Raw genomic sequence first — 43,992 nt, forward strand, 5'->3', positions numbered from 1 at the left:
CGGAGGGAGTAAAAAACGATCAAAAAGTGGCTCCATAATTTCGACAACCGGTGGCTCCAATATTTCGATCAATGACACATGCACAGCGAATCGATCCGAATTCACGAAATCGCAATGGAGCTCTATGACCAGCCAGGGCTTGAAACGAACTTTGAATTCGAAATAAAGCATAAAGAAATACTGGAACGCTTCGGGCGTTATCCGCATCGGAATAAAGCGCTGGGGCGCCCCTCTACCGCCGAAGAAATCGAATTTCTGAAGCAACCCGGATCAGGCTTTTAGGCCTGAACGCCCCCACGAGCGAGCAAGGGCTGAATAACTTCAGCGTGCTGTGGATACTGCACAAGTAAATCATCGGCTTTGGCCAACTCAAACTCAGAAAACTCAAACCCCGGCGCAACAGTGCAACCCAAAAGCGCATAACCGGCCGGTTGCTCCAGTTGCGCGGCAAACCAGCTCCCCGCAGGCACAACAGCCTGGCAAACCGCCTGCGCATGCGCCAAAGGGTGGCCCAAACGATGAGTCTGCAAATCACCATCACCCGCCAATACGTGCAATAGCAAAGGGTCCCCCGCATAAAAATGCCACACTTCGTCCGACGCAATGCGGTGCCATGCCGAATAGGCGCCATTATTCAATAAGTAATAAATAGCGGTGGAACTGCTGCGAACCGCACCATCGGACAAACGCGTGACCTGATCGGCGGCACGATAGGTCTCGCTGTAATACCCCCCTTCGGGGTGCGGCTGCATATTGAGCCCCGTTACCAACTGCTCAACCGATTCTTGAGACATATTTCTTCCTTACGTAGCCAAAAAACCTCAAATATTATTAAAGAAAACCCTATAAGTGACTAAATTTAATGAAAATTTTGTTTTTGTTCTGATATGATTCGGTCATCATCGAAACCCGGCCTGAACTCATTATGCTGCGATCTTTCCACCTACTTTGCACCGCTTTACTGCTTTTGATCAGTGGCTTTACTTTCGCCCCCCCCGTTCAGGCCGATCCTATGCGATCTGAGGCCGTATTTGTTCAAGACTTGAAAAGTACCAAAGTACTCTACGACAAGAACAGTGAAGACACGCGTCCCATCGCTTCCATTACCAAGCTCATGACTGCCCTGATTGTGGCCGAAGCCGGGCAGAATCTGCAAACCAAAATCACAATTAGCGACGAGGATATCGACCGTTTACGCCATTCGCGTTCACGCCTGGCGGTTGGCACAACCCTCAGCCGCGACGACATGCTTTTACTGGCACTGATGTCGTCGGAAAATCGCGCGGCACACGCATTAGCCCGCTATTATGCAGGTGGGCTACCGGCTTTCATTCGGGCCATGAATGATAAAGCCCGGGAATTGGGTATGCGACACACTCGCTTTGTCGACCCTACGGGGCTATCCGCCGATAATGTTTCCACTCCGCGCGACTTAATCAAGCTGCTGGAAGCGGTCAACGAAAACCCACTCATTCAACGTTATACCGTCAATGAACGCCATAAAGTTACGCTGAAAAACGGGCGCTCGCTGACCTATAACAATACCAATCGCCTGGTTAAAAACGATGATTGGGCGGTGCAGTTATCCAAAACAGGGTTCATTAATGAAGCCGGTCGTTGCCTGGTCATGGTTACCCGTATCGACGGCCGGGATGTCGCTATGGTATTCCTGAACTCTCAAGGGCGCTATTCCCGTATAGGTGATGCCGTGCGGGTGCGTAATTATCTGGAAAAAAACATCGATCTGGCCATGCTATAACGGGCCTATGTGTATTGCCTACCTGGCGTTAAACGCCCATCCCGATTGGCCGTTATTCATTGCAGCCAACCGCGACGAATTTCATGCCCGACCAACACTTACCGCCGCACCCTGGATGAACCATCCAGACATCATCGCAGGTAAGGATGAAGTGGCGGGAGGCACCTGGCTGGGCATTAGCCGCACCGGCCGCTTTGCGCTATTAACGAATTTTCGTGACTTACGCCTGCAAGGGCCTGAACAACCCGTTTCGCGCGGCGAACTGGTCAAAAACTTTTTAACCGGCAGCCGGCAGGCCGACACCTACGCACACGCCGTCGCGCAAGAGGGCCAACAATATCAGGGGTTTAACCTTATCGTGGGCCAAGCAGCCCAGGCTGTTTACGTGGGTAACCAAACCGCCAATCCTCACGATGTTCAGCCCCTGGCCTCCGGACGTTATGTGTTATCGAACCATTTACTGGATACGGATTGGCCCAAAACTGAACGCCTGCGCGAGTTGCTGGGACATTTCCCCATTGAGCACCTGGAACGTTCAATTAACCGGGTATTTGAATTATTGAAAGATACAACCCCTGCCCCCGATCATTTATTGCCCGATACAGGCCTTGATCTTGAACGAGAACGTCTTCTAAGCAGCCCCTTCATCATCAGCCCCAACTACGGCACCCGCTGCTCCAGCGTCATTGCCGTTCATCGTAACGGGCGGGCTATCTTCAGTGAGCTAACGTATAACCCGCAAGGCCGGGAAACAGAACGCCACGATTGGCATTGGTCAATTCAGTGAAGGGTTGTTCCGGGCGGCACTGACGATGCAGGTTGATCGGAGGCCATACGCGACTGCAGTTCACTTAAGGCATCTTTCCAGCTTCTTAAGGGTACACAAGTTTGCAAGCGATACACTGCCTGTTTTACCAGCGCTTCATGCAACTCGTGCCCCACTGATGAGGCAATATCCAGCGTTGAGTCGCCCCCCAGGCCGGCCAGTTGATTATGTACACTTTGCATGACTGAACTCGGCACAATGGGATCATTTTCGCCATGCAGAAGATGCAATGTGGTCGCCGGCGGCGCTTCTGTCGGCATGCGGGCATAACAACCAGAGAAAGCAAGCACCCGACCTGCCAGGTCGGGCTGTGCCAACGAGGCTTCAAGCGCAATCGTGGCCCCCTGTCCAAACCCCGCCAAAGCGGTTGCCTCACCGGTAAGTTCGAAATGAGCCTGCACTTCTTGTACATAACGGATCAAATCGGGTAGCGCACGCTCTACACGCCCAATGTAGTTGTATTCACTTAGCTCAGTCTGGTCAAACCAGTGATGAACGGCCTCTTCCGACCGTAAAGGCCCGTATGGCAATACCAGAACGGCTTGAGGAAAAGCTTTCATCAGGTTTTTTTTCAACAACTCCAATTGCGCCGGATCGGCGGCATTGTCGTGCAGTAAAACAAAAAGCTGTTGCGCAGCCTGATGGGCCGGTGCAAAAACCAAGGGCTCGGGAATGGAAGTATCTGAATATTCACTCATAAAGACATGATACGAAAAAACAGCCGGCTTTCATAATGCGTAGCGTTACGCCGGCCGAAAAGCCGAAACGCCGCTTGCATAAATCAATCACTTTATTTACTGTATATATATACAGTAAAATGGAAGCATGAAATCGGTATCTCAAGCCCAGGCGGCCCCCGTTCAAATTCACCCTGCGCTCTGGCGTGCGTCACAACTGGCGCAAGGCCGTCAACCCATTGTGCCAACCGGTTATACCGTACTGAATAATGAATTGCCCGGCGGTGGCTGGCCCAACAGCACATTCATTGAAATACTGCCAACGCAAACAGGCTCGGGCGAAATCAGTTTGTTAACCCCGGCTTTAAAACAGGTTGTGAATAACACCCATAGACGCATCATTATGTTGAATTGCCCCTTTGTTCCAAATTCGCTGTGTTGGCTGCACTGGCAATTAAATCCTAACAAGCTGGTCTGGGTACATCCCAACCAGCCCAGTCAGGTGCTATGGGCGGCCGAACAAATTCTGCGCCACGATGCTTGTGCCGCACTCTTGCTATGGCTGCCCTCACATATTTCCTTGGCTGCTGCGCGCAAACTACATTTGGCCGCACAACGCAGTACTGCACTGTTTTTTGGTCTGGGCCAAAAACAACAGCAACAACGTGCCAGCCCAGCGCCATTACGCCTGGGCCTGCAAAGTGCGCCGAACGGTATTCACATCAGCATTATCAAGCGGCAAGGGCCAACGCATGTCACGCCTTTATTCCTGCCTTTATCCCTAAAGAAAGGGGCATTATTTACCTTCCGGCAGGAAGCCCTTCACCAAACCCTGGGTTCAAACCATGTCGTGTTGGATCAGCCTGTACATACCTCCTGATTCACCGCATTTCCACACGGCCCTGAATTGGTTAATACAGGAAATGCAGTGTTACACGCCGCACATCGCTCTGGCGGCACCACACACGCTTGTACTTAATGTACAAGCCAGTCTGTCATTGTTTAACGGTGCCCGTGCATTGGCCGGAAAACTTCAAGAACACTGTCGTATGGCACCTGTCAGGCCGGTTCTGGCCATGGCACCCACCGCTACGGGCGCACAATGGCTTGCATGGCAAACGGTCACATCACGCCGGCGTATTCTGCAACAATCGCAATTAAACCGGAAACTCAATACATTGCCGGTATCCGTTATTCCACAGGCTCAACCGTATCTGGGCTGGCTGCACGGCATCGCCTGCTATTCGGTTGGCCAGTTACGTCAGTTGCCACGGGCGGGGTTGCAACAACGTACAACACCAGCGCTCATTCAAGCAATCGACGCCGCGTATGCCCGTGCAACTGAATACTTCACCTGGGTTCAGCCTGCCAATACCTGGCAATGCCACCATGAGCTTGCTTATCATGTTCAACAAGCACCCCAATTACAGCCCCCCCTTACGGCACTTTTGGCTCAGGCCTGCCAATGGCTTGCACAACATCGTTGCGCCAGCTCCGTTTTGCATATTTTGCTGCACCATGAAAAAGGCCGTAAAGCACAACCACCTGGTTTTTTAAAAGTATGCATTACGCAACCCGGCTGGCACGCAGACCATTTTCAGGCAGTCTTGCAACAACTTTTATTGAATTTACAGCTGCCTGCTCCGGTTATTGCACTTACCCTACATATTCCCGCCACATGCCCTTTGCCGCAGAACAACACCACTTCGCTTTTTCCCGACCCGGCGCAATGGCAGCAAAACGAAGCCCATTTGTTCGATCTGCTCCACGCCCGCCTGGGGCCCAACGCGATATCAACGCCCAACCCTCAGGCTTTGCACCGCCCTGAACACGCCAATCAATGGCAAAGCACTTCATTACGCCCTCTGGCAACTCAGGGGTATGCACCCTTACCTGCCGAGCCTGCCGGCGGTTGGCCGGTTCGTCCTTTCTGGCTGTACGCCAAGCCCATTGCTCTGGGCATTAGAAATCACCAGCCCGTTTACCAGGGGGAAGTTTTAACGCTTTTACAGGGCCCAGAACGCATTGACTGCAGCGAATGGCTTGAGCCTTACCTGGCTCGCGATTATTTCATTGCGCGTAACCAACACCATATTCATTTCTGGATCTTTCGCGAACATAAAGGCATTCAAACCAAACAGCAAAAAGCCCATTGGTTCCTGCACGGCGTTTTTGCATAAGCCTTGTTTTCATTATGGCAACGTCACACTCAACCTTACCCGATTATGCCGAACTCGACTGCATATCGAATTTCACTTTTCTGAAAGGCGCATCCCACCCTGAAGAGCTGGTACAACAAGCGCACCAAGCCGGTTACAGCGCCTTGGCCCTGGCCGACGAGTGTTCGGTGGCGGGCGTGGTCAGGGCCCACGTAAAGGCGCAGGAATGCGGCTTGCATTTAATTATCGGCAGTCGTTTCCTGTTGCATCAGAACCAACATCGCTGTGGGGAACTGCTGGTACTCGTAACCAATAAAGAAGGTTACGGCAACCTGTGCCAGCTTATTACCCTTGCGCGTAGCCGGGCACACAAAAAAGCCGGCTATCAATTGAATTTGCATGACTTGGTGGCCGGTGCTCCTGAATTTCCGGAAATACGTCATTTGCCGGGCTGCCTGCTTGTTTTTAAGCCCTGGCTGCACCCACCTGAAGCAAACTGGCAGCAGGCCTTAAATACACTACGCACCCTTTTTCAAAGCCGGCTTTGGCTTGGCCTCACCCACCAATTAACCGCCCACGACACTGAACACCGGCAACAACTTACCCAGGCATCACAGCATTGGCGTGTTCCCCTTGTGGCCTTGGGACAGGCCGACATGCACAAACGCTCCAGACGCTTGTTGCATCAGTTATTAACTGCGATCCGGTTGGGTAAAAAAATTGAAAATTGCGGCTACGCCCTACCCCAGAATGCCGAGCATTATCTTCTTCAACGTTTCCAGCTTGGGCTGCGTTTTACCGCCTCATCTTTGGCGCAAACCATTCACATCAGCCGACAATGCCAATTTTCCTTGAATGAGCTCCGCTATCAGTATCCAAGCGACACAATACCTGCAAACAGTCATCCGGCCACACATCTGCGCGAACTCACTTACCAGGGCGCAAAGCAACGTTATCCCAACGGCATACCCAGCAACGTTCAGCAACAACTGGAACACGAACTGGGTATCATTCAACAACTTGAATATGAGGCTTATTTTTTAACCGTACACGATATCGTCAAGTTTGCCCGCTCACGCAACATTCTGTGTCAGGGGCGTGGCTCAGCTGCTAATTCAGCGGTCTGCTATTGCCTGGGCATCACCGCAGTCAACCCCGCGCACAGCAATGCCCTGTTCGCTCGCTTCATCAGTGTCGAACGCAATGAACCACCTGATATCGACGTAGACTTCGAACACCAGCGCCGGGAAGAAGTCATTCAATATATTTATGAACGTTATGGGCAACATCGGGCGGCCTTAACCGCCGTGGTCATTACGTACCGGCATCGCAGTGCTTTGCGCGACACCGGTAAAGCATTGGGTTTTGATGCCGATATCATTAACCAGGTATGCCGGTCTTGCCGCTACTGGGATAAAACACAAACGCTCATTGATAAACTGGCTGAGCAAGGCCTCGACCCTAACTTGTCTCGTGTTCAGGCCTGGGCTTTTTTAGCGCAATCATTACTGGGGTTTCCCCGTCATTTGTCGCAGCATCCCGGCGGATTTGTGATCGCCAATCAAACCCTGACCCGACTGGTGCCTGTTGAAAATGCCGCCATGCCGAATCGTCGTATTGTTCAATGGGATAAAGACGACCTTGATGCCATGGGCTTGCTGAAAATCGATGTACTGGCTCTAGGCATGTTATCGGCATTGCAACAAGCCTTGCAGCTGTTAAGCCAAAAATATCAACACCCCTTCCCCTTACACCGTATTCCTCAGGAAGATAAGGCAACCTATGACATGATCAGCCAGGCCGACACCATCGGCGTTTTTCAAATTGAATCCAGGGCGCAAATGAGTATGCTGCCACGTCTGCAACCACGTACCTTTTACGATCTGGTCATTCAAATTGCCATCGTAAGACCAGGCCCCATTCAGGGCGATATGGTGCACCCTTATCTACGACGACGCCAGAAGCGGGAACCGGTTCGGTACCCCAACCCGAAAGTGGAACATATCTTGTCGCGCACACTGGGCATCCCGATTTTTCAGGAGCAAGCGATGCAATTGGCCATGACCGCCGCCGGCTTCTCCGCCGACGAGGCCGATCAATTGCGTCGCGCCATGGCCGCCTGGAAACGCAAAGGCGGCATCAATCACTTTCGGCCCCGTTTAATCAGCGGGATGTTGTCACGTGGATACGACAGCCACTTTATTGAATTGATTTTGCGGCAACTGGAAGGATTCGGTGAATATGGATTTCCTGAAAGCCATTCCGCCAGCTTTGCCAATTTGGCCTATGCCAGCGCCTGGATAAAATGTCATGAGCCCGCCATTTTCCTTGTAGCCCTGCTGAACGCGCAACCTATGGGGTTCTATGCGCCCAGCCAATTGGTGCAAGACGCCCAGCGTCATCAGGTCACTGTTCTACCCATCGATATCCAACACAGTCAATGGGAAAGCACTTTGGAAACGCACGCATCATCGCAGGTCGTCAGATTAGGGCTACATCTGGTAAAAGGGCTAAGTCGTGATGCAGGTCGGCGCATAGAGTCGGCCCGGAACACCCCTTTTTCCTCCATCCATGATCTGGTTACCCGGGCACGGCTTACCCGTCATGATACTGAGGCACTGGCGCAGGCCGATGCTTTAAGTAGCCTGGCCGGCCACCGTTACCAGGCACGCTGGGCCGGCGCCTTGCTACCCACCCACGACTTACTGCAATATGCGCCTGTTCTGGAAGACAACACCCCCGTTTTTACTCCTCCAAACGAAGGCGAGGACGTACTAAGCGACTATACCGCTACCGGTTTAACTTTGCGGCGACACCCTGTCGCACTATTACGGACGCATCCCGAACTGGCTCGTTTTACCCCTGCCAAAAGCTTGTTTCAACATTATCCCAACAAACGTCTGGCACGCGCCTGTGGCCTGATTACCATTCGTCAACGGCCGCAAACCGCAAACGGGATCATTTTTGTCAGCATTGAGGATGAAACGGGTATTGTGAATGTTGTCGTCAGGCCGGCCCTGGCCCGAAAACAGCGCTCTGAGTTACTGGACTCCCAATTACTGGGCGTCTATGGCGTATGGCAACGTCAAGAAACAGTCTGTCATTTAATCGCTCATCGCCTGGTGAATTTGAATCACTTAATTCAAGGCTTAACGATAAAAAGCCGCGACTTCCATTAACGCGCGTGCAAGCCGTTAAAATACCCCCTTCGTCAACCCATCTTCAGGAAAAGACCATGAGCCGCTCGCTCAAGCAAGACCTTGCCGACAACATCAAAACCGCCATGAAAGCCAAAGAAAGCGCCCGCCTGGGAACACTCCGCTTTCTACAAGCCGCCGTTAAGCAAAAGGAAGTCGACGAACGACGGGAGCTCACCGATGCCGAAATTCTCGCTATTATTGAAAAGCAAGTGAAACAACGGCGAGAGTCAATCGCTGCTTTTGAAAAAGCCGGTCGCACTGAAACCGCTGCTCAAGAACAGGCTGAACTTGCCGTTTTGCAAGAGTTTCTGCCCAAACAAGCCGCTCCGGAAGAAGTCAATGCCGTCATCGAGAAAGCCATTGCCGAAGTGACCAGCCAAGGTATTGAAGGGCCGGCGGCCATGGGTAAAGTCATGGGAATGGTTAAATCAGAACTGGCCGGCCGGGCCGAAATGGGCGCCATTTCTGCACAAGTTAAACAAAAGCTTGCACCATGACCGACCTGTCGAAAGAAAGCGTGGACTACTTCGGACTGAATATACCGTTTATGCAGTGTATTGGTCTGCAGCCCGAAAAGTTTTCCCCGGATCTCACACGCACACGTCTGCCCTGGCGTGCCGACTTAACCAACAGCCGCGGGGATATCCACGGCGGAACACTCATGAGTGCGCTCGATCTTACGCTTAGCGCAGCAGCACGTGCCAACGACCCGTCAACCAGCATGGCAACCATCGACATGGCCACGCATTTTCTTGCTCCGGCGACCGGCAATGTCGTTTTCGAGGCCCGCTGCCTGCGAATGGGAAGGTCAATTGCTTTTTGCGAAGGTCGGGCGGTGGATGATCAGGGTAACGTTCTGGTTACAGCCACTGCCACGTTCAAAATTATATGGCCGCGCCCCGATCAGGCAGCCTCTTCATCACAACGCAACGGTTCCAGCGCCGGATAATCAATATATCCGCCGGCCCCTTCGCCATAAAAGGTTTGCGTCACCGGCTCATTTAACGAGGCCTGCCTACGGAATCGGTCAACCAGGTCGGGGTTGGCTATGAAGGGGCGTCCAAAGGCAACCGCATCGGCCCGACCCGACGCAACCATTGCGTCAGCCGTGTCAAAATTAAAGTTCTCGTTGGCAATCACCGGCCCACCGAATAATTCTTTTATTTTCGGTAACAGGCTATCGGGCCCTTCACTTTCGCGAACACATAAAAACGCCAGGCCTTGTTGGCCCAAGGCTTCAGCCACATGAGAAAACAACGCGTGTGGGTTGTCATCACCCATGCTGTGCGCATCCCCTCGCGGCGACAAATGCACCCCCACCCGGCTGGACGGCCAAACACTGCAACAGGCTTCCACAACCTCCATTAAAAAGCGGGCCCGATTCTCCACCGAACCGCCATAATGGTCTGTTCTGCGGTTTGAATGATTGTGCAGGAACTGGTCGATAAGATACCCATTGGCCGCATGAATTTCCACGCCGTCAAAGCCCGCTTCGCGTGCGTTGCGCGCCGCCTGCATAAAATCGGCAACAATGCTTGTAATTTCCGCTTGATGCAGGGCCCGCGGTGTGGCGTATGGCCGTTTGGGCCGCAATAAACTAACATCGCCTTCACAGGCAATGGCGCTGGGGGCCACCGGAATTTCGCCGTTGAGCAACTCCGGGTCGGATACACGCCCCACATGCCACAACTGCAAAATCATTTTTCCGCCGTGCGCATGAACCGTGTTGGTAATGCGTTTCCAACCTTCAATTTGCGATTTACACCAGATGCCGGGGGTGTTTAGGTAACCCACCCCTTGCGCCGAAACGGACGTGGCTTCGGAAATGATTAAACCCGCCGCGGCCCGCTGGCAGTAGTATTGACGCATGAGTTCGTTGGGAACCCGGTTCGGCGCTGCACGCGTTCGCGTAAGCGGCGCCATAACGATACGATTCTTTAACGCAAGACCGCCCAACTGGACAGGCTCGAAAAGACAGCTCATACACTCAACCCGATAATGGTTTACCCTAATATCATGAAATTAACACAAATTGAAAAAAGACACACTATTTATAGGGAATAATGAGATATTCGTTCGCTTCGAGCTGACTGACCACTTTACAATGGTCAGATAAACAAGGGGGAGAAATGGGGCAATTCGCCGTCATCGGCCTGGGTCGGTTCGGATCCGCAGCCGCGCTTGAATTAATGAAACTGGGCCACGATGTCATTGGTATTGATTCCAGTGAAAAACTGGTTAATAAATATGCCGATCAGCTTAGTCGAGCCGTTATTGCCGACGCCACTGACCGAAAAGCCATCGATGAACTTGCCCTGGATGGCTACGATGTCGTTCTGGTCGGCATCGGGGCAGATCTCGAATCCAGCCTGCTGTGTGTTGTCCACTTAAAAAGCGCCGGTGTAAAAAGAATATGGGTCAAAGCCACATCGCGAGCCCATCACACTATTCTTAGCAAGCTGGGAGTGGAACGGATTATTCATCCGGAAGACGAAATGGGGGTGCGAGCCGCCCAAACCCTAAGCTACCCCATGGTGGATGACTACATTTCTCTGGGCAACGGCCAATTCGTCGTTGAAGTCCATATTGGCGAAACGCTGAATAACTCAGAACTCAACGATTTCCTGGGTGCTCAGCCCGAAAAAATACATGTCCTGCTGGTCAAACGCAAAGCGGAAATCTTCGTGCATCCCGCCGACGATTTCACTTTGCAGACCAAAGATGTCATGGTGTTGGCAGGCCAACTTGATGCTTTAAAACTTATCGCCCCGGCCTTAACCTGAAAATAATCAGCCTGCATGCGACACTGGCACCCACGACACACTCTCTACACCTACCGGCGCGTAAAAAAAACGGGGCGCATCAATGTCAGCCCGCCCCTCGTTCTAACCGCAGGCTTTGCCATACTCAGCCTTATTGGCATGGGGCTGTTGTTATTGCCTTTTTCAACACACCAAGGCGTTTCTGCGCTTGCGGCGCTATTCTCCGCCGTTTCCGCCGTCACCATTACAGGGTTGACAACGGTTGATATCGGCACCATCTACACACCCGTCGGCCAGGCCATCCTTATCGGGCTCGTGCAAATTGGCGGGCTGGGCTTTGTCACGCTCTCGGTTACCGCGGCATTGGCATTGGGTAAGCGTATTAGCTTGCAACACCAGGCCCTGGCTCAGGAAGCATTCAACCAAACTAGCGTTTCCACCGTCAGGCAAATTGCTTACGCCATTATCAAAATAACCTTTGTTATTGAAATAATCGGTATCGCCGTCTTTACACTTTGGTGGTGGCAAAACACCCCTTTTCTGCAGGCATTGGGTCAGGGCATTTTTCATGGCATTTCCGCGTTCAACAACGCCGGTATGTCGATCTCAACCACACAAATCATCGACTACGCCGGCGACCCCGTTATTATTCTGGGCACAACCCTGCTCATTATCCTGGGCGGGATCGGATTCTCCGTCATTCACGACGTGCGTCAAAAACGAAATTGGCGCCGGCTTATGCCATACACACGCATTGTGATTCTTGGCACACTGGCGTTGAACATAATCGGTTTTTGTTTGATTTGGCTTATGGAACGCAACAACCCGGCGACCTTCGCCCCGTTAAGCATAGGCGATCAAGCGCTGGCGGCGTGGCTGCAAACCATTACCACCCGAACTGCAGGTTTCAATAGCGTCGCCATAAGCGAGCTGAATGACAGCACCACCGTCTTGATGATGCTTTTCATGTTTATTGGCGGCGGATCGCTTAGTTTGGCCAGCGGGATAAAAATAGGCACCTTCATTGTTTTAATGGCTGCGGCTCGGGCCTATATATTCCAACATACCCAACCCACATTGTTGAACCGCGCCATCTCTGAGGATACCGTTCAAAAATCATTAGCACTGTTGCTGGTAACGTCATTATTGATCTTCTTTGCCACGCTGCTGATGACCCTCTTTGAGTCTGCGCCCTTCATCAGCATTCTGTTCGAAGTGGTTTCGGCGATAAGCACAACGGGTCTAAGCCGGGACTTAACGCCGACACTTTCACCGGCAAGCCAGATTCTGGTTATTTTGTTGATGTTCGTAGGCCGATTAGGGCCGCTCGCCCTCATATACAGCCTAAGCGCCCAACGCCGCGGCCACATCCGCTATCCTGAAACCACTTTCCAAGTGGGGTAAGACATTTCTTTTTTTTGTCACACAGATAACGCGCTTTAACAAGCGCGTCACACTGTCACGAAATAATAACGAGAATTCATACCGCTACGGTCTGCCCATTCCAGAGGTTTCATGCAGTGCGCCCTTCTTTTGCTGTTTCCAATAGCCCGATCCATTGGGTCATTATTATTCTGGGTCTATCGCTTTTGTCGTTTCTCTGGGTTTCACATATTCGCCAATACGAGATCGCCTACAAAGAAGCCCTGGAAACCCGTGCCACTGAACATAAAAACCTGGCCATCATCATTACCGAACACCTTCGACAAATAGGTGATCGCGCTGAGGCTTTGGGGCATTCAGCCCTAGGCGGCCAGTGGCAACCTATCCTGCTTCAACGCAACTTATCGCGCATTCTCGCTCAAGATCCCATCTTCAATCGGCTGACCCTTTATGACGAACAGGGCCATTACTGGTTGAGCAGTCATGAGAAGGACCGTGCACCATTGCCCACAACGTGGATGACACAAGTTGAAAATCAATTGCGCCAGTACGGCGACACCGTTTTCCTGCCGACGCAAACGCAACAGAAACATTCCACCGAGGTATCGGGAACGTCAACACCGCCAAAATGGCAGCTTCCACTTCTGCTACCCATTGTCAGCGGGGACACTCGCACCTTAACCGGTGTTTTATATATAGAAATGGACGTCGGATACCTCACGCGTCTGTATCAGGATATTCATTTGGGCCAAAGCGGCATTATTCAATTACTGGACCGCGACAATGTGGAACGACTCCGCGCCAATCATAGTGGCGTGTTGGCATCAGGACCGGAGTTGAATTCCGAGAGTTATCAAAGCCTGTTGAGCAGCAAACCCGAACTTGGCTGGACGGTGGCCGTTAGCCAGCAATACCGCGATATTCTGGCACCCATCGAGGCGCGTGAGCAACAACAAAAATGGATTTACCTATTACTAACCAGTGTCGTGGTCGGCGTTCTGGCCTGGTTATTGAAGATGATCAGCGAGCAACAAAAAACCATTAGCGCGCTGCACCATGCACAAGACGAGAATCAGGCACTAATTGAACGACTTGAAACCGCACATCGACGCAGCAGCCTCGCAGCGTCGACCGACCACCTGAGTGGCCTTTTCAACCGCCGTCAACTTATGGAGATCGGCACACGCGTCATTACCCAACAGCGTGCCTGTCGAAAATTACTCGCCGTGCTGTTTATTGATCTTGATCGCTTCAAATCAATCAACGACACCTTAGGCCACAAAACAGGCGACCTACTTCTACAGGCGGTAGCCGGACGTATTAAGCGGCTTTTGGAGCCCGGCGATTATGCAGCGAGGTTCGGAGGCGACGAATTCGTGATCTTGCTGGCCGGGGATCGCACCGAGAATACGATTACAAGCTGGGTGCAAACATTGGTTGCGCGCCTTTCCGACACCTATGCACTTGATGGTACGGAGCTCAATACCAGCCCAAGCGTAGGCGTATCAATATGTCCACGCGACGCCCAAAACATCGACGAATTGATACGCAGCGCTGACCACGCCATGTATTCAGCAAAACAATCCGGACGCGGGCAATATCGATTCTACGACCCGTCATTGAATACAAGTAGTCTGGAAGCCTTTCAAATTGAACAGTCACTTATTGAAGGGCTAAAAAAGCACGAGTTTGTATTGCATTACCAGCCCATGATCGACCTGGACACAATGAACATCGTAGGCTATGAAGGGCTCGTTCGATGGCAGCATCCGGACCACGGCATGATCTACCCCGACCGATTCATCACAATCGCCGAACGCAGCGGGCTGATAATCGAAATGGGTGAAGAGGTACTGCGTTTGGCGTGCGAGCAACTGAAAGCCTGGCGGCAAGAGGGTTATGAAAGACACATCAGCATCAATGTCTCGGCATTGCAACTTGCCTCCGACAACTTCAGCAGCATGGTGCTTGATTCATTGAAACATTTCCAAATTCCACCTTCAACAATTGAGCTGGAAATTACGGAAACCGCCATCCTGAACCGTCCTGAAAAGGCGATTCATCACCTTGAGCGCTTGCGCCGTCACGGCATCGGAATCAGTTTGGACGACTTCGGGCACGGCTATGCAGGTTTTGCACATCTGTACAACCTGCCGATCACCAAACTCAAGATTGATCGCAAACTGATTGCGCCACTATCGAACCGCCACGACGACAGCCCCATTGTGTCATCCACGATTGCACTGGCAAAAAAAATGAACCTGCAAGTTGTCGCCGAAGGCGTTGAAACGCTGGAACAGGTTGTGTATCTGAAACTGGCGGGATGCGACCTTGCACAAGGTTATCACTTCAGTCGGCCGCTGGAACCAAACGCCATACTGGCCCTTGAAACCTCGTTCGCCGGGGAACACGCCACGCTGACCTGAAAAACCTTTTCATCCTCTAACTCAATGTTAAAGCAGCTGACCCTATTTGTTTTATTGTTCTTTTATCTTGGCATCGTGCCTGCCGCCGGAGCTACGCCCCCCTATTGTTCACAAGAGCATATTCGCATTGGCGTTATTCCAAAGAAACCCATGGAAACGCTCACTCGAGAATATCAACCCCTTATTCAGTATTTAAGCGAACATCTGAATCTTCCCGTTGAAATGGTCCATGCAGAATCGTACGAAAGTGTGATTCAAGCGTTGATTTCAGGCGGTATCGATATTGCCTGGCTGGGACCGGCAGGCTATTTGATGGCGTATGCTCAACAACCCGGCATTGAAGCCTTTGCCAGCCTGACCATTGAAAAAGGGCGCTTTACGCCTGCGGGAAACTATTATTACTCGATACTATTGGTTCGCAGCGACAGCAACATTGAAACGGTAAGCCAACTGCGAGGGAAAGACGTTGCCTTTAGCGAACCGTCCAGCACTTCCGGCGCAATCCTGCCGCGGCGTGTCTTCTCGAGCCTCGGCAATGGCAACCTGGAGCGTTTCTTTGGGTCTCTTATTTACACAGGTTCACATGACCGTTCAATCGACGCCCTGCTGGATAAACGCGTCGATGCTGCATTTGTTGCAAGCGTACGCGCCGACGACTATGTCAAGAAAGGAAAAATACTTGAAGAACAACTAACCGTTTTGTGGAAATCGGCCCCGCTGCACTACGACCCCTATGTTTTTAGTGCGTCGATATGTGACAGCCTGAAAACGCAAATAAAGCATCTATTGCTTAACAGCGGGCAAAAACTGAGCCGCTTTCTTGAGTCTCAGCAAGCTCTTGGCTTTGCGCCGGTGAGCCACTCAAACTACGAACACATGCTTAAAAAGTAAAAAAAGGGTTACAGCATAAAGCTGTAACCCTTTTTCATATTTGGTCGGGACGGAGTGATTCGAACACTCGACCCCTTGCACCCCATGCAAGTGCGCTACCAGGCTGCGCTACGCCCCGAAAGAACGTGATTTTAGCATAGATTTTCCCTCACTTTTCGAGCCGGCCGGCTCAGCCTCCGCCAAACAAATTAACCATTTTATATCAAGCATTACCGCGCAATGGTGTACGTCATCTTGCGCATTTCACCATGCTCTTTTGATACCTATAGTTTGCCTCATACAAGCTGTATCAAGTTGTCATAAAAAACAAGGAAAAATGAGCATGCTCCGCCCCTTACTATGGTTTGTTCTTGGCGCACTGATGACGCAATCCGTCGGCGCTCAAAGCATCGGAGGTTCCATTGCTGACCAGCAAGAGAACCCCGTTCAGTCAGACATACCCGCATTATTGCGCGCTCAAAACGATTATGAACAAAAGCCCGCTGACAACAACGCACTTCTAACCTACATTGCAACGTTGCGCGCAGCACGCCTTTCAAGCGTTGCTTATGCGCTGGCGCAACAACGTCGCGATTCGATTTCCGCCGACCTGCTGCGCGAGCTCACCGTTGATTACGCCGCGGAACTGACACGACTCTCTTTGGCTCCCGCACGGAGTGAAGAAGAGCGATATCGGCTTGCCGATCGCGCTTTGGAAATATACGACGCGCTACTTGAAGCCGACAATGAAATATCCGTTACGGAAACAACAAATCACAGGATCCATTTTGACCGTATCCAGGCCCTGCACGCCAGAAAACGTATGGGCGAAGTGGTTCAATCTTATGAACAACTACGCGCACAGAATATCGTTATACCGGCCTACCTACTCAATGAAATTGGTGATGCCTATCTTTACCTTGAACAACCTGAAAAAGCCGCCACACTTTACCAAACCAGCCTGATAACCAATGCGGCTGCTCCTCGTGACCGTTCTGATGTCATCAAAGAAAAAATCGGGCGCTATTACGCGCTGCAGGAACAAGGTCGCTGGACGGAAGCCTATGCGTTACTTGAAACCACCTACGCAGAAGAACCCCCATGGCGCCGCCTGCCTGGGGTAAGCCAACCCCTGCCCAACGATACATACTTTGAAGTTGCCCGCACGTGGGCAGTTGCCCCTTTATTTCATAACGACCCAGGCCTGGCCCTTGAGCGCCTGGAGACTTTAACTGAAAGCGCCCCTCGCGATGCCGGCCTGAAAATAGAGTTGGCTAACACGCAGCGTGCATACGGGCTCCCTCGAGCCGCTCAGATTACGTTAAAGCAGGCCGAAGCCCTTGCCCCACTGAACCCAGATTTACTCACCGCCCAGGCACAAACCGCCCTTTCCCTTCAAGAATGGGAGCAGGCGCAAGAGCTGGCTGCATTCACCCAAAAGCATTACCCCGAACTCAAAACCACCCAACATCTACAAGAAGACTGGGCGACGCATGAGAAGTGGGAATTGCTTATTGGCGCGCAGAAGACTTTCAGCTCAGACAGCCCCGTGTCAGGCAGCGGTGAGCACGCGTTGGAAACCACCCTTTACAGCCCTCCAATCGCATCGAATTGGCGCGCATTGGTTGGCGCGGGACAGTCCAACGCAACGTTCAACGACGAGCCATTACGCAACCGATGGGTCAAAGGCGGTCTGCAATGGCGCGCCGGCAACACAACGATTGAAGCCAATTTGATCAGCCAACGTTACGGTTATGGACAGAAAACGGGTGCATACGGCAGTTTCGAACAAAAACTCAGCGATGCCTGGACAGTGGGCGGCGCCCTTGAGTGGCGCACCCCGGCAACACCGCTGCGCGCCCTTGCCGACAACATCAGCACCAACTCGGCACAAGCCTGGATACGCTGGACCCCCAATACCTACCGGGAATGGGCGAGCCTTGCCGGCAACTCCTTCGACACTGACATGAAAACCAAAGAAGCACAGCGGGCATGAATTGCGTCCTTCGGGACGCAATTTCCTACCTTCCTTAGCTGAACGGCCCCCCGGTTTCTTCAGCCACCTGCTGCATTTGCCACATTTGCGCGTAGCGCCCGTTAAGCAACAACAATTCGCGATGCGTCCCCTGTTCAACCACCTTTCCATGATCCATGACAGCAATAATATCGGCGTCGGCAATCGTCGAGAGGCGATGCGCAATAATCAAAGTAGTGCGATTACGGGCAATTAAATTCAACTCTTCCTGAATCTGCCGTTCCGTGCGCGTGTCCAATGCGCTGGTTGCTTCGTCCAGAATGAGAATAGGCGGATTCTTCAACAAGGTTCGCGCAATTGCCACACGTTGTTTCTCGCCACCCGACAGCTTCAAACCACGCTCGCCCACCTGGGTGTCGTAACCATCAGGCAATCGCGAGACGAAATCATGAATGCGAGCTGCCTTGGCCGCTTGCACAATATCGTCGAAAGACGCGTTGGGATCTCCATACGCAATATTGTGCAAAATGGAATCGTTAAACAAAACGGTATCCTGAGGCACAATGCCAATATGGTGGCGCAAACTGTCTTGCGTTAAATCACGGATATCCGTGCCGTTAATTCGAATTGCGCCTTGCGTTACGTCGTAAAAACGAAATAGCAAACGAGAAAGCGTACTTTTTCCCGCCCCCGATGCGCCCACCACCGCCAGCGTTTTGCCTGCGGGAATAGCCAAATCCACGTTAAACAAGATCTGCCGGTTTGGCTCGTAAGAAAAGCTAACCGACTCAAACCGAACGTCGGCGGCACGCGTATCCAAAACCTTGGCATCCGGCCGGTCCTGAACTTCGCGATTTTCGGAAATCAAGCCGAACATGCGCTCCATGTCGGCCAAAGCATGCTTTATTTCGCGATAAACAAACCCAAGAAAATTCAACGGCGCATAGAGCTGCGTTAAATAAGCCGATACCAACACAACGTCGCCCACCGTCATGGTTTGATTCACAACTCCCTGGGCCGATAACCACAAAAGCAGGGTAATACCCACCGTGATAATGACCCCCTGGCCCATATTCAGGAAATTCAACGAAACCTGGTTCTTGACCGCTGAATCAACCCACTTACCCAGATTGGTGTCATAACGGTCGATTTCATACTTTTCATTGCCAAAGTACTTTACTGTTTCGTAGTTGATGAGCGCATCGATTGCCTTGCTATTGGCCTTGCTATCGAGATCATTCATGCTGCGCCGATACACCATGCGCTTTTCCGTCACTATCAGCGTAAAAGCAATGTACGTTGCAATAGTTGAAAGCGTCACCACAGCAAACAAGAAGTCATAACGCCAAAACAGAATGGCTGCAACCATCGTTATTTCAAGCAAGGTGGGCAAAATGTTGAACACGGTAAAGTTCAGCAAAAAGCCGATTCCTTTGGTGCCCCGTTCAATGTCACGGCTCAGCCCGCCCGTCTGGCGATGCAAATGGAAACGAAGCGACAAGGCAAACAAATGCCGGAAAACGCGTGTGGCAATGGTGCGCACCGAACCTTGCGTTACCCGGGCAAACAACGCATCGCGCAACTCGCCGAATATGCTCGTGCTCAATCGAGCCAGGCCGTACCCCAGCAACGCCCCAATGGGCACCACCAATGCCGTGGGCGGCATGTCGAGTTGATCGACAATATCTTTCAAGTACAGCGGTGCAATAACACTGGCAACTTTCGCTCCCACCAAACAGGCCATGGCCAACATGACACGCCATTTGAATTGCCACACATAAGGCAACAAGGAACGAATGGTTTGAAGATCGTTACGGTTGGTGGGCGCCGGGCCCCGATGAGAGAATTTCATGGACATCTTCTGTTATGAGCAATCAGGAACCAGTCCATGACGCATCGGTCATTTTACTGTGAGAAAATAAACCCGCTAAACCTAACGACAACAGACAATCTTTTTCTGCACTCCCGGAGCTTGCATGCCTGCCACTCTTCCCTCCCTTGACCCCGCCCTGCAACGTTGTGCGAAAAAAGAAACCAGTGGTCTGGAACAAATCTACCGGCAAATTGCCCCGCCGATAAAGGCTTTGGCACAACACGTCTTGAATGACGAAGCGCTGGCTCAACAAGCATTGCACGACAGTATGGTAATGGTCTGGCAACACGCAAACCATTTCAACCCTGTTCATGGCTCGGGTTACGCCTGGATCTTCAGCATTTTTCGCTATCGCCTGCAGGCCTTGCAGCGGCAACCCAATGTAAACCAGCCTGATCGAATTATTGCAGTCAAAAGCTGGTTGAACGACATAGGCCCTTGCCTCGCTTACTTTGAACCACCGCTAAGGGAACACATAACCGAAGAAAGTGCTCAATTCATTGCTCTGGCCTATTGCAAAGGGTTAAACAGCTTCACCATTGAATCGGTCTTGAATATTGACGCTAATATAGTACTGACAAACCTAACCGCTGCGTTCAACCAAACCCCGGGCGCTCCCCTACCAAGCAGCCAGGTCGACAATGCCACGATTGCCTTTTATGTGCTTGGCCTGCTGAACGGCAACCAAGCGAACACAGCTCAAGCGGCGATTGCCGAAGACGACAACGCCTTGAAGCAAGCGCTTTATTGGGAGGGGCTATTTTTTCAGTTAACGCAGCTCCTGGCCACAAACGCGCCCGACGAACAAGCATGGGAAAAAATTCAGAAAACACTGAAGCTTACGATTATTCCGCAACCGTTAAAAACACCTGAAAAAAGTGCTCGGCCGGAGCCTCCTGCAACCGGAGGCGATGCCAAAGCGGCAACGACTCAAGCCACAACCAACGCAGCGCCCTCGCCTAACAGAAAACGTTCCGAATCAACACCGGCACGGCCACGAAAAAGCGGCAAATTACGCCTATTGGTAACCGCCATACTTTTACTGATATTGGCAGCCGGTCTTTATGTGTGGCTGGTACCTATTCAGCCTGAACTGGCCGCCCACAATACAGCTAACAATGCTGAAAACACACCACCAGAGCCATTGTCTTTACACACCGTTGTTATGCAACCACCCGGCAGTACTTCCACGCCCGGCTGGTTAATTGTCTCGCGTGATCCAGGCGTCTTGCATCTTGAGCCCCTGTTGAAAAGCCAGTTGGCAAACGACGAAGTGCTGGTTCTATGGCGGCGAAAACCCAATTCGCCTACCACTCAGAAACTTGGCGTCATCGACGACTCCGCACCCAGCCAAATTCGCCTGACAAGCGGTTTCTCAGTCGTAGAGCCAATGCTGTATGAGATCACGATTGAACAAAACCCCGCCGAATTGGTTGAGCCACAAGGCGATATTGCCTTTATTGGACAAAGTTTCAGGTTGGAAGTACCTGATCCTGAGCCTGAAGCACCTCCAGTTCCTGCTCAGTAAATCCGGCGGCCAACCGGGCCTCGATGTTGAAAGGCCCCTTCAAACGCGGCGCCCGATAAATACGCGCCATGTCAGCGTAATGTGCTACAGGGTCAAGGTTCTCTTTCTGGCACAGGTAGCGATACCACTTATTGCCGATCGCCACATGGCCTATTTCATCACGCAGGATAATATCAATAATTTGCGCTGCCTCGGCGTCGTTGGCCTTTGCCAATTTTGTGCGAACAACCGGTGAGGCATCCAGGCCTCGGGCCTCGAGTGTTCGAGGAACCAGGGCCAGTCGGGCAAGCAAATTATCGGTGGTGCGTTGCGCCATTTCCCACAGTCCATCATGTGCGGGAAAATCGCCATAGGCATAGCCCATTCCAAGCAAATGCTTGCTTAACAAAGAAAAATGATAGGCCTCTTCTTTCGCGACAATTAGCCAGTCTTCATAAAATTCAGACGGCATTCCTGGAAAGCGGCAAATCATATCCAGCGCCAGATTAATGGCGTTAAATTCAATATGTGCCAAAGAGTGAATGAGGGCCGCCCGCCCCTGTTCCGTATGAACCGACCGCTGCTTGACCTTAAAGGGGCCGACCAGCTCGGGCCGATCGGGGCGTCCGGGAATGGACGCACCTTCCGGCATAGACAAGTTCTGGTTGGGATCAACCTGATCAAGCTGCTTGTCTATTGCCTGTACTGCCCAAACTTTTTGGTCGGGGTTGGGCAAACACAAAGCATGTAAAGCCGCAGCACGCATTAAACGGCCGTTTCAGACTGCGTCCCAAGCGCCTGATCGAGGCGATCGCGAATATTGATGAGTTCTTTTCGCATTGATTGAAACTCCGGGCCGGTAAGACGCACCGCTGCATCGGCATCGTGGGGAACGTCACGTGCATCGCCCAGACGATTCCGCGCACCACTAATCGTAAAACCCTGCTCATACAATAAATCGCGGATTCGGCGAATAAGCAAAACTTCATGATGCTGATAATAACGGCGGTTCCCACGTCGTTTAACAGGCTTGAGCTGCGTGAACTCTTGTTCCCAATAACGCAGAACATGTGGCTTGACCGCGCAAAGCTCGCTGACCTCACCAATTGTGAAGTAACGCTTGGCGGGGATAGGAGGCAGATTAACCGTCGTTTGGCTTGAACTCATGGCGTTGTTCTGGCAAAGAAAACATTAAAGTACAGGTTCATCAGGTGCTTGCTCAACCGCGCTTTTCAGTTTCTGGCTGGCATGAAACGTAACGACTCGGCGCGCCTCAATGGGAATAACTTCACCCGTTTTGGGATTCCGACCCGGGCGTGGCGGTTTATCGCGAACCTGGAAATTACCAAAACCCGACAGCTTGACTTCAATACCATTGGCCAACGACTCACGAATTTCTTCGAAAAAAGTGTCGACCAGATCTTTGGCTTCCCGCTTATTCAAGCCCACCCGATCGAACAATAACTCGGCCAATTCGGCTTTAGTCAGTGTGCGTGCTTCCTGATTCATCATGTCTCTCTTATGCTCGTTGCCGAACGCCATGCTGATCGACCAGCGCCGCCAGCAACACCTTCATGCAATCTTCAACCTGCTGATCATCCAGGGTAACCACCGGATCCTGCAACCAAAAACGCAAGGCCAGGCTGGTTTGCGCCGAAGCGCCGTCAGCATTTTTATCACGCCATACATCAAACAAGCGAATATCCTTAACAATCTTTAGCTTAGCATCAGAAACAATACTTTGCTTTAAGGTATCGAGTAAACCCTGATACGACACACCTTGATCCACCCAAATAGCCAAATCACGTATGACGACCGGTTGCCGGGAAATTTCAGTTGGAGCGGGCAGATTAACATAAGAGATTGCCTCAACGTCCACTTCAAAAACCACCGGTGCACGCGCCAACTCCAATTGTTGCACCCACTGTGGGTGTACCTCTCCAAGCCAGCCGATCGGCGTACCGCCGAGCAGCAGGCGGGCGCTGCGCCCGGGGTGCAAGGCCGGATGAATGGCGGCTTCGCAAACCAGCTCATTTGCCCTGCTACCCAGTAAAGCTTCAAGATCGTTTTTTACATCGTAAAAGTCGACTGGTTTATCGGGTGCGCCCCATTGTTCAGGCACGGCAGGCCCCCAGGCTGCTGCCGCCAACCGCTGTGGCTGCCGTACACCTTGCACGACCAAATCACCTTCCTCAGCGGAGGAGTCGCGTTCAAATACGCGACCCAGCTCGAAAACCCGCACACGCGACTGTTTGCGGTTGGCATTGTGCACTATGTTGGCCAATAAGCCGCCGATCAAACTGGAACGCATGACCGCCAGTTGACTTGCAATGGGGTTCAACAAGCGAATCGGATTGCGATTCGCACAATAATTCGTTTCCCAATCTTCTTCAACGAATGAAAAATTGATCACTTCCTGATAATCACGCGAGGCCATTACCGCACGAAGGGCATGTGGGCCTTTCAGGGTTTCCGCCGGCATTGTCATCATCGCGGGCGCCACCGGCGCCACATCGGGAATGCGTTCGAACCCATAAATACGGGCGACTTCCTCGATCAGATCTTCTTCAATGACCAAATCGAATCGATAGCTGGGTGGGCTGACCTTGAAAACACCGTTTTCCAGTTGATAGGGCAAATTCAACCGAGTGAAAATTTCGCCAATCTCCTGTTCGGAAACATCAATACCCAACACACGCCGACAACGATCGACGCGTAAAGCAACAACAGGTCGTTCAGGTAAATTAATAATCTGATCATCGAGCGGGCCGGCCTGCCCACCACAAATTTCCAGTATGAGTTGCGTCATACGTTCGAGATCTTGCGGGATATTGGCAAAATCAACGCCGCGCTCAAAGCGATGGCTGGCTTCGGAACTGAACTTGAAACGCCGGGCCCGGCCCATAATGGCCTCGGGCCACCAAAACGCCCCTTCAAGATAGATATCGGTGGTATCGAGGGTTACCGCACTGGCCTCGCCCCCCATAATCCCCGCCAGGCTCTCCAATTCGTTCCCCGATGCGATGACCCCTACATCGGATTGCAAGGTAACGGTTTGGCCGTTCAACAATTCAAGCTGCTCGCCCTCTTGGGCCCAGCGCACCGTTAAACCCTCGTTAACTTTGGCCAGATCAAACACATGAGTCGGACGCCCCAGCTCAAGCATCACGTAGTTGGAAATATCGACCAAGGCCGAGATGGAACGTTGCCCACAACGCTCCAAACGTGCACGCATCCAATCGGGAGTCTTGGCTTTGGCATTCACCCCCCGAATGACACGACCGGCAAAACGACCGCAAAGGTCTGGCGCTTTGACTTCAACAGACAAGCGATCATTAATGCTCACAGCCACTGGTTCTGCTTGTGGTGGCGACATAACAGCGCCATTCAAGGCTGCCACCTCACGTGCAACACCCAAAATCGACAGGCAATCGGCCCTGTTTGGGGTCAATTTCAATGTGAAAACCGTATCATCAAGACTGAGTGCTTCGCGGACCGACTGCCCTGCCGACAAGCCGGAATCGAGCTCCAGCAAACCAGAATGATCTTCCGATAAACCCAACTCGCGTGCCGAACACAACATACCGAACGACTCAACACCACGCATCTTTGCTTTGCCAATTTTCATGCCGTCAGGCAACTTGGCACCGATACGCGCAAACGGCACGGTTAAACCTGCGGCCGCATTCGGCGCACCACATACGACCTGAAGCAAATCGCCCGAACCGTCATCCACTTGGCACACGCGCAATTTGTCGGCATCGGGATGCGCGGAGATTTCCTTAATATGGGCAACGACGATCTGCTCGAACGGCGGCGCAACCGGACCCACCTCCTCAACCTCAAGGCCCGCCATGGTGAGTTGATGAGATAACGCATCGGAATCAATATCCGGATTCACAAAGCTGCGCAACCACGATTCTGGGAATTGCATAATGGTGTCTGAATTCGATTAAAGTGTCTGGAAAACCGGATTCGGGTGCGCACTGCAGCCCCCCGAATCACAGCGATTTCAACGATTGAACTGACGCAGGAAACGCAGATCGCCTTCAAAAAACTGGCGCAAATCATTCACGCCGTACCGAAGCATGGTTAAGCGTTCTAGACCGGAGCCGAACGCAAAACCAATATAACGTTCTGGGTCGAGGCCAAAGTTCCGAATAACCTGAGGATGAACCTGCCCGGAACCGGATATTTCCAGCCACCGCCCTTGGTTGGGGCCCGATGTAAACATCATGTCGATTTCAGCGGACGGCTCGGTAAAGGGAAAAAACGACGGGCGAAAACGAACGACAAGATCGTCGGTTTCGAAAAAAGCCCGCAAGAAATTCGTATAAACCCCTTTCAAGTCGGCAAACGAAATATTCTCAGCCACCCATAAACCTTCCACCTGATGAAACATAGGGGAATGGGTTGCATCGCTGTCGACACGATAGGTACGGCCCGGCGCAATAACCTTGATAGGCGGTTTGTGCATGCGCGCATACCTGACTTGCATAGGGCTGGTGTGCGTGCGCAACAACATGGGCAGACCTTTGCTGTCGTTCATATCGACATAGAAAGTATCCTGCATGGACCGAGCCGGATGATTTTCCGGATTATTCAGCGCCGTAAAGTTTGTCCAATCGTCTTCAATTTCAGGCCCATCGGCGACATCGAACCCAATGGAACGAAAAATTGCCTCGACACGTTGCCACGATTGAATCACGGGATGAATCCCGCCCGTTGCGTAGCCCCGGCCCGGCAAAGTGACGTCGATCGTTTCCGATGCCAGCCGACGTTGCAGCTCCGCCTGCGCCAATTGTTGTCGGCGCTCGGTAAGCAACGCTTCAATTTGCTGCTTAAGCTGGTTAATACGTGCGCCTTCGGTTTTCTTTTCGGCCGGCTCGAGCTTGGCCAGCCCTTTCAACATAGAAGTGAGCAAGCCTTGTTTGCCAATAAAACGGGCTTTTGCGTTCTCCAGCGCATTGGCATCTGTTGCCTGCTGAAACGCCTCGGTTGCCTGAGCAATCAGGTCTTCATCGGACGAAGTCATGGGTTAACCGTTTTTCCAAATGCAAACGGAGCCCAACCGAGCCCCGTTTTAGTGCAATACCGTTGACGTAAAAGCTTACGAAGCCAAGGCAGCTTTTGCCTGTTGAACCACTGCGGCAAAACCAGCCTTGTCGTTCACGGCCATATCGGCCAGAACCTTGCGGTCGAGATCGATGGATGCTTTTTTGGTACCGGCAATAAACACACTGTAGGATACGCCCAACTCACGGCAAGCCGCATTGATACGTGTAATCCAGAGTGCGCGGAATGTACGTTTTTTGTTGCGACGGTCGCGATAGGCATATTGCCCTGCACGCATGACCGCTTGCTTGGCAACCCGGAACACATTACCGCGGCGACCGCGATAACCTTTGGCTGCTTTAAGAACTTTTTTGTGACGGGCGCGGGCGGTAACGCCGCGTTTTACGCGTGGCATAGTTAATCTCCGTTAATTCAAGCGTAGGGCATCATGCTGCGAACAGACGCAACATCAGACTTGTGAACCGCTGCAGAACCGCGCAACTGGCGCTTGTTCTTGGTGGTTTTCTTGGTAAGGATGTGGCGCTTGAAGGCCTGACCGCGCTTAATAGAACCGCTACCGCGAACCTGGAAACGCTTGGCTGCGCCCCGTTTGGTTTTCATTTTTGGCATGTTTAAACCCTGTGATTTATGACTGCAGGTGCCCAAATTTACTGGAACTTCTTTGCCGCTGCCTTGCCTCTGCCAAAAAGCCCGGAACAAGTAGCGCCGCAAACCCACGGGTCATTTATTAATAAAATACTTTAATAAATGCTTGGAAAATGCTTTTGCAATAATTTGCAAAGCCCTTGATTATAGAATGTTTTCTTACCCGCGTCTACCACGCTTGGCGAAACTGCACAGCCTCAGCGACATGCGCCCCGTCAACCTGCTCACATCCCGCCAGATCGGCTACGGTTCGGGCAACGCGCATAAGCCGATGCATGACCCGCGCCGACCAACCCCATTGCTGAGCTCCCTGCAGCAACAGGCTACGTGCCCCGTCGTTAAGGCCAACATATTTTTGCAAATCATGAGCTTGCAGTTTGGCATTCACCATACCCTGACGCTGTATCTGAGTGGAGCGAGCCCGAACCACTCGCGCTTTAACTTGCGCCGACTTTTCCCCTTCAGGAAGCTCGAGCCAGCCTTCGGGCACCGGTGCAACACCGATTTGCAAATCAAGCCTGTCCAGGAACGGACCTGACAAACGCGCCCGATATTGCTCTACCCGCTCAGGCGTGCAACGACAAATGTGTCGGGGATGCCCCGCCCAACCGCACGGACAAGGGTTCATAGCCGCCACAAGTTGAAAATCGGCCGGAAAACGAACGGCATGCCGAGCTCGGGCTATGGTGATATGAGCTGTTTCCAAGGGCTCACGAAGCGACTCGATAACGCGTCGCTCAAATTCCGGCAACTCATCAAGGAACAACACACCATGATGCGCACGCGTTATTTCACCGTGTCGTGGCACCGCCCCACCACCAATCAACGCGGGAGACGAGGCACTATGATGCGGAGCCCGAAAGGGCGCAACAGAACTTAAATAAAGCCCCGCTTTATCGCGCGCGCGCAACGCAGCCACCTCAAGTGCCTGCGAATGGGATAACGCCGGCAACAAACCCGGGAGACGACCGGCCAGCATACTTTTCCCCGTTCCAGGAGAGCCGACCATGAGCAAACTATGCCCGCCCGCAGCCGCCACCTCCAACGCCCTTTTGGGAAAAGTCTGGCCCCTTACGTCGCTCAGGCACCCGACATCTTCAGAATCGGCGACATCGACGAAGCTCGATACAGAATCAACCGGCCGCCAAGTCACGTCGCCCAACAAACCCGCCACGACTTGACTCAAAGAATGGGCCTCGTAGACCTGAACACCGGGAACCGCCGCGGCAAGCCTGGCACTTTCGCATCCCATGACCAACCGTGCGGCCGGATAATGACGCGCGATGGACAACGCGACGGAAAGGGGGTCATTGGTCGGCGGGATTGCGCCGGTTAACGAAAGATTACCGACAAATATCCAACCCTGAATATCGACTGGTTTGGTGGGGTGCCCCTGCGCACTGGCAGTTGCCACCTGCCCCGATGCCATGAGGATGCCCAATGCAATGGGCAAATCGAACCCACAAGAAGCCTTGGGGAAGTCAGCCGGCGCCAAATTGACCGTGATACGACCAGCAGGAAAATCGAGCCCACTACTTACAATGGCAGCACGAACACGTTCGCGACTTTCCCGTACGCCCGCATCGGGCAGGCCCACAATTGAGAAAGTGGGTAGCCCGCTACCTACATGGACTTCAACCCGCACTGCCACCGACTCAAAGCCTAACGTGACCCGGCTCTCAACCACCGCCAGTGACATACCCTTTCCCCTGTTAAGATCATGCGCCAGTATGGCCGCACGACCTCAAACAAGGCCGCTTAAGTGGATAAACCCACCAGCCGTAGAACTACAAGTCTTGCTTTTGCTGCAGTTCGCGCACACGCGCCTCCAACTCCCCCAAACGAACCAAAGCACGTTCAAGAACCGCCGCCTGCGTGTCAAACTCTTCCCGAGTAACCAAATCGAGCCGCGAGAACGTTTGCGTCATCATGGCGCGGACATTGCGCTCGATATCGGCCGCAGGGCTGTTTTTGATTAAATCAGACATGTTCTTCTGGAGATCTTCCATCCAGTCGCTACGATTCGCCATTATTTTCTCCTGACAATGATTTACCGTCAGTGTAAAGAAAAAGAGCGCCGATTGGCGCCCTTATAAGATAGTTGCAACCAGAACCCGATTACTGTCCGGCTTGCTGTTCGGCTTCAGGAGAGTTTTCAGGTGGTGTGCCTTTGGACAACGTATCCTGAATCGCCTCATTTGCCTCGCGGGCACCTTCTTTAATTGCTTCGCCGGCACGATTAGCCGCTTCAACCGCATCATCACGAATCTCAGCAGCTTTTTCCGCTACGACATCCTGTGTGGATTTTTCATCAGTATCAGCCGTAACAGATCCCGTTTGAGCAGGCGGTGCCGATTCGGCGGGCGGCTGAGTCGGCGTAGGCGGCGTCGTCATGGGTGAAGACTCCATTGTGCTGCTGGAATCCGATACCGTCGGAGCAGTATCGTCTTCATTCGAACACGCAGCCAGAACAGACATTGAAGCCACTAACGCTAATGCAGCATATCGGGTTTTATAAATTTTCATAAGAACTCCTTATTGTTATCAACGGGTATAACGCCGCCAAAAATGGGAAACACAGATACTAATAACTACCGCTACCCGATGAGGGTTGGCTTCCCTGAGGAGCCGGGGCAGGTGAAGGAGCCGGTGTTGCAGCCCCCCCTGGTTGGCTCATGGCTCCACCACCGCCCGGAGGTGGGCCGGCCATATCCTCTTCATTGGAACAAGCGCCCAAAGCGGTTGCAGAAACCAACAAGAATGCTGCAGCAAATGATTTATATTGCGACTTCATTTTGACCTCCCTACTTGCGTTTAAGTCGCTCATCCAGAAGATTGCTAAAGATAAGCTCGGCTGGTGAGTTCGCAGTTACAATTCTATCGAGTCAAAATCAAAACAGTCTCAATTAGTGTAAACCCTGATTACATATCCAACACACCGTGAGTGACGCCTAACCGTCCAAGAGCCGCATAAAACGGCCCCGCCAACAGTCTATTGCATAGATTCTCACGCAATAAATCGACACAATTCATGCCGAACATTCATTTTTGGTTACTTGTTTAGTGCCCATATGCACATCAATAGCGCCGGCCGCACCAAAAGCACCCTGCACGACCCAAGTCGGTGCAATTTTTGAGCACCGTCAATATCATCATGGTGCATTACCCATCATGGTTCCAAATACGGCGACTTCCAGAAACAAAAAAATTGGCATGGATCTTGCTTTAAGAGAAGTGATTGTCCTCTTAAAGGAAACACACCATGAAGCTAGTTACTGCAATCATCAAACCGTTCAAGCTGGACGAAGTGCGTGAAGCACTTGCCGCCGTCGGTATCCAAGGAATGACCGTCAGTGAGGTAAAGGGTTTTGGCCGGCAAAAAGGCCATACCGAACTCTATCGCGGGGCGGAATACACAGTCGATTTTCTGCCAAAACTCAGAATCGAACTGGCCGTGACCGACGCATTGGTCGAACAAGCCATTGAAGCACTTTGCCAGGCTGCGCATACAGGGAAAATCGGCGACGGGAAGATTTTTGTCACGCCGATCGAACAAGTCATTCGTATCCGTACCAGCGAAACCGGCGATGCCGCTATCTAGGAGTAAAAAAAATGAATGCAGCTGATTTTGTTTGGGTGACTGTATCCACCCTACTCGTCTTAATGATGGTTGTTCCGGGACTGGCCTTATTTTATGGCGGCCTGGTGCGATCCAAAAACGTTTTATCTGTCCTGGCGCAAGTTTTATGCACCTTTTCGTTAGCCATCGTCGTGTGGTTTGTTTATGGCTATTCATTGGCCTTTACAGAAAACAATGCTTTTTTTGGCGATTTCTCACGTGTTTTCCTAAACGGCATCGCCAATTTCAGTACAGGCGAGTATGCACTGGCGGGCAGTATTCCCGAGATCAGTTTTGCCGCGTTTCAGGCAACTTTCGCCGGAATCACCTGCGCCCTGATTGTGGGTGGTTTTGCTGAGCGCATCCGTTTTTCAGCGGTATTGGTGTTTACTTTGATTTGGGTCACCTTTGCCTACCTGCCCATTGCACACATGGTATGGGCGTCCGGCGGCTTTCTGTTCGAGCGCGGCGCACTGGACTTTGCAGGCGGCACTGTTGTACATATTAATGCCGGTGTAGCGGGGCTGATCGGCGCCTATTATCTGGGCCCGCGCTTGGGTTATGGTCGCGAAGCCATGCCGCCTCACAACCTGCCCATGACCATGATTGGTGCATCACTACTTTGGGTGGGCTGGTTCGGTTTCAATGCCGGCTCAGCGTTAGGCGCAAATGAAACCGCCGCCTTGGCTTTCTTCAACACGCTTATTGCGACCGCCGGTGCCGTCATGGCCTGGTTGTTTACCGAATGGTTCGTTAAAGGCAAGCCCTCGTTACTGGGCGCTGTTTCCGGTGCCATTGCAGGCCTGGTCGGCATTACACCGGCAGCGGGTCTTGTTGGTCCGTTTGGCGCACTGATTATCGGTGTTGTTTCCGGCATCGTGTGCGTTTGGGGTGTAAACGGCCTGAAACGGCTGCTTAAAGCCGATGATTCACTCGATGTATTCGGCATTCACGGCGTCGCCGGGATTATTGGTGCGATTCTAACCGGTGTCTTTAACGCACAGGCATTGGGTGGACCCGGTCTGGAAAGCGTTGCCGAGATATTCCCGCAGCTCTGGATCCAAATTGAAGGCATTCTGATTACGGTTGTCTGGACCGGGGTCGTTGCCTGGGTTGCTTACTTCATTGCCGACAAACTGTGTGGTTTACGCGTTAGCAACGAAGAGGAACGTGAGGGCCTTGATATTAGCACCCACGGCGAAACCGCCTACCAGCGCTAACATAAAACAAGCCGTGCTGGTGCACGGCTTGTTTTCCAACAGAACATAAAGCAGTTTTGCGCCTTAACCGGCCAGTTCATCAAGATTAATTCGCTCCGCTCTATTCAGAGCCGATGCAACCTTAACCCGAAGTGCGTTGGTATGAGACTGACGCACTTCTTTTTTGACATCGAGCAATTGCTGGGGATGCATGGAAAATTCTCGTAGACCCAAGCCAAGCAACATACGCGTAACCTGGGCATCGCCCGCCATTTCACCACAAACCGCCACAGATTTTCCATAACGTTGCGCTGCATTAATGGTATGTGAAATAAGCCGCAACACTGCCGGATGCATGGGGTCGTATAAATCGGCAACATCATTGTCACCGCGATCGATCGCCAATGTATATTGAATCAAATCGTTGGTGCCGATCGACAAAAAATCCAGCTGTTCGACAAACGGTTCTATGGCAATGGCAATAGCAGGAATTTCCACCATGGCCCCCACTTCAACGTTTCGATCAAAAGAAATGTCTCGTGACTCCAGGTTTTGACCTGCCTCGGCAATCGCCTGACGTACCGCCCGTACTTCATGCAAATGAGCAATCATGGGAACCAGAATTCTAAGTTTCCCGTGCACAGATGCGCGCAACAAAGCACGCAACTGCGTTTGAAAAATTTCAGGATGAGCCAGACAATAGCGAATGGCACGCAGACCCAGCGCCGGATTGGTTGCAACGGTAGCATCGCCGTCTAACGTTTTATCCGCACCAATATCCAATGTGCGAATCGTTACGGGGCGACCCTGCATCGCCTTAACGACTGTGGCATAGGCTTCGTATTGCTCCTCTTCGCCGGGCAGGTCGCGACGGCCCATGAACAGAAATTCGCTGCGAAACAAGCCAATGCCATCGGCGCCGGCGGCCAACGCCTGCTCGGCCTCTTCCGGTAATTCAATATTGGCCTCAAGCTTAACCTGAACGCCGTCCAACGTAACCGCTTCAGCATATTTCAAGCGCCCAAGCTCAGCGCGGTCGTCTGCATAGGCAGCCTGGCGTCGACGATATTCTTCCAGAACAAAATCGGGCGGGTTAACCAACACCGCCCCGCTCATGCCATCGACAATGAGCAGGTCGCCATCGCGCACCAGGGTACGAATATTGCCCATGCCGACAACAGCCGGCACATTCATGCTGCGGGCAACAATGGCGGTATGCGAGGTGGGTCCGCCCAGATCCGTTAGAAACGCCCCAAATCGCGCGCCGCGCAAACGTAACATGTCGGCCGGTGAAATATCCCGGGCCACCACAATCAGTTCTCCCGAATACCCCGAGTCAAACTGAGGTAAGGCAACAGGCGTGCCGGATAATACCCGCAACACCCGCTCAATAACCTGGCGAATGTCTGTGCCACGCTCGCGCAGATACTCATCTTCCATCGCGGCGAATTGCTCGCCCAATACTTGCCCTTGGGTGGTTAACGCCCATTCGGCGTTGTAGTGACGCTCGATAATAAGGTTACACGCCTGCTCCGACAGCATGCGATCGTCAAGCAACATACTATGCACAGTGAGCAGCGCACCCATTTCCCGCGGAGCATCATCGGGCAGGTTTGCCACCATATGCTGCAATTCATCGCGGGCTTGTGCGAGCGCTGCCTTCAATCTGGCACACTCTTCCTCAACCGCTTCGGGTTGGATACGATAGTGCACGACCTCTAAGGCTGCCGCGCCCATCACCGCGGCCCTCCCAATGGCGTAACCTTTCACCACACCCTGGCCGCGAAGGCACAGCATGGAACTAAATGTATGAGGTAGGGCAGACGCAGCGGCAGTCATGAATCGTGTTATTCGGCTTCACCAAATTTGTCATTAAACAGCTGGCGGACTTCTTCAAGCGCCACATCGGCTTGAGGGCCCTCGGCATCAACGGTTACGGTGACACCCAGGCCCGCCGCCAGCATCATGACGCCCATTATGCTCTTGGCGTTCACACGCTGTGAACCGCGCGCTATGAAAATTTGTGTGTCCGTGTAACGAGACGCCAACTGCGTGAGCTTGGCTGCCGCCCGCGCATGCAAGCCAAGTTTGTTGGTAATAGTAATATCAATTGAAGGCATATTAATTTCTTGTTCTATTTGAAATTGCCGCAACACACCCAAGATCATCAAGCATCTTTAAGGCGTGCAACAGGCACTTACGATCCCCTTGGCGCCACTTGCGCGCACCAACTCCACCAATTCCTGAAGGTTATCACGCGGGCCGGTAAGCGCCTTGATGATCATACACAAATTCGTCCCGGTCACCAGCTCCGCGCGCGCCCCTTGCGCCTGTGTCGCCTCAACTGCTTTACGTGCAATATTGAACGGGGTGGCGCCAAAAATATCCGTTAAAACCAATGTTGCCGACGCATCGGCAAGAATTGCTTGTAATTGGTTAACTTTATCTTCCGGGGAATCGGCCGGCGTGATATCCATAAGGACGATATCTGGCTCGCAGCCCAGAACATGCCCTGCGCAATGCACAAAAGCACTTCCCAGTGGCTGATGCATAACCAGAACAACCCGCACCATGTCTACCCCCTTACCGCCTGCTCCAACGCCTGAACAAAACAATCTGCAACGTCAAAATCAGTTTGCTCGGTAATTTCAACAAAACACGTTGGGCTGGTTACATTCACTTCTGTCAGGTAATCGCCGATTACATCCAACCCCACCAAAAGAAGCCCTCTTTCCCGCAGCTTTGAACCGATTGCCTCCGCAATATAACGATCACGCTCGGTGAGTGGTTGCGCCACCCCTCGACCACCTGCGGCCAAATTCCCTCTTGTTTCACCCGCTAAGGGTATACGCGCCAAAGCGAAAGGTACGGGCTCGCCGTTAATCAGCAAAATACGTTTATCGCCTTGTTTGATTTCAGGAATATAGCGCTGGGCCATAATGGTGCGGGCACCATTATCAGTAAGCGTTTCCAGAATAGCGCCAATATTTGCTCCATCGGGACGCACATGAAAAATGCCGGTACCACCCATGCCGTCAAGCGGCTTCAGGATGATATCTTGGTATTTAGCGTGAAATGCGCGTAAACGCGCCATATTCCGGCTGACCAGCGTTGGCGACGTAAATTCAGCGAACTCAGTAATGGCAAGCTTCTCGGGGTGGTTGCGAATGGCTTGCCCTGCATTAAAAACCCGGGCGCCTTGCGCCTGGGCAAAATCGAGCAAATGTGTGGAGTAGACATACTCCATGTCGAAAGGCGGGTCCTTACGCATTACAACAGCGTCGTAACGCGACAAGGCCTGGTCAACCGAATCACCGGACGCTTGCCACCAATCCTGGCCATGCAAGTCGGCTTCCTGGATCAGATTGATCGCTTGCCCCGTTACTTTGACCACACCCTCATCGATGTAAATATCGCCTTGCAAGGCCACACTAATTGTGTGGTCACGCTTGCACAGCGCGCGCATCATGGCAACTGAGGAGTCTTTGTAGGCCTTCAGCGACGGTAAAGGATCAATAATGAATAGTATGTGCATAACGACCTGCGAAAACTATCCCCACCAGGGTCTCCTGGTGGGGATAGATAAGGAAAACAAGAATCAGGAGGCCGAATCGCCTTTACCCGCAGGTTTCTTGCGTGGCGCCAATACCATGACCATTTGCCGCCCTTCCAGCTTGGGCATCGCCTCAACCTGGACAAGCTCGCTAAGGTCGTCACGAACACGTTCCAATACGCGCATACCCAACTCTTGGTGGGCCATTTCGCGGCCGCGGAAACGCAACGTAACTTTGGCTTTGTCTCCGTCTTCGATAAAACGGCGCAAATTGCGCAATTTAACCTGATAATCGCCCTCATCGGTACCCGGGCGGAACTTCACTTCCTTAACCTGGATAACTTTCTGTTTGGCTTTGGCTTCCGCCTGTTTCTTCTGTTCTTGATACTTGAACTTGCCGTAGTCCATTAAACGACAGACAGGCGGCGACGCATTGGGCGCAATTTCAACCAAGTCTACTTCATGATCTTCAGCGAGCCCGAGTGCGTCAGCCAGCTTGACGATACCCAGTTGGTCACCTTCGATGCCGATTAAACGTACCTCTGTGGCACGGATTTCGCCATTGATGCGATGGGATTTATCGGTTGCGATATCTAAAACTCCTATAAATATTAATGGTCTTGCCCTGCATTGCGACGTTGCTGAATATCTTCGTGCAAACGCTGGATAAAGTCGTTGGTACTCATGACACCCAAATCAACGCCACCCCGGCTGCGTACCGCAACCGTTCCTGCTTCGCGTTCTTTTTCGCCGACTACCAGAATGTAGGGCATTTTCTTCAAACTATGCTCTCTGATTTTACGGTTGATTTTTTCACCGCGCAAATCTGCCCCGGCTCTAAACCCTTGTTTTTTCAGCTTTTGAGCGATTTCAGCTGCATAATCAGCAGAATTCTCGGAAATACAGCACACCACGGCCTGTTCAGGGGCGAGCCATGGCGGTAATGCACCCGCATGATTTTCAATAAGAATACCGATAAAACGCTCGAAGGAACCCAAAATGGCCCGATGCAACATAACCGGCGTTTTACGTTGATCGTTCGCGTCGACATATTCGGCGCCGAGGCGCTCCGGCATGGAAAAATCAACCTGAATTGTGCCGCACTGCCAGTGACGGCCGATTGCGTCCGTTAGCGTATATTCAATCTTCGGGCCGTAGAATGCGCCCTCGCCTTCACTGACTTCGTATTCGCACCCTGTACGGTTCAAGCTTTCCATCAACGCTTGCTCCGCTTTGTCCCAAACCTCATCAGAGCCGATACGTTTTTCCGGACGGGTCGCCACTTTATAGAGAATCTTTGTAAAGCCGAAGTCGGCATACACATTCTGCAACAAGGCCGTAAACGCCGCACACTCGTCTTGCAACTGATCTTCCGTACAGAAAATGTGACCGTCGTCTTGGGTGAACCCGCGCACACGCATCATGCCGTGCAGGGAACCGGATGGCTCATTGCGATGGCACTGGCCGAATTCACCATAACGAATGGGCAGTTCGCGATAGGAATGCAACCCGGCGTTAAAAATCTGCACGTGTCCGGGACAATTCATCGGTTTCAAACCATAAGTGCGGCTCTCCGACTCTGTGGTGAACATGTTTTCGGCGTAGTTGTCCCAGTGCCCGGTTTTCTTCCAAAGTGAAAGATCCAGGATTTGTGGCGCCTTTACTTCCTGATAACCATTGTCGCGGTATACGGCACGCATATATTGCTCGACTTGCTGCCAAACCGTCCAGCCTTTCGGGTGCCAGAAAATAAGCCCGGGTGCTTCATCTTGGAAATGGAAGAAGTCCAATTCGCGACCCAATTTGCGGTGATCCCGTTTTTCAGCCTCTTCCAGCATGTGCAAATAAGCGGCCTGATCTTCTTTTGTAGCCCAAGCCGTGCCATAAATACGCTGCAACATTTCATTGTTGCTATCGCCACGCCAGTAGGCCCCAGCCACCTTGGTCAACTTAAAAACCTTCAGTTTGCCGGTGGAGGGGACGTGAGGCCCCCGGCAAAGATCGATGAAATCACCTTCACGATACAGGCTAATGTTCTCGTTCGACGGAATAGACGCAATGATTTCCGCTTTATATTGTTCGCCAATGCTTTTGAAAAACGCAACGGCATCGTCTCTTTTCCATTCTTCGCGCGTGACCACCTCGTCTTTTTTGGCCAATTCCACCATTTTCTTTTCAATGGCTTCCAAATCTTCGGGCGTAAACGGACGCTTGTAAGAAAAATCGTAGTAAAAGCCGTTATCGATAACCGGGCCGATAGTGACCTGGGCCTCTGGAAACAAACTCTTCACCGCGTAAGCCAGCAAGTGTGCAGTGGAATGGCGAATGAGATCAAGCCCTTCCGGGTCTTTGGCGGTTATGATAGCCAGTTGTGCGTTCTGATTAATGACGTAACTGGTGTCCACCAGCCTATCTTCTTGGCCTTCGAACGACACTTTCCCGGCCAGAGCAGCTTTACCCAACCCCGAGCCAATGGAAAAAGCGACGTCGTTAACCGACACCGGGCCGGGATACTCGCGCTGAGATCCATCAGGCAGTGTAATTTGAACCATATAGCATCCTGACATTAACAAGCGTACCAATACCCACCGATACCGTACACGCTACGACAAAAAACGCGGCATTTGCCGCGTTTCCAAACAAAACATTAGCCCACCTAGTGTAACATTGAATGCCTGCAAACGGCTTTGACATGCAGCCACAATTCAGGCTATCATTGCGTTCTTCTTTAAAGGCGGTTAGCTCAGTTGGTTAGAGCGCTACGTTGACATCGTAGAGGTCGCTGGTTCGAATCCAGTACTGCCTACCAAATCAAATAGAATCGCAAACCGATTCACAGCTAAATTACATCACTGTCATTTAGCTGTTACCAGTTTCCAGTCGCCATTTTCCACTTGCACTAACGCACTGGCGCGCTCATCAAGCCCTGTATGATCGGTTTTACTCATGGTATATACACCATGAGTACCCACGACCTCGTTACTTGTTTCCAGTGCATCCCTAAGTGCGGCACGGAATTCAGCCGTGCCGGGTTTGGCGACTTTCAACGCCTTCTCCACAGCCTGGTCTGCCAATAAATAAGCATCCCACGAATAAGCTGAAAATGCATTGCGTGTGTTATCTCCAAATTTGGCCTCATAGTTTTTGGTAAATTCCATAGCCTCAGCCTTGATCGGGTTGCTGTCGGGCAATTGCTCGGCCACCATGACTGGCCCGGTGGGTGCGTAAGCGCCTTCGAGCGCATTACCACCAACACGCAAAAAGTCTTTGTTAATCACACCATGATTATGATAAATAGGGCCTTTGTAGCCACGCTCTCGCAAGCTCACTTGAGGTAATGCGCCCGGCGTCCCAGAGCCACCCAAAACAACTGCATCCGGTTTAGCAGCCATTAACTTAAGCACCTGACCAGCTACGCTGGTGTCAATACGGCCGTAACGCTCACTCGCCACCAGCTTTATATCGGTTCCCTCGATATTTGCTTTTAGCCCCGCCAACACCAGTTCACCCCAGGAATCCGAAAAACCCAGGTAACCAACGCTCTTGACCCCTTTTTCTTTCATGTTTTTGACCACCGCGGCCATCATGATATTAATAGGTTGCGGCACCGCGTACGACCAAGGGTTATCTTCGGCCTTAACCGGCAAAGGGGAAAGCGAGATCTGAGGCACTTTCTGTTCAGCCACAATTTCACTGACTGCCAACGCAGTGGGCACACTGCTTGAGCCGATAATCAGGTCGACGTTATCTTGCTGAATAAGCTTTCGGGCCAGCTTTACCGAAGTTGTGGTGTCGGTAGCATCATCAACGATTATGTATTCAACCGGTACGCCACCCAGGGTTTTGGGTACGACCTCAAAAGTATTCTTATAAGGAATACCCAGCGACGCCCCCGGCCCGGTAGCGCCGGTAATAACGCCAACCTTAACGCCTTCGGCAAAAGCATTGGACAGCGGGATTAAGGCAACCAACGTAAATGCAAGTATGCTTTTCTTCATTTTAATGTCTCCTGTACTTCGATTTATTTAAAAATGACCGATTTACGGCCTTTGCTCTGCTGCTTATGGTGCAGCTTGTAGGTGGCAAGAGGTTTTACAAGCCCAGTTGCCTTGAAACGATATGCCGCATGATGTCGCCTGTACCGCCACCGATCATGGGAAAGTACGAGTCTCGTAGAAAGCGTTGCACGGGATATTCATTCATTAATCCATAACCGCCATAAACCGACATAGCCATTTCACAAACTTCATGACACCCCTCGGCCGCGACGATTTTTGCCAGCGCCGCTTCGGTAGTAATGGAGGCATTCTGATCAGCAAGTGCCGCCGCATGATAGGTATACAACCTGCTTTGCTCCAGCTTGGCCAGCATATCGACCAACCGAAATTGAATGGCTTGAAACTTGCTGATAGGTTGACCAAATTGCTCTCGCTCTTTGGCATAACGCAAAGCGGAGTCGTATGCAGCCCTACCGCCACCCAATGCCAAAGCCGCAGTAAAAATACGATCGACTGTTAATGACTTATAAGCGTTCAGAAAACTGCTCGGTACACCATTGTTTAAATAACATTCATCAGGCACAAAAACATTCTCAAAAACCAATTCAGCCGTGTCGGAGCTTCGTACCGAGAACTTGTCCAGCTTACGCCCTACCGAGAACCCAGGGGTATTGGTATCAACCAGAAAAAGGTCGAGCCCTTTTAACCCCTGCGTTGGGTTTGTGGTTGCCACTACCGTAATAAAATCGGCAACCGTACCGTTGGTCGTGAATATTTTGGAACCGTTAAGGAAAAAACCGCCCTCTGTGCGAGTGGCACGTGTAAGTAAAGAAGCGGCATCAGAACCCGAATTAGGCTCGGTGATGGCAAACGCCGCTATTTTTTCGCCCAGCAAAGCGGGTTTTAAGTACTTGTTATGTAAATTCTCATTACCCCACTGAAAAACGGTATGCGTTGCCGTTGAGCCTTGCATACATACCCCCGCAGCGAAGCTCATAGAGCCTCGCGCCAGCTCTTCACATAATATGGAGAAACATGTAAAGGGGTACTTCAGCCCACTACCGCCAACCGTTTCCGGATACATGATTCCGTAATAACCCAGATCACCCAACTCTTTGAACAGTTCATGAGAAAAATCGTTCGCATTGTCGAGCGCCTCCGCCTGGGGACACAACCGCTCGTCTACCCAACGCGCAATATGATGTCGAAATTCGTTCGCCTCGGCTTCTAACTCGTCTCGACTGAAGTCGGTTCGTAAAGGTGCGGAACTCATTGATTTATCCCTTTCGCTTGGGGTTACTCATACACATCACTGTCAGCAAGGGTTGTCTACCCCTGAGAATGGCGTTGAACCTTATTGGCCTTACGTTCCAGGAAATCGCGCAAACGCTGCTTGGCTTCATCGTCTCCTTGGGCGATGCCAACCATCAACATTTCGGTAAACAACCCTGTTTGCGGATCTTGCTCGCAAATACGAGGGATGGATTGGATAACGGCAAAATTCGCTAATGGCGCGTTTTTTGCAATACGTTTGGCCAGTTCAATCCCTTTCTGCAATCCCTGGCCAGGGTCGACCAGATATTGAGAGAGTCGCAAAATATGATGTGCCTCTTCAGCCTCGTACACCCGTCCTGACAGCATCATATCGATTACCGTCGCAGCCCCGATAAGACGAGGCAGGCGAACAGACCCTCCTGAGCCCAGAAAAATGCCGCGCGTACCCTCGGGAAGGGCGTAATATGCACTCCGCTCGGCAACGCGAATATGTGTTGAAGCCGCAAACTCCAGCCCACCCCCGATAACAGCACCATGGAGCACCGAAATAACCGGCACTTTACAAAATTGCACAGTGTCATTCAGGCGCTGCCCAATAATTGACGTATCAAAACTCTCGGCGACAGAGGTTTCTTTGAGTTCATTCAAGTCAAGACCGGCGCAAAAATCGCCGCCGGCACCGTGCACCACCACACCCTGCACATGCGCCGGAATGCTTGAAAAAAAGACCTGCATACCCAGCACCAACTCATCACAGAGTGCATTGCGTTTATATGCACGATTTAAAGTTAAGACAGCAATGGTGTCATCCAACTTAACCGATAAACTATCAGGTAATGAAACGGGCCACTTATAAGATTCAGTCATCATTTCTTTGTAGTTAGAGGGGCACGTCATGCCCCTAGTTTTTCCTGTAACTTCAATACGTCGACCAAGCCCTCGTCGCGCCATTTAACCCAGTGCTGAACCGACTCGCCCTGTGATACTTCCTGCGCAGCTTTAACCAGTTTTTGAACAAGTTCAGGCGTAAGCGTCACCGACGTAGATGGCGTCCACCACTCCTGAATGGCCTGACCGGCATGATCCAGAATGCCTTGCATTCCCTTGTCACCCCCTGCCAGGTGCAACGTTAGCAACCCGCCCATTAAGGCCCACCGCGGCCCCAAACCGTAACGAACGGCGGCATCGATATCGCGTGCGCTTGCGATGCCATCTTGCAAACACGCCACCGCTTCGCGCATTAATGCAAACTGCAAACGATTGGCCATATGACCATTGGTTTCAGCATGTAAACAAATCGGTTGTTTGTGCAGAGAACGGGCGAAATCCATCGCCCAATCAACCACAACCGGAGAAGTTTTCCGCCCGCCCACCACTTCAACAAGCGGAATTAAATGGGTAGGGTTAAATGGATGTAAAACGACTAATCGCTCAGGATACGTGCAGGCCTCTTGCATGGCACTAGGTGGGATTCCGCCCGTGCTTGAAAGAATGATTTTGCTGGGAACCGCGACAGCCTCAACCTCTGCCAAGAGCTTTTTCTTTACCTCCAAATGCTCCGGACAGTTTTCTTGAACCAAATCCGCCATGCGAGCGGCTTCACCTGCCGAAGAGACAAAACGTATCAAATCGAGTGGTGGGCGCAGCAACCTGGTGCGGCCTAACTCGCGCAAGGCAGGCCAAGCATTGGAAACAAATTCATTCACGCTTTCAGGTGCATGGGGGGAAGGGTCATACGCAATGACCTCAAGACCGTGAGCCAGGAAGAGCGCAATCCAACTGGCGCCAACCGAACCAGTGCCTAATACGGCAACGACACGTATCTCATCGGGATGTTTATAAATGATGTTATCCATGTAAATCCAATTATCTGCAATTGACGCTGCGCAAACAGTCTCACGTTTCAGAAACTCATGAAAACAGTTTAGAGTTTGACTGATTATTTGAATAATGCAGAAGGCTTATAAGAGTTAACCGATTTATGGATAACTGAAAAACAAACACACCGATTTTCAGCATAGGCAGAAAAACTATACCAATCTTCGCTGTTCAGGCTCTCAATCCAAGCGCGCGCAGGCATTCACCAATTTCGTCCAGTGCCTGCGGATTGGCCAACGCATCGCGATTGTCTGCGCGGACAGACCCATTCACCAGGCGCGCCACCGCCAACTCCACTTTCTTGCCGCTGCGGGTGTAGGGGATATCGGGCACGGCCAGAATATGACGCGGCACATGTCGTGGGCTGGCCCCTTCACGAATACGGGTGCGTAACTCCTTTACCAAGGCTTCACTTAACTCATGACCTTGAGCAGGAACAATCAGTAGCACCACTTCCACATCGCCATCCACCTGACGCCCCACCACCAAGCTGTCTTTTACTGCGTCCACCGTTTCAACCTGGCGGTAGATTTCTGCGGTGCCAATGCGCACCCCGCCCGGGTTCAACGTGGCATCGGAGCGACCGTAGATAATAGCGCCGCCCGTCTCGGTGAATTCGATAAAGTCACCATGCGCCCAGACACCCGGGTAGGTAACAAAGTACGCATCGCGATATCGGCTGCCGTCAGGGTCGTTCCAGAACGCCACCGGCATCGACGGCAAGGGCTCCCTGCACACCAGTTCACCCCGCCCGGCCTGCACCTCATGACCCTGGTCATCAAAGGCCGTCACGTCGGCCCCCAACATCTTGCCCTGAATCTCGCCCCGGTGGACCGGCAATGTGGGGACGCACCCGACAAAGCAGCCGCAAATGTCGGTGCCCCCCGCAATGGAGCCTAATAATGCCTGCGGCACCCCGTCGGCATAAAACCAGTCGTAATCTTCAGGCAACAACGGTGAGCCCGTAGAGAACACCACTCGCAGCTTTTGCAGACTATGAGTTTGCGCGGGCGTTAAATTGGCCTTGCGACACCCGGCAATAAAGCGGGCACTGGTCCCAAAGTGTGTCACGCCCTCGTTCGCGGCCAGTTCCCACAGATAACTTAAATTCGGATACCCCGGAGAGCCATCGACCGTTACCAGGCGCGCGCCCGTGAGCAGGCCCGACGCCTGCCAGTTCCACATCATCCAGCCGCAAGTGGTGAAATACATCAGGCTATCGCCCGGCCCGATGTCCCCATGCAGCATAAGCTCTTTGGCATGGTTCAACAAAATGCCACCCGTGCCATGCACAATACACTTGGGCTTGCCGGTGGTGCCGGAAGAAAACAG

Annotated in this window: 42 protein-coding genes and 2 tRNA genes; 17 read left to right on the forward strand and 27 right to left on the reverse strand. The window is 52.1% G+C overall.

Going from position 1 to position 43,992, the window contains the following annotated elements; translation table 11 throughout:
- Positions 1 to 78 precede the first annotated feature (78 nt).
- Entirely contained in the window at positions 79 to 282 is a 204-nt protein-coding gene (locus tag CJO09_RS14825; protein WP_342772203.1) for a DUF924 family protein, read from the forward strand.
- Here the strand turns inward: CJO09_RS14825 and CJO09_RS14830 are convergent.
- A complete protein-coding gene (locus CJO09_RS14830; protein ID WP_119443057.1) occupies positions 279 to 794 on the reverse strand; it encodes a cupin domain-containing protein in 516 nt (171 codons plus the stop codon). The genes CJO09_RS14825 and CJO09_RS14830 overlap by 4 nt on opposite strands.
- A gap of 131 nt (positions 795 to 925) precedes the next feature.
- On the opposite strand from CJO09_RS14830, the gene pbpG reads away from it, so the two are divergent.
- Both pbpG and CJO09_RS14840 read left to right on the forward strand, forming a co-directional pair.
- A complete protein-coding gene (pbpG, locus tag CJO09_RS14835) occupies positions 926 to 1,759 on the forward strand; it encodes a D-alanyl-D-alanine endopeptidase (RefSeq protein ID WP_119443058.1) in 834 nt (277 codons plus the stop codon).
- A gap of 7 nt (positions 1,760 to 1,766) precedes the next feature.
- A complete protein-coding gene (locus CJO09_RS14840; RefSeq protein WP_119443059.1) occupies positions 1,767 to 2,546 on the forward strand; it encodes an NRDE family protein in 780 nt (259 codons plus the stop codon).
- Here CJO09_RS14840 and ypfH read toward each other — a convergent pair.
- On the reverse strand, positions 2,540 to 3,283 hold the full coding sequence (ypfH, locus tag CJO09_RS14845) for an esterase (RefSeq protein WP_119443060.1): 744 nt from the start codon (positions 3,281 to 3,283) through the stop codon (positions 2,540 to 2,542). The two genes, CJO09_RS14840 and ypfH, sit on opposite strands and share 7 nt — an antisense overlap.
- A gap of 127 nt (positions 3,284 to 3,410) precedes the next feature.
- Between ypfH and imuA the strand changes: the two genes are divergently transcribed.
- From imuA to CJO09_RS14870, 5 genes are read left to right on the forward strand one after another with little or no spacing between them, the layout of a single operon-like run.
- Complete coding sequence (gene imuA, locus CJO09_RS14850) at positions 3,411 to 4,142, forward strand: translesion DNA synthesis-associated protein ImuA (RefSeq protein ID WP_119443061.1); 732 nt, start codon at positions 3,411 to 3,413, stop codon at positions 4,140 to 4,142.
- On the forward strand, positions 4,108 to 5,442 hold the full coding sequence (locus CJO09_RS14855) for a DNA polymerase Y subunit UmuC family protein (protein ID WP_147404934.1): 1,335 nt from the start codon (positions 4,108 to 4,110) through the stop codon (positions 5,440 to 5,442). Before imuA ends, CJO09_RS14855 begins: the two co-directional genes overlap by 35 nt.
- Before the next feature lie 14 nt (positions 5,443 to 5,456).
- Positions 5,457 to 8,600: an error-prone DNA polymerase gene (locus CJO09_RS14860; RefSeq protein ID WP_119443063.1), complete on the forward strand. Its 3,144-nt coding sequence runs from the start codon at positions 5,457 to 5,459 to the stop codon at positions 8,598 to 8,600.
- Positions 8,601 to 8,656: 56 nt separating this feature from the next.
- Positions 8,657 to 9,118 carry a GatB/YqeY domain-containing protein gene (locus CJO09_RS14865; protein WP_119443064.1) on the forward strand — a complete coding sequence of 154 codons (462 nt, stop codon included), beginning with the start codon at positions 8,657 to 8,659 and terminating at the stop codon, positions 9,116 to 9,118.
- 5 nt (positions 9,119 to 9,123) lie between these two features.
- Positions 9,124 to 9,570 (forward strand): PaaI family thioesterase, encoded by a 447-nt coding sequence (locus tag CJO09_RS14870; protein ID WP_391523670.1) that lies wholly within the window; start codon positions 9,124 to 9,126, stop codon positions 9,568 to 9,570.
- On the opposite strand, the gene CJO09_RS14875 is transcribed toward CJO09_RS14870, so the two are convergent.
- Positions 9,525 to 10,604 carry an alkene reductase gene (locus tag CJO09_RS14875; protein ID WP_119443066.1) on the reverse strand — a complete coding sequence of 360 codons (1,080 nt, stop codon included), beginning with the start codon at positions 10,602 to 10,604 and terminating at the stop codon, positions 9,525 to 9,527. The genes CJO09_RS14870 and CJO09_RS14875 overlap by 46 nt on opposite strands.
- Before the next feature lie 146 nt (positions 10,605 to 10,750).
- On the opposite strand from CJO09_RS14875, the gene CJO09_RS14880 reads away from it, so the two are divergent.
- The 4 genes from CJO09_RS14880 to CJO09_RS14895 all read left to right on the forward strand — a co-directional run bounded on the left by CJO09_RS14880 (position 10,751) and on the right by CJO09_RS14895 (position 16,083).
- Positions 10,751 to 11,404 carry a potassium channel family protein gene (locus tag CJO09_RS14880; RefSeq protein ID WP_119443067.1) on the forward strand — a complete coding sequence of 218 codons (654 nt, stop codon included), beginning with the start codon at positions 10,751 to 10,753 and terminating at the stop codon, positions 11,402 to 11,404.
- Between the two features lie 15 nt (positions 11,405 to 11,419).
- A complete protein-coding gene (locus tag CJO09_RS14885) occupies positions 11,420 to 12,787 on the forward strand; it encodes a TrkH family potassium uptake protein (protein WP_119443068.1) in 1,368 nt (455 codons plus the stop codon).
- Positions 12,788 to 12,903: 116 nt separating this feature from the next.
- Positions 12,904 to 15,192: a bifunctional diguanylate cyclase/phosphodiesterase gene (locus CJO09_RS14890; protein ID WP_119443069.1), complete on the forward strand. Its 2,289-nt coding sequence runs from the start codon at positions 12,904 to 12,906 to the stop codon at positions 15,190 to 15,192.
- 24 nt (positions 15,193 to 15,216) lie between these two features.
- On the forward strand, positions 15,217 to 16,083 hold the full coding sequence (locus tag CJO09_RS14895; protein ID WP_119443070.1) for a phosphate/phosphite/phosphonate ABC transporter substrate-binding protein: 867 nt from the start codon (positions 15,217 to 15,219) through the stop codon (positions 16,081 to 16,083).
- 41 nt (positions 16,084 to 16,124) lie between these two features.
- Here the strand turns inward: CJO09_RS14895 and CJO09_RS14900 are convergent.
- Positions 16,125 to 16,201 (reverse strand) — tRNA-Pro (locus CJO09_RS14900).
- Positions 16,202 to 16,405: 204 nt separating this feature from the next.
- On the opposite strand from CJO09_RS14900, the gene CJO09_RS14905 reads away from it, so the two are divergent.
- A complete protein-coding gene (locus CJO09_RS14905) occupies positions 16,406 to 18,058 on the forward strand; it encodes a hypothetical protein (protein WP_119443071.1) in 1,653 nt (550 codons plus the stop codon).
- A gap of 34 nt (positions 18,059 to 18,092) precedes the next feature.
- Here the strand turns inward: CJO09_RS14905 and CJO09_RS14910 are convergent, their stop codons facing one another.
- Positions 18,093 to 19,889 carry an ABCB family ABC transporter ATP-binding protein/permease gene (locus CJO09_RS14910; RefSeq protein WP_119443072.1) on the reverse strand — a complete coding sequence of 599 codons (1,797 nt, stop codon included), beginning with the start codon at positions 19,887 to 19,889 and terminating at the stop codon, positions 18,093 to 18,095.
- A 124-nt stretch (positions 19,890 to 20,013) separates the two neighbouring features.
- On the opposite strand from CJO09_RS14910, the gene CJO09_RS14915 reads away from it, so the two are divergent.
- Positions 20,014 to 21,438, forward strand: a complete 1,425-nt coding sequence (locus tag CJO09_RS14915; RefSeq protein ID WP_119443073.1) for a sigma factor — start codon at positions 20,014 to 20,016, stop codon at positions 21,436 to 21,438.
- Here the strand turns inward: CJO09_RS14915 and CJO09_RS14920 are convergent.
- The 11 genes from CJO09_RS14920 to CJO09_RS15570 form a co-directional block, all read right to left on the reverse strand.
- A complete protein-coding gene (locus CJO09_RS14920; protein ID WP_119443074.1) occupies positions 21,383 to 22,183 on the reverse strand; it encodes a ferritin-like domain-containing protein in 801 nt (266 codons plus the stop codon). The two genes, CJO09_RS14915 and CJO09_RS14920, sit on opposite strands and share 56 nt — an antisense overlap.
- Positions 22,183 to 22,584 carry a MerR family transcriptional regulator gene (locus CJO09_RS14925; protein ID WP_119443075.1) on the reverse strand — a complete coding sequence of 134 codons (402 nt, stop codon included), beginning with the start codon at positions 22,582 to 22,584 and terminating at the stop codon, positions 22,183 to 22,185. The genes CJO09_RS14920 and CJO09_RS14925 overlap by 1 nt, the downstream gene beginning before the upstream one ends.
- A 24-nt stretch (positions 22,585 to 22,608) precedes the next feature.
- Positions 22,609 to 22,926 (reverse strand): integration host factor subunit alpha, encoded by a 318-nt coding sequence (locus CJO09_RS14930; protein ID WP_114421589.1) that lies wholly within the window; start codon positions 22,924 to 22,926, stop codon positions 22,609 to 22,611.
- A 10-nt stretch (positions 22,927 to 22,936) separates the two neighbouring features.
- A complete protein-coding gene (gene pheT, locus CJO09_RS14935) occupies positions 22,937 to 25,351 on the reverse strand; it encodes a phenylalanine--tRNA ligase subunit beta (RefSeq protein ID WP_119443076.1) in 2,415 nt (804 codons plus the stop codon).
- Between the two features lie 78 nt (positions 25,352 to 25,429).
- Positions 25,430 to 26,452, reverse strand: coding sequence for a phenylalanine--tRNA ligase subunit alpha (gene pheS, locus CJO09_RS14940; RefSeq protein WP_119443077.1), 1,023 nt, complete (start codon positions 26,450 to 26,452; stop codon positions 25,430 to 25,432).
- A gap of 75 nt (positions 26,453 to 26,527) precedes the next feature.
- Complete coding sequence (rplT, locus tag CJO09_RS14945; RefSeq protein ID WP_114421586.1) at positions 26,528 to 26,887, reverse strand: 50S ribosomal protein L20; 360 nt, start codon at positions 26,885 to 26,887, stop codon at positions 26,528 to 26,530.
- A gap of 17 nt (positions 26,888 to 26,904) precedes the next feature.
- A complete protein-coding gene (rpmI, locus tag CJO09_RS14950; protein WP_119443091.1) occupies positions 26,905 to 27,102 on the reverse strand; it encodes a 50S ribosomal protein L35 in 198 nt (65 codons plus the stop codon).
- Between the two features lie 205 nt (positions 27,103 to 27,307).
- Positions 27,308 to 28,837: a YifB family Mg chelatase-like AAA ATPase gene (locus CJO09_RS14955; RefSeq protein ID WP_119443078.1), complete on the reverse strand. Its 1,530-nt coding sequence runs from the start codon at positions 28,835 to 28,837 to the stop codon at positions 27,308 to 27,310.
- An 88-nt stretch (positions 28,838 to 28,925) separates the two neighbouring features.
- A complete protein-coding gene (locus CJO09_RS14960; protein ID WP_119443079.1) occupies positions 28,926 to 29,168 on the reverse strand; it encodes an accessory factor UbiK family protein in 243 nt (80 codons plus the stop codon).
- Positions 29,169 to 29,256: 88 nt separating this feature from the next.
- Positions 29,257 to 29,664 carry a hypothetical protein gene (locus CJO09_RS14965; RefSeq protein ID WP_119443080.1) on the reverse strand — a complete coding sequence of 136 codons (408 nt, stop codon included), beginning with the start codon at positions 29,662 to 29,664 and terminating at the stop codon, positions 29,257 to 29,259.
- Positions 29,665 to 29,722: 58 nt separating this feature from the next.
- The gene (locus CJO09_RS15570) at positions 29,723 to 29,932 is read right to left on the reverse strand and encodes a hypothetical protein (protein ID WP_147269397.1); all 210 of its coding nucleotides are present in this window, start codon (positions 29,930 to 29,932) and stop codon (positions 29,723 to 29,725) included.
- Positions 29,933 to 30,400: 468 nt separating this feature from the next.
- Between CJO09_RS15570 and CJO09_RS14975 the strand changes: the two genes are divergently transcribed.
- The gene (locus tag CJO09_RS14975) at positions 30,401 to 30,739 is read left to right on the forward strand and encodes a P-II family nitrogen regulator (RefSeq protein WP_114421580.1); all 339 of its coding nucleotides are present in this window, start codon (positions 30,401 to 30,403) and stop codon (positions 30,737 to 30,739) included.
- An 11-nt stretch (positions 30,740 to 30,750) separates the two neighbouring features.
- Entirely contained in the window at positions 30,751 to 31,977 is a 1,227-nt protein-coding gene (locus CJO09_RS14980; protein ID WP_119443082.1) for an ammonium transporter, read from the forward strand.
- Positions 31,978 to 32,040: 63 nt separating this feature from the next.
- On the opposite strand, the gene ptsP is transcribed toward CJO09_RS14980, so the two are convergent.
- From ptsP to thrS, 6 genes are all read right to left on the reverse strand, one after another.
- Entirely contained in the window at positions 32,041 to 33,753 is a 1,713-nt protein-coding gene (gene ptsP, locus CJO09_RS14985; RefSeq protein ID WP_391523630.1) for a phosphoenolpyruvate--protein phosphotransferase, read from the reverse strand.
- A 50-nt stretch (positions 33,754 to 33,803) separates the two neighbouring features.
- Complete coding sequence (locus tag CJO09_RS14990; RefSeq protein ID WP_114421735.1) at positions 33,804 to 34,076, reverse strand: HPr family phosphocarrier protein; 273 nt, start codon at positions 34,074 to 34,076, stop codon at positions 33,804 to 33,806.
- A gap of 57 nt (positions 34,077 to 34,133) precedes the next feature.
- Entirely contained in the window at positions 34,134 to 34,529 is a 396-nt protein-coding gene (locus CJO09_RS14995) for a PTS sugar transporter subunit IIA (RefSeq protein WP_119443084.1), read from the reverse strand.
- Between the two features lie 2 nt (positions 34,530 to 34,531).
- Positions 34,532 to 35,491 carry a glutathione synthase gene (gene gshB / locus CJO09_RS15000; RefSeq protein ID WP_119443085.1) on the reverse strand — a complete coding sequence of 320 codons (960 nt, stop codon included), beginning with the start codon at positions 35,489 to 35,491 and terminating at the stop codon, positions 34,532 to 34,534.
- A 63-nt stretch (positions 35,492 to 35,554) separates the two neighbouring features.
- Positions 35,555 to 36,115, reverse strand: a complete 561-nt coding sequence (gene infC, locus CJO09_RS15005; RefSeq protein ID WP_199532543.1) for a translation initiation factor IF-3 — start codon at positions 36,113 to 36,115, stop codon at positions 35,555 to 35,557.
- A gap of 5 nt (positions 36,116 to 36,120) precedes the next feature.
- A complete protein-coding gene (gene thrS / locus CJO09_RS15010) occupies positions 36,121 to 38,061 on the reverse strand; it encodes a threonine--tRNA ligase (RefSeq protein WP_119443086.1) in 1,941 nt (646 codons plus the stop codon).
- A gap of 180 nt (positions 38,062 to 38,241) precedes the next feature.
- Between thrS and CJO09_RS15015 the strand changes: the two genes are divergently transcribed.
- Positions 38,242 to 38,318: transfer RNA gene (locus CJO09_RS15015), tRNA-Val, on the forward strand.
- Between the two features lie 46 nt (positions 38,319 to 38,364).
- Here CJO09_RS15015 and CJO09_RS15020 read toward each other — a convergent pair.
- The 5 genes from CJO09_RS15020 to CJO09_RS15040 all read right to left on the reverse strand — a co-directional run.
- On the reverse strand, positions 38,365 to 39,507 hold the full coding sequence (locus tag CJO09_RS15020) for an ABC transporter substrate-binding protein (RefSeq protein WP_119443087.1): 1,143 nt from the start codon (positions 39,505 to 39,507) through the stop codon (positions 38,365 to 38,367).
- 94 nt (positions 39,508 to 39,601) lie between these two features.
- A complete protein-coding gene (locus CJO09_RS15025) occupies positions 39,602 to 40,780 on the reverse strand; it encodes an acyl-CoA dehydrogenase family protein (protein WP_119443088.1) in 1,179 nt (392 codons plus the stop codon).
- A gap of 56 nt (positions 40,781 to 40,836) precedes the next feature.
- Positions 40,837 to 41,649 (reverse strand): crotonase/enoyl-CoA hydratase family protein, encoded by an 813-nt coding sequence (locus CJO09_RS15030; RefSeq protein ID WP_218961073.1) that lies wholly within the window; start codon positions 41,647 to 41,649, stop codon positions 40,837 to 40,839.
- A gap of 26 nt (positions 41,650 to 41,675) precedes the next feature.
- Positions 41,676 to 42,638 carry a 3-hydroxyacyl-CoA dehydrogenase NAD-binding domain-containing protein gene (locus CJO09_RS15035; RefSeq protein ID WP_119443089.1) on the reverse strand — a complete coding sequence of 321 codons (963 nt, stop codon included), beginning with the start codon at positions 42,636 to 42,638 and terminating at the stop codon, positions 41,676 to 41,678.
- A 193-nt stretch (positions 42,639 to 42,831) separates the two neighbouring features.
- The coding region (locus tag CJO09_RS15040) for an acetoacetate--CoA ligase (RefSeq protein ID WP_119443090.1) at positions 42,832 to 43,992 on the reverse strand (1,161 nt) is incomplete at its 5' end.

The sequence above is a fragment of the Neopusillimonas maritima genome (assembly GCF_003576595.1).
GTDB lineage: Bacteria > Pseudomonadota > Gammaproteobacteria > Burkholderiales > Burkholderiaceae_B > Neopusillimonas > Neopusillimonas maritima.

What these genes read in the sequence shown, in the direction of transcription:
- CJO09_RS14825 (WP_342772203.1), top strand. Translation starts at nt 79, where the DNA reads ATGCACAGCGAATCGATCCGAATTCACGAAATCGCAATGGAGCTCTAT.
- CJO09_RS14830 (WP_119443057.1), bottom strand. Translation starts at nt 794, where the DNA reads ATGTCTCAAGAATCGGTTGAGCAGTTGGTAACGGGGCTCAATATGCAG.
- pbpG (WP_119443058.1), top strand. Translation starts at nt 926, where the DNA reads ATGCTGCGATCTTTCCACCTACTTTGCACCGCTTTACTGCTTTTGATC.
- CJO09_RS14840 (WP_119443059.1), top strand. Translation starts at nt 1,767, where the DNA reads ATGTGTATTGCCTACCTGGCGTTAAACGCCCATCCCGATTGGCCGTTA.
- ypfH (WP_119443060.1), bottom strand. Translation starts at nt 3,283, where the DNA reads ATGAGTGAATATTCAGATACTTCCATTCCCGAGCCCTTGGTTTTTGCA.
- imuA (WP_119443061.1), top strand. Translation starts at nt 3,411, where the DNA reads ATGAAATCGGTATCTCAAGCCCAGGCGGCCCCCGTTCAAATTCACCCT.
- CJO09_RS14855 (WP_147404934.1), top strand. Translation starts at nt 4,108, where the DNA reads ATGTCGTGTTGGATCAGCCTGTACATACCTCCTGATTCACCGCATTTC.
- CJO09_RS14860 (WP_119443063.1), top strand. Translation starts at nt 5,457, where the DNA reads ATGGCAACGTCACACTCAACCTTACCCGATTATGCCGAACTCGACTGC.
- CJO09_RS14865 (WP_119443064.1), top strand. Translation starts at nt 8,657, where the DNA reads ATGAGCCGCTCGCTCAAGCAAGACCTTGCCGACAACATCAAAACCGCC.
- CJO09_RS14875 (WP_119443066.1), bottom strand. Translation starts at nt 10,604, where the DNA reads ATGAGCTGTCTTTTCGAGCCTGTCCAGTTGGGCGGTCTTGCGTTAAAG.
- CJO09_RS14880 (WP_119443067.1), top strand. Translation starts at nt 10,751, where the DNA reads ATGGGGCAATTCGCCGTCATCGGCCTGGGTCGGTTCGGATCCGCAGCC.
- CJO09_RS14885 (WP_119443068.1), top strand. Translation starts at nt 11,420, where the DNA reads ATGCGACACTGGCACCCACGACACACTCTCTACACCTACCGGCGCGTA.
- CJO09_RS14895 (WP_119443070.1), top strand. Translation starts at nt 15,217, where the DNA reads ATGTTAAAGCAGCTGACCCTATTTGTTTTATTGTTCTTTTATCTTGGC.
- CJO09_RS14905 (WP_119443071.1), top strand. Translation starts at nt 16,406, where the DNA reads ATGCTCCGCCCCTTACTATGGTTTGTTCTTGGCGCACTGATGACGCAA.
- CJO09_RS14910 (WP_119443072.1), bottom strand. Translation starts at nt 19,889, where the DNA reads ATGAAATTCTCTCATCGGGGCCCGGCGCCCACCAACCGTAACGATCTT.
- CJO09_RS14915 (WP_119443073.1), top strand. Translation starts at nt 20,014, where the DNA reads ATGCCTGCCACTCTTCCCTCCCTTGACCCCGCCCTGCAACGTTGTGCG.
- CJO09_RS14920 (WP_119443074.1), bottom strand. Translation starts at nt 22,183, where the DNA reads ATGCGTGCTGCGGCTTTACATGCTTTGTGTTTGCCCAACCCCGACCAA.
- CJO09_RS14925 (WP_119443075.1), bottom strand. Translation starts at nt 22,584, where the DNA reads ATGAGTTCAAGCCAAACGACGGTTAATCTGCCTCCTATCCCCGCCAAG.
- CJO09_RS14930 (WP_114421589.1), bottom strand. Translation starts at nt 22,926, where the DNA reads ATGAATCAGGAAGCACGCACACTGACTAAAGCCGAATTGGCCGAGTTA.
- pheT (WP_119443076.1), bottom strand. Translation starts at nt 25,351, where the DNA reads ATGCAATTCCCAGAATCGTGGTTGCGCAGCTTTGTGAATCCGGATATT.
- pheS (WP_119443077.1), bottom strand. Translation starts at nt 26,452, where the DNA reads ATGACTTCGTCCGATGAAGACCTGATTGCTCAGGCAACCGAGGCGTTT.
- rplT (WP_114421586.1), bottom strand. Translation starts at nt 26,887, where the DNA reads ATGCCACGCGTAAAACGCGGCGTTACCGCCCGCGCCCGTCACAAAAAA.
- rpmI (WP_119443091.1), bottom strand. Translation starts at nt 27,102, where the DNA reads ATGCCAAAAATGAAAACCAAACGGGGCGCAGCCAAGCGTTTCCAGGTT.
- CJO09_RS14955 (WP_119443078.1), bottom strand. Translation starts at nt 28,837, where the DNA reads ATGTCACTGGCGGTGGTTGAGAGCCGGGTCACGTTAGGCTTTGAGTCG.
- CJO09_RS14960 (WP_119443079.1), bottom strand. Translation starts at nt 29,168, where the DNA reads ATGGCGAATCGTAGCGACTGGATGGAAGATCTCCAGAAGAACATGTCT.
- CJO09_RS14965 (WP_119443080.1), bottom strand. Translation starts at nt 29,664, where the DNA reads ATGAAAATTTATAAAACCCGATATGCTGCATTAGCGTTAGTGGCTTCA.
- CJO09_RS15570 (WP_147269397.1), bottom strand. Translation starts at nt 29,932, where the DNA reads ATGAAGTCGCAATATAAATCATTTGCTGCAGCATTCTTGTTGGTTTCT.
- CJO09_RS14975 (WP_114421580.1), top strand. Translation starts at nt 30,401, where the DNA reads ATGAAGCTAGTTACTGCAATCATCAAACCGTTCAAGCTGGACGAAGTG.
- CJO09_RS14980 (WP_119443082.1), top strand. Translation starts at nt 30,751, where the DNA reads ATGAATGCAGCTGATTTTGTTTGGGTGACTGTATCCACCCTACTCGTC.
- ptsP (WP_391523630.1), bottom strand. Translation starts at nt 33,753, where the DNA reads ATGCTGTGCCTTCGCGGCCAGGGTGTGGTGAAAGGTTACGCCATTGGG.
- CJO09_RS14990 (WP_114421735.1), bottom strand. Translation starts at nt 34,076, where the DNA reads ATGCCTTCAATTGATATTACTATTACCAACAAACTTGGCTTGCATGCG.
- CJO09_RS14995 (WP_119443084.1), bottom strand. Translation starts at nt 34,529, where the DNA reads ATGGTGCGGGTTGTTCTGGTTATGCATCAGCCACTGGGAAGTGCTTTT.
- gshB (WP_119443085.1), bottom strand. Translation starts at nt 35,491, where the DNA reads ATGCACATACTATTCATTATTGATCCTTTACCGTCGCTGAAGGCCTAC.
- thrS (WP_119443086.1), bottom strand. Translation starts at nt 38,061, where the DNA reads ATGGTTCAAATTACACTGCCTGATGGATCTCAGCGCGAGTATCCCGGC.
- CJO09_RS15020 (WP_119443087.1), bottom strand. Translation starts at nt 39,507, where the DNA reads ATGAAGAAAAGCATACTTGCATTTACGTTGGTTGCCTTAATCCCGCTG.
- CJO09_RS15025 (WP_119443088.1), bottom strand. Translation starts at nt 40,780, where the DNA reads ATGAGTTCCGCACCTTTACGAACCGACTTCAGTCGAGACGAGTTAGAA.
- CJO09_RS15030 (WP_218961073.1), bottom strand. Translation starts at nt 41,649, where the DNA reads ATGACTGAATCTTATAAGTGGCCCGTTTCATTACCTGATAGTTTATCG.
- CJO09_RS15035 (WP_119443089.1), bottom strand. Translation starts at nt 42,638, where the DNA reads ATGGATAACATCATTTATAAACATCCCGATGAGATACGTGTCGTTGCC.